The organism is Neorhizobium sp. JUb45, assembly GCF_004343585.1.
In the GTDB taxonomy this organism is placed as follows: domain Bacteria; phylum Pseudomonadota; class Alphaproteobacteria; order Rhizobiales; family Rhizobiaceae; genus Neorhizobium.
Genome location: NZ_SLYW01000002.1, coordinates 340,739 through 394,561, shown reverse-complemented (window position 1 = coordinate 394,561; position 53,823 = coordinate 340,739). Strand labels below are relative to the sequence as shown.

Below are 53,823 nucleotides of genomic sequence, written 5' to 3'. Positions count from 1 at the left end.
ACCTCCGACACATCAAAATCATCGAAACCGTGATCGGTCAGAATGGCCGCGATCGCATCGGCCAGTGTCGTAGCCCCCAGCCGGCCATTCAGCCAATGCCCGCTGCGCCAGTTGCCGCCATCGCTCCACACGGAAAGATCGTTCGGAAAGGCCGGAAACGGCCGCGCATCCCAGCTCCACACAAACACATGGCCGGGATCGACCATGCCCGAACCCGCCCGCTCCGGCGCCTGCCACCAGCCATGATGCGCCTCGAGAAACCGCCGCTGCATGCTGTCGGAGCGCGCCCCGCTGGAAAAATGCGGCGCCCTGCTTTCGGACGATTTTGGGTCGAGAAACAGATTGGGCTGGTTCGCCCCCTTGTCGATCGCCGCGCAGCCAAGCTCGGTGAACCAGATCGGTTTCAGCCCCGGCCGCCACGCACTCGGCTGCACAAGCTCGCGTCCGCCCATCCGGTCGAAATGCAGATTGCTCCACCATCCGGAAAAATCCTTGGCTCGAAAGGTCCAGGGCTTGCCCGCCAGCCCATCGCTGATCGGCGACCTTTGTCGCGCAGCCCGGTCGGCATCACTGGCATAATACCAGTCAAACCCCTCACCGCCGTTTATCCCGGCCTGCAGGGCGGAAACGTCATCGGCCAGACGCGCACCATCCGGATTGGCCGCGCCAAGATCATCATCCCGCCAGTCCGACAGCGGCATGTAATTGTCGATGCCGACCGCATCGATGGCATCGGATGCCCACAACGGATCGAGATGAAAGAACACATCGCCCGAGCCATCCTGCGGGTGATAACCAAAATATTCGCTCCAATCGGCGCCATAGGTGAGTTTTGTTCCCGGCCCGACGATCGCCCGCACATCCCCAGCCAGCCGCACCAGTTCGCGCACGAAGGGAAAGCCACCTGCCTCGTCACGCACTTGCGTCAACCCGCGCAGTTCCGAGCCGATGATCAGCCCGTCGACACTGCCCGCATCGGCACACAGATGCGCATAATGCAGCAGCATCCGGCGATACCCATCGGCACGATTGGCAAACACCTCCAACTGAGCGTGCGCCACCACGCTGCCGTCCGGCGAGCCCGCCTGTCCCGGTGCCGGATGGCACGAAATCCGCCCCCGCCAAGGATAGGCCGCCTGCTCCGCGCCGCCATGCGGATCGGCCAAACCATTGCCGACAGGCACATCCATCATCACGAACGGATAAAGATAGACCTGCAGTCCACGCGCCTTGAGATCGGCAATCGCCTGCCGCACATCGTCATCCCCCGGCGTGCCGCCATAGGCCGGCCCACCGCCGTTCTCGCTGATCAGATGCGCATCACCACGCGAAAAATCGGCCACGCTCCACGGCAGGCTTTCATCCGCCCGCGCCCGCACCTCCACTCCCGGCAGGATACGGCACTCCCCGGCCCGCAGATCGCTCCCGAACCAGGACACGACCAGCGCCACGCGCTCGAGGTTCGGGCATAACGATACCAGTTCGTCGATCGAAGCCTGCCAGTCGGTCGCCGCCGTCAGCGTGTTGCGGTTGAGAATCCGCGCACTGCCGTCGCCGGTCACTTCCTTGACCTGCACGGTGGCATACCCATGCTCTGTCGCACCGGGAATGATCGTCACCGCGCGGATCTGACCCTCCAGCACACCCACCGGCCGCACCACTTCGAACTGGATCAGCGGCAAACGGTTGCCAAACGTGTCGAGCGGCAAATGGTCGAACACCGCATAGGCCAGCCCGCGATAGGCCGGCGCTCTGCTCTCACCCTGCTTGGCCTCGATCAACGGATCCGGCAACTGATCTTCCGACCCGAGATGCACCCGCATCTCGATGCCGGTCAGATCAAGCTCCTTGCCATCTGCCCAGACCCGCCGCACCCCGGCAATCGGCCCTTCACAAATCCCCACCGCCAGATTGCCGAAGTAAGAAAACGTCTCCACGGTCGGCCCGCGCGTCGCCTTGCCGCCGGTACGCTCGCGCGTCACATCCTCCTGAAACCGCGTCGCCCAGATCAGCGTGCCGCCCACCCGCACCGTGCCATAAACCCGGTTGACCGCCGTGCCCTCATCCGCCCCCGGAATGCGCGCCGTCGCCAGCCGCGCACCGGAAATTTTGCCGCTGCCATTGATCAGCGCCCGGTCGACCATGCTGCCGGCCAGAGCGCCCGCCGCCCGCCCGATGATCGCCCCGACGGGTCCAAAAACACCACCAAGCGCGGCCCCCGCCGCCTGAAACAGGATCGTGGCCAAAGGAAAACCTCAAGGTTTTTGGAGGTCGGAAATGAAAGGGCTGCCACGATCCCCGCAGCGGCCTTCCGGCAGCCAAGCGGCATCGCCAAGGCACGGCAAAAACGGCCCGCAAGGCACCACACGCCATCGTCGCGAACGTCGCGGCGAACTCAATTTACACGCGCAAAGGTTGTGATAACGTGCAGACGTTCAGGAGCTGAAGCAGCACGCGCCGCGCCAGCCGGCGCGCCGGTGAGGATAGGCCCCACCGGCCTCGGCAAGGGCCTTGCTCTCGAACATGGAGGTAGTGCTATGAAGCCTTGGCCGATTAGCGTTACGCTTACTCTGCGGATTACCCGGACGAGCTGGTCAATCACCGTCCGGGTCATAATCCAAAGATAAGTCCGTGGCAGGCGGTGATAGCACACCGCCTGCCACTCCATTTCGTATATACGAAATGCCCATCAAACTCAACCATGCCGCTCATCACGAAACCGGTGCACCGCTGCGATCCGCCGCCGCCAGGACGGTACTAGAACCGAGCGCGTCACCGCTGCCTGCTCATAGGCATGAATGAACCGATCCCCCCCGCAAAAAATGCCGGCATGTTTGGCCGCACAATCGGCCCGCCAGCGAAACAGCAGCACATCCCCCGGCACCATGTCGGCCAAGGCCAACGGCTCCCCGAACAGCCGCAACCCTGCCGCCAGCAGCCGGTCATCGCCACTGCGTTCGGCCCAGTCGGTCGCGTAGGGAGGCACCGGTTCCGCCTCACGGCCATAAAGCCCTCGCCACACGCCCCGGATCAGGCCGATGCAATCGCAACCGACACCCAGCGTCGCGCCCTGATGCCGATAGGGCGTGCCGATCCAGCTTTCCGCCAGCTGCACCACCCGGTCGCCAAGCGTCGTCATTCGAAGATCGGGCCGCCGTCATGCAGCCGCTCCCCGTCGGCGAAGGAATAGGCGAAGTCCGATCCCGGCACATGCGGAAAGCCGCGAAAGTTCAATTGATTGCCAAATTTCTGGCGGCAGGTCGCAAACGCCTTGTTGCATCCCGCCGTCACCCAAAACACCTCACCGGCAGCGATATCCCGCTCGACCGGTAGCCATAGCGTCAGTTCCGCCGTGCCATCGGCATTGCGCACATGGCCGTCGATCTCCAGCTCCTCACCACTCTCCATGGTCAGAACACCCTGCCCGAAAAAGCCGCCGGCAAACCCTTGCAACCCCGCCACCGTCAACCGCGTCCGGTCGCGCGCCAAAACCACCGTCCCGGCAGCACGATAGGCGGCCAGATCGACCCGGCAGCGCCCATCGCCGAGGCTCGCATCACAACGCCGCCCGTAAACCCGGCCCTGCGGCTGGTCGAGCCGATGCGCGAGGCTGCGCAGCTCGGCGGTAAACTGTTCGCCAGCCCGGCTCACCTCGCCGATCTCGCGCAAGGCAAGGCGCATCCTCTGATCCGGCGCCTGCCAGTTCACCACCAGCAATTCCACCCGCGCGCCGTCATAAAGCCCCGCCGCCAGATCAGCTTCAGAAATCACCTCGCTGGAAAACCCGCCAGCCACCGTGCCGGCACTCACAGAGAGCCCGCCCTGCGCCTCTTCCTCGCTTGCCGAAAACCCGCTCGAGGCCAGAAATGACGTGCCGTCCACCAGCAGATCGCCGTCATGATCGGTAAATCCCAGCACCACGCCGTCGCGTCGAAAAACCCGCCAGCAATGGCAGATCGTCGTCACATCGCCCTGCAGATGCGCGGCCAGTCCCGCCGGTATCGTTCTCATGCCAAAATCTCCGTCAGCGGAATGGTCGGAATGCGCCCGGCATCGAAACAGGAAAGATTGACGTCGATCCGGTCGATATCGAAACGCACGGCGACATCGAACTCATACCCCGCCGTCACCACGCGACCTGCCGCCGGCGCCACGGCAAAGGTCAAAACACCCGTCGCCACATCCACCGCCCAGCCATCGACCAACGCGACCCCATCCACGGCCACGACAACGGAACCGGCCACCGGCCTGGCGATCACCCGCTCAAAACCACCACCGGCATCCGCATAGGTTTTCACCAGCTGAAAGGTCGTCCGCACCCCGTCACCTGCCCCGATCACCTGGTCGGTCGCCGCCACGGCCTGCAACGGCCCGCAGGATTTCCAGTCCACCGGATCGCGAAACCGAAACCCGTAAAGCTGTCCGCCACGCGCCTCGAAAAATGCCAGAACCTCATAAAGATCGGCAACGGATTTGATGCCGGACCCGGCGTCGTAACTGCGCCGCGAATTGCGCCAGCGGCTGTTGCGTTGCTCGCGCCCATTGGAAAGATTGACGATTTCGGTGCGCCGCACCGGCCCGCCGCTCACCCCCAGCGCCAGCCGCAGCGGAAAGCGCACATCATGAAACCCGCTCATCGTCCGGCGCTCCTGATTTTATGTCCGGCCTCAAACACCACGCTGCCCGCGCGCGACACTGCGCGCCAGCATGGCCGAAATCTGCCCCTCGCTTTTGCGAAAGCTCGCGGCATCGGTTGCCGTCACGTTGAAGACGATCTGCGCCGCCTGCCCGCCACCACCTGTTGCCACGCCCAGCGCCCCATCCGGCCCGCGCCTCAGCGGCAAAATCGCCTCCGCCCCGGCCTCGCCCATCAGGCCGAGATCACCCCCACCCATCGGGAAAAAGCTCGGTGCGCGCACCACACCGCCATCGGCAAACGGCGTCACCGAGCCGACAAGATTGCCGATCATGCCGGACAACAGCCCCTCCAGCGGCTTCAACCCGGCGGAAAGTGCAATATCCGTCAGCCGGTTGCCGAGCCCCTTCAGCACATCGTCGAGCCCGCGCCCGCCAACGGTCGCTGATCGCAGCGCCGAGGTCAGCGCCGCGCCAAACCGCGTTGAGCGCCTCTCCAGATCGGCCATCACATCGGCCAGCGCCTCAGCGCCGGTCAGCGTTTCGGTCATGGTGTCGTGGTTTTCCATCCTGTTCCGCTCCGGAAAATGCCCCTCACTTGCGATCTCTAACACTTAGCTGAAGCTAAGATATTGAAATCGCTTTCTCTCCCGCAAGGGGAGAGATAAAGCCGCAGCGCCCTTCCTCTCCCCTTGCGGGAGAGGATAGCAAGCCCGCACGAAGCAAAGCTGAGGGCCTGGACGCGCTTGGTGAGGGGTAAACTCCAAGAAACAATCCTCTACGGCTCCCCTCACCCATCCGGAAACGCCGCCATCAACCCCTCAAACCGCGCCCGCGAAAACGCATCACCGCGCCCCGCAAACCCACCCGCCACACAAAAAAACTCCCGCGGCGTCAGCGCCCAGAAAACCGCCGGCACAAGCCGCAGCCGGCAGAGCCCGGCATGCATCACCGTCTCCCATGGAAACGGCTGCACGCCTGTCGCCTCGCCCGCTGCGGCCCTCAAGGGTTTGCGGCCACCACCTTCGTTTCCGTGTCGGCTCCACCAAACGTCGCCTCCAGCAGATCGCCGACGATGCGCGCATAACCGGCAATTCCGCCATCGATGCTCATCGCCGCCACCTCGGCATCGGACAGAAGATTGCCGCCACCACGAAGCCCCGCCCCGATGACGGTAATCATGTCGCCCGCCTTCAACCGCCCGGAGGAAAACCGCTCCGCCAACCCGGATAGATCACCGACGGCAAAGGCCGTTTCCAGTTCCGCCAGCGCCCCCAGCGTCAGGCACAGGATGCGCCGCTCGCCGTCCAGCACCGCCTCCACCTCGCCGCGCCGCCGGTTGGCACGCCCACCAACGCGCGCCTCCATCACAGCGCTCCGAACACAAGGCTGCCGGCGGATTCCAGCGCCAGTTCGAACCGGATCTCGCCATCATGCTCGCCGGCATATTCCAGCGCGGTGATCTGGAACGGCCCGCTGACCGTGCCGAAATCCGGGATCAGCACCTGCCAGGGGAGAATGGCGCCGGCAAACAACGTCGCCCGCACCAGCGCGTCCGAGGCCTGATCCTTGAAAATCCCGGCCCCCGTCAGCGAGGCCCGCTGCACGCCCGCCCCGCCCAAAAGTTCGCGCCAGCGCCCGGCGCTTTCCGCATCGGTCACATCAACCGTCTGGGTGTTGAAGGCCAGCCGTTTCGACCGCAGCCCCGCCACCGTCTGAAACCCGCTGCCGTCATCCAGCTTCAACAGCAGGTCCTTGCCCTTCTGCGCCACCATGCCGCGCTCCCTTGCCTTTGAGTTTGATTTTGCTGTCATCGGCGGCTTCCCGCAGAAGGAGACGCCTGCTAACGCTTGCACCCAGCGGCATCGTGCCGGCGGAAAATCGATTCCGGTTTTCAGGCCGATGCTGAAATGCCCTCACCCTGTCCATCGCCTCATCCAGACACGTATCCCCGCCATGCCTTTTCCGCTCCGTTCGGCCCAGACAATCGGCGTCCTCGCCGTCACGCAGCTGATCGGCTGGGGAACGACCTTCGAATCCGTCGGCGTGCTCGGCCGCAGGCTGGCGCCCGATCTCGGCCTTGCCAATGAGGTGGTTTTTGCCGGGCTGTCGGTAATGATGATGGTCAGCGCACTGGCCAGTCCGCTTGTCGGCCGCATGCTCGATCGCCACGGCGCCGCGCGCGTGATGGCGGCGGGCTCGCTGTTCTTCGCTGTCGGCCTCTGCCTGCTGGCCGCCTCCACCGGCATCCTCACCTATGCGGTATCCTGGGTCATCCTTGGCCTCGGCGGCGCCTTCACGCTGTCCGCACCGGCCTTCACCGCCGTCGTCGAGCGCGAGGGCGCCGGCGGCAAACGCACCATCGCCATCCTCATGCTGTTCACCGGCCTGTCGGCCACGATCTTCTGGCCGCTGCTCAGCGTCATCTCGGATCTTGCCGGTTGGCGCAGCACGCTGGTGATGGCGGCGGCCCTGCACGCTTTCGTCTGCGTGCCGCTCTATCTGTTCGGCCTGCCCAAACCGATCGCTTACGAAAAATCCGGCGACAGCGCAGACTTCGCACCGGTGCCGCTGAACGAGGGCGACCGAAAACGCGCCTTCCTGCTGGTGGCGATCACCACCGCCATCGCCTCCTTTGTCACCTTCGGCCTCTCACCCTCGCTTCTGGAAGTGTTGCACCAGTTCGGCGCCACGCCCGAATTCGCCCTGCAGCTTGCCGCCGCCCGTGGCGTGCTCGGCATTTCCGCCCGCGGTGTCGATATGCTGCTCGGCAAGCGCGGCAACCCGTTCATCACCTCGGTTGCCGGCTGCAGCTTCATGCTTGTCGCCTTCGCCGGCCTGCTTGTCCTGCCCGCATCGGCGTTCAGTCTCTGGGTTTTCATCGCGCTTTACGGCTTTGGCTCTGGCATCCTCGTGGTCGCCCGCGCGCTACTGCCGCTGGCGCTGTTTTCGCCGCGCGAATACGGCCGCCAGGCAACCCGCCTCGCCATGCCGCAGAATATCGCCAATGCGCTCGCCCCCGTCATCTTCACCATGCTGATCGACCGCACCGGCGTGGCGACAGTGATCATCACCGCCATCGCGCTTGCCGGCGTCGCGCTGATCGCCATCATCCTGCTGATCGCGCTGGTCCGGCGCGTGCGGGCGCAAGCCGCATTCATTCCGTCACCGCCCTGAACCGCATTTCCGCCAGCTGAAATTTCGTTTTCGCCTCGCGCCGCGTCCGCGTGCCCCGATGCAAAAGGCTCACCAGAACCGCGCCCTCCAGCGCCATCGCCGCATCGTGCAGCAGCGCTCGCACGCGGGCCGCAATCACCTGCGTCTCCCGCCGCCCCTCCGACAGTGACCACACTTCCAGCGTGATCAGATGCACCTGCAGCGTCTCGCCATCCTCATCGCGGCTGTCGGTCTCGCCAAACACCACGCAAGGCAGCTCGGCCCGCGCCAGCATGCGGTCGCGCACGCCATCCGGCCCCACCAGCGCCCGCAATTCGGCATCACCGGAAAGCCGCGCAAAAATCGCCTTCATCAGCGCATTCACCGCCATCAGCGCCCCTCCTCCTCGCAATGGCAGACGAGATACCGCCGCGTCTCATCGGGATCGCGCACCGCCCTGATGGCGAATAGACGCTCCCCCTTGCGAAACCGTTGTCCGCCCAAAACGCCGTCACGAAACCGCACCCAGATCCGGTGCGTCACGGTGGCGCTCTCGGCCGCCGCCCCCTTTTCAGACACCACGAACGACACCGGCTCGATCCGCGCCCACATCGACGACGCAATGGTCCAGACCATCACCGCGCCGCCCTGCCCATCCGGCAGCGCCTCGGCCACTTCAAGCTCCAGCCGCGCCGTCATCTGTCCGGGATCGAAAAACGTGACCGGCATGTTTAGAGCCTCCGCAGCCGGTAAGAGGCGATCAGCCGCTCATAGCCATCGGGAATGCCGGCCGGCTGGCTCTCCAGCGCCACCACGCCGCGGAACGCAAACATATGCGCCACATGCAGCAGCATGGCCCGTTTCAACCCGTCCGGCACATCGGCACCGCCCTCCCCGAAACCGGCAACAAAGGTGATCTCGATACCGTTCATCACCTGTCCCGGCGCCGGCGGATCACGCAGCCACAGCCGCACCGGCCGGCTTTGGCCATCGAGCAGATGATCTTCAAGTGACACATCAACCGGCGCACCAGCCGCATCATAAACCGTCACGTTCTCAATGGCTTGCACTGGAAACCTGACAATCTTCAGGATGCCGTCGCGCGGCCAGAGATCGAGGCACAGCCGCCATGTCTGGGTGATCAGGCAAAGCCCGGTCTCGCGCTCCAGATGTTCGCGTGCGGTGGTGATGAGGGAAGAGATAAGCGTATCCTCATTGCCGTCATCAAGCCGCAGATGCGCTTTGACGTCGGCAAGCGTGATCGGCTCCGCGGTGGGCGGAGTGGTCAGGATATAGGTCATGGGAGGTCCCGCGAGGTTGCGTTGTGCGGTGTTGGCCCCTCACTTGCGATTTCTAGCACTTAGCTAAAGCTAAGATGCTGAAATCGCTTTCTCTCCCGCAGGGGGAGAGATAGGGCCGCAGCGTCTTTACCTCTCCCCTTGTGGGAGAGGACACAAAATCATGATCTTAGCCAATAGGCTAAGTCATAGATTTTGTTGGTGAGGGGCTAACCGCATCCGAAAAAATCACATTAGCTGGCCGAAAACTTCACCACCTTGATCGCCTCGAAATTCTGTACCCCACCCCCAACCCGCTTGGTGGTGTAGAACAGCACGTACGGCTTGGCCGAATAGGGATCGCGCAAAATCCGCACCCCGGCCCGATCCACCACCAGATAACCCGAGCGAAAATCCCCGAAGGCGATCGCCGTCGCATTGGCGGCGATGTCCGGCATCTCTTCCGCTTCCGCCACCGGAAAACCGATCAGCGATGCCGCTTGGCCCACCGATGCCGGCGGGCGCCACAGGTAATTGCCATCCGCATCCTTGAATTTTCGAACCTCGGCCTGGGTGCGCCGGTTCATCAGGAACGTGGCGTTCTGGCGATGTTTGGCCTTCAGCGCATAGATCACATCCACCAGCGTATCGGAGGGGTTTGCCGCCTTGAAACCACCCGCCACGCCGGTCGCCACATGGCCGAGGCTGCCCCAGGCCCAATCCTCCTCGGCCACCGTCGGATAAGACAGAAAACCCTTGGGCTTGTTGACGCCATCGCCGCGAATGAAGGCGTCGCCCTCCTGCTCGGCAAACACCACATCCACCTCACCGGCAATCCAGGCCTCGATATCGACGGCTGCATCATCCAGCAGCGCCTGTGTCGCCGCCGGCATGGCGTAAAGCTCCATGGTCGGAAAGGTCAGTTCGGACAGCTGCGGCGTATCGGTCTGCGGCCGCGCCGCCGTCTCGGAAACCCATCCGGTCGCCAGCCCCGCCGCCGCAAACGGCTTTTTCAGCACGGCACCGGAAACCGTCCGCACGGTTGAAAGCGCACGCATCGGCGAAACGACAGAGATGCGCCGGCCGATCTCGTTATCCGTCTCCGGCGGCACCAGATATCCGCCATCCGCCCCGGCAGAACCCGAAAACGCCTTGGCCTCCAGCTCGCGCAGACCCTGCTCGTCGCCACGGCGGATATAGGCATCGAAAGCCGCCTTGTGTTCCGCCGCTTCCGGCCCGATCTCCCGGCCAGATCCGAGGGCCGGTCGCGCCTTCTTGAGCAGCAGCTGGTCGAGCACCTTTTTGTTGTCGTCGACGGCCCGGTTGATGCGTTCCATCCTGTCGCGCGTCACCACATCGGCTGACATCTTTTCCTCGATCTCGCCGAGCCTCCTGTCATTGACCTCCTTGAAGGCTTCGAATGCCTCCATGAAATCCTCGAAAGCCGCCGTCACCGTGTCCGGCACGGCCTTGATTTCAGGCGCCACACGCATCTGTTCCGTCATCTCGATCATCCCCAATGGTTGGATTTTTCACGTTGATCTGAAGGTTGAGGCAAACATCAGCTTTGCCGCCCGCCGCATCTGGCGGACGAGTTCGGTTTCCCGGTCGCGAAAGAACCGCGCATGCTTCACGTCGGATACCCGCGCCGAAGGCAACATCGGAAAGGTCACGACGGAAATCTCCCAAAGCTCGGCTTCGAGAATGCGCCGCACCCCGGTCTTGGCGTCGGTGCGGGCCTTCACACTGCGAAAACCGATCGAAAGCCCGTCCAGCGCGCCCGTCTTCATCAGCGAAAACACTTCCCGCGCCCGCGCCACGCCGGGCGACAACATGCCCTCGACATAAAGCCCGCGCGCATCCTCGCGAATGGTCTTCCAGGCCCCGATCGGCTCGGCCGGATCATGCTGGTAGAGCATGCGCACCTGCCCCGCGCCACGCTCCACCAGCGACTGCCGGAATGCCCCGCGTTCAATGGTGTCGCGGCCGAGATCGACCTCGCCAAACACGCTGGCATAACCGGAAAATACCCCGTCGCCGCTCACCCCGGCCAGTTCCAGATTGGCGAATTTGCGCGCAGTGGAGCGAGGCCCGCGATAAGCGTGCATGAAATTTCTCCTTGGTGTCCTGATTTTTTCTTTGCGCCGCTGCGCGCCTTGCCCGGCACAGCCACAGCCCGATATGCACCGTTCTACGAACGGCAAAGGAACGACACATGGCCTGCAGCACCTGTGCGGACTTTTCATCACCGCGCCAGATCCGCCTGCCGGCCGATCTCACAGCGGTTATCCTGTCATTGCAGGCCGCCGTCGCGCAGAACCGCCTCACCGTCCTGCCGGCCTACAGCGCCACCATCACCGCCCCGGCCTTCTCCACCCTCGCGGCAGAAGGCCCATGGCACGAGATCATCCAGAACACCTTTCGATGCTCCGGCTGCGGCCAGAAATACATACTGAGCGCCGACACCTATCACGGCGGCGGCAGTCTCGATGCGACCGACGGCGTCTGAAACCTATCCCGATTTCTTCCCATAGCGCGCCGCGATCCGTGACAGCGCCCCCAGCACCCACCAGGCACACAGGCTCGCCGCCGCCGATCCGGCCAGCATCAGATCGGAGCCGGAAACGGCATCGGATATCCCCAGCCGCTCAGCCAGCCATATCCCCGCCGGCCCGCCAAAAATAAGCCCGCAGCTGACGCCTGTGGCAAACCGGCTCAAGGCCTCGCGCCGGCTTTTGGGCAGAAGATAGATCAGCGAGACGCTCGCGCCTGCCACCGCCCCCACTACCCGCGCGGCCCACACGCCGGCATCGTTGCCGATACCGGCTCCGAGATCGGTGCCCAGTTCAGTCATTGTTAACCATTCCCTGCGAGATTGAGGATCCGTCACAGGCATAGCCATGCGACGATGACGGTGTTGCGCGCGGACAAAAACCGCCCGGCCGAGGTTGCAGGAACCATCGCTCCCGCCTCGAAACCGCTTTAACTTTTGATGTTTTCGCGAGTCGCCAGAATCACTTGGCGCAGATTGCTGACAGAGTGAGTCCGGGTTTTGAGAGGTTGAGTGAACGACTTCACTGACCGGATGAACTCGCCCTAAAGATCCTCGTCCTTTTCCAGGTCCGGTGCGATCTGACGACCGTGGCGAATATACGAAACGGTCAAACCTTTCGGGCCGATCCGGTAGCTGATGACATAATCACCCGAGACAAAGTGCCGACGTCCCGGCAGGATGCTCTCCTCAACCCCAGCCATAGGATGGTCCGCGAGAAGGCGAAACGCCTTCTGCAATTGCAACACCACGGCCTCGGCCGCGTGCGGGTTAAAACGCTCCAGATAGGCGTGTTCCTGCCGAATAAAGCGGATCGCATTTTTCGAGAGCCTGAGCTTCATTCCGCGGCGTCCTTGCGCTCGTCGAGCAGCTCGGCGAAAAATTCCTCGGCGTCCATGCTTTCGCCATTGGCGATCTGCTCTTCGCCTTTCAGGATCTGCAGAACGTCATTGCCCTCCGCCATCATGTAATACTTCAACGCCCGCACGATCACCCAGCTGCGGCTGCGCTCGCTCGCCTCGGCGATCTTTTCGATGTCCTCGAGAATATCCAGCGGTACCCTGAGCGTGATCGGATCGGACAGAACAGGTTTATCGGCCATAAGAACCTCCATTTGTAATACGCGGTATTACAAATTGCGCCCGCCGCCGCCGACCGTCAATATCCCACCGTTTCACGTTTTTCGTCGTCGGTCAGAAACGCCGCCGCCCCCACCCGTGCCCACAAGGCCTCGCGCTCGGTAGAAAGCCCCGCCACCCGGTCGAGATCCGGTTCCAGCCGCAACCCTTCTCCCAGCACTCCGCACAGCCAGGCGGAAAAACTCGCCGCCGTGCGAAAAATCATCGGCAGCACGGTGAGGCGATAAAACGCCCGATGCGCCTCCTGATAATTGGCATAGGTATTGTCGCCGGGAATGCCCAGCAGCATCGGCGGCACACCGAGGCCGAGCGCGATGTCGCGCGCCGCCCCGTTTTTCGCCTCCATGAAATCCATGTCTTTCGGCGAAAGCGCCATCGCCTTCCAGTCCAGTCCGCCTTCCAGCAGCAGCGGACGCCCGGCATTCACCGCACCGGCATAACCCGCCTCCAGCTCCTCGCGCAGCCGGTCATACTGGTCGGGCGAAAGATTGCCGCCATCCTTGGGCTGATAGACCAGCGCCCCGGAAGGCCGCGCCGAATTGTCGAGCAGCGCCTTGTTCCAACCGGCAGCCGCATTGGAAAGATCAAGCGCCGCCCCGGCCGCCACCAGCGGCGAAAGACCGCAATGATCCTCCAGCGGATGAAACAATTTCAGGTGCAGCACCGCCAGGCCATCATTCTCCACCTCGGCCGGCAAACGCCGCACCACGCCGCCGGCCCGATAATCATAGGCCAGCGGCCAGCCATCCCGCCCCTCGACGATCGCCACCCGGTCGGGCCGAAGCAGATGCAGCTCCCTCAAACGCCCACCCACAAACAGCGGCTCCACATAGGCATTGCCCGAAAGCAGCAGATGCCCGTACAGCGCCTCGAAAAAATCCGCCCCGCCCTGGCGCCCGTTCGGCCGCAACAGCAGCGAAAGTGCGGCATGATCATCCACCTCGACCTTGCCCTCATAGGCCAGCCACGGCACGCAAGCCGCCGCTTCGGCGATCATCCGCACAGCCCGATGCGCCACCGGGTTTTTCATGAACCCGGCCCGCGCCAGTGCCGCATAGGACCGCCCCGACCAATGCGCCGCGCCCTCGCCGGCAATCACGGCAAAAGCCGCCCCGACGCCGGACACCGCCTTCGCCTCCGGTGATCCAGACACGGCTTTGCCATCCCCCGCGAAAAACCGCGGCAGGCGAAACGGAGATTTCATCTCGGGTTATCCTTGTGTTTGATAGCGGCGCAAACGGGTGGATTACAAAAGGCGCGGCGATCTCCCAATACCTTCTCCCCATGGGGGAGAAGGTGGCCCGAAGGGTCGGATGAGGGGGTAATCTGCATCGAAAGGTCTGGCGGCGCCGCCCCCTCATCGCCTCGCTGACGCTCCGGCACTTCTCCCCGATGGGGAGAAGATGTCTGGAGAACCGCCGAGAATCACCAACCGAAAAACCCTAACCCAGAGGCGCCGTCACTGCCTTGCCCACATCATAATCCGCGGCAATCCGCATTTCCCTTATCGGCTTCACCACATCGATCGACTGCTGATAAATCGGGTGCGCCTTGTAGGCGGCCAGAGCCGCCTCATCGACGAACTCGCCGTAGACCACGAGATCGATCTCGGTGCCCCACTGATCGGTCTTCACATTGGTGCCGATTTCCAGAAGCTGCGCATGGGGATTGGCGGTCAGCAACGAAAGCCCCGCCCGCACCGCATCGAGGTTTTCGGGTTTGACTGTGAAAAACACGATATGGCGTATCATCGAAACTCCGCGGGCATTCTTTTTGCAATTCGGGCTCGCTAACACGTGCCGCTGTCGCCTTCAACGCGCCCGCACTCAACCCAGCGCCGCCGCAAACGCCCGTCCATAGCCCGCCACCAGCTCCGCCCTGTCCGTCCCGTTGACGATCTTCCTTGCCCCCACCCAATCGGCCTTGCCACGGCAAAAATAGTAATCCAGCCGCCAGCCGGTAAATATGCCCACCCGCATGCCCTCGATCAGAATCCTGGCGGCGATATCGGTGCGCATTGCCAGCGCCGGCTCGGCCACCAGATCCACTCCCGTCAGGTCAGACATCGCCTCGTAATTGCGCCTGTGCGTCAGTTGCACGAAACCGCGTCCGAACCAGTTTTTGCCCTCCGCATCCGGTCGCCAGTACGGCACCTTCACCGATGGCAACCGCCCCGCTGCAAAGGCCCGTTCCAGCCGCGCCACCGCCTCGCCGTCGCTTTTCGCCAGCGTTTCGCGCACCGGCTGCATGGTGCCAGCCGTTTCGTGAAAGGCCGTCGCCATCACATAGGCAAGCGCCGGATCAGCCGCTCTGGAATGCAGGCTCCAGCCATCGACAATCGTTTCCATGCCGGTGACCTGCGTACGCAAAAGCCTGCCGCCAAAGGGGTTTTGACGCACACGATCGAAAAACCGGACCTTGTCCACAGCCATGGCCAACACCGCCCCAAATTAAATGACGATTTTCAATCGGTTTAGAAAAACTAAATCGTTTTAACGGCTTAAGGCCCGATTTACTTTCTGTTCACAATATGGAACCAACTGGGATGTCGGGCGTTACCCGTCGGTTTTTCAATGAAGGAGATCATGATGATGCGCCAGCAAGCTTCCGCCCTGCCCGTGAAACAGCCGATCCCCCAGCATGTCGCCGAACGTCTCGAGTCCGAGTGGCGCCAGGTCCGCGAAAGCGCGCCAGCCGTGACCACCAAACGCTGATACAGTTTTCGTCCCGCGTTTTTCGATGCGGGACGCCCCATGCCGGCGTCAGCAAGATTGCTCGTTCGCGGCGTCAGATCCCGCGCACCCGCGGCACCCCTTGGCCCTCCAGCACCAGCGCCGTCAGCGCCCAGACCAGCGCATCCAGCCGGTCCGGCGAACGGCCTGACGAAAGCCCGTCCGGTCCAAAGTCGCACATCTGATCTTCCAGCCCGACAAACCGCCCCGCATGCAGCACACGCCCCTGCTCATAGAGGGCTGCCACCGGCTCGGCGCGCAAAAACTTGCCACGGCTCGCCCGCACCATCGTCACCGGCAATCCGGCATCGACGCTTTTCAGCATGGCCGTCACCATCTCGCCGCCCTGGTTGACCTCGGCCACCACCCGGTCGGCGGCAAACCGTTTATAGGCCTTCACCACCGCCTGCGCCCATCCGGCCGGGCTCAATCCCTCGACCGAACAATCGGCCAGAACCACGGCCCGCCCGTAACCGCCGGCAGAGACATCCTTCTCCTCGATCCCGGCCACCACGATGCCGCAGCACGATCCCTCGCCGGAACCGGCAGGCGGGTCCACCGCCACCACGATGCGTTTCAGCACTCCATGCGCCCGCGTCACGCAGGCTTCCAGATCGGCACGTTTCCACAAAGCGTCGGCACGGTCCTCGATCAGCTCGCCGGCAATTTCCTGCCGCCCCAGCCGCGTGCCGCCATAGCGGCTTTCCAGCACAGCCATGAAGCCCGGCGCCAGATTGCCGGCATTGGCCGCCGTCGACATCCGCACCAGATGCGTCGTCGGATCGGCGATCAACCGTTTCAGCACCGGCACCGGCCGCGGCGTCGTCGTCACCAGCTGGCGCGGATCAGAACCCAGCCTCAGACCGAACTGCAGCATGTCAAACGTCTCCTGCGCATGTTTCCACTTGGCCAGCTCATCGCACCAGGCGAAATGAAATTGCGGCCCGCGCAGGCTCTCGGGATCTTCCGAGGAAAAGATCTGCGCCACCGCGCCGTTCGGCCACACCAGCCTGCGCCGCGATACCTCGAAATCCGGCAGGTTCTTGCGGGCGATGCGGCAGATGCCCGACGCCCCGTCCACCATCACCTCGCGCGCATCCCCCAGCGTTTCCGCCACCAGCGCGATGCGCAGATCGGATCGCTGCGCCGCACAGGCCAGCGCATGCACCCACTCCGCCCCCGCCCGCGTCTTGCCGGATCCACGCCCGCCCATCAGCAGCCACGTGCGCCAGTCGCCCTCGGGCGGCTTCTGGGCGGTGCGGCCGGTCATGAACCATTCGCGTTCGATGGCGTGGAGATGCGGTGTGAGCAATGCGTTATCGGCGATGTCGGAAGGAAGCGAAGCGTTTCGGCAATCTCCCGATTTCTTCTCCCCTGCGGGGGTCCGAAGGACGGGCGAGACCCGTGGCTCGCCCCGGCGGTGGCCCGAAGGGTCGGATGAGGGGGGAGCCGTCATCCGCGCCGTGCCATGTAGCCCCCTCATCGCCTCGCTATCGCTCCGGCACTTCTCCCCGATGGGGAGAAGATTGTTGTGGCAACCCTCCATCCCCATCGACAGTTTCTCTGGTGTAGAAGGGGGTATTTCCAGCCCTGAAACATCCGAAATCGGCTCACACCCTCCACCCGCATCAATGCTCTTTGCCAATCCCCCGCCCGCCCCCAAAGCCAACAGGGCCCGTCGCCGAACATCTTCAATCCCGCTCATCGCATCCCCATGCGGCCCCAGAACCTCGACAACCTCCTCCTCAGCCCGTGTCGGGCGCTGGCGCTCCATCCCCAGCCGCACCGCCGGGCTCTTCAGGGTCAAGACCTGCAGCGAGGCACCGTTGGCGATATCGTTCCTCGGCGCGTTCATCGATAAGCCGTTCGACTTCACGAAGCGCCTCCTGATACCCGCCCTGATCCGCCACCCGCTCGGCCTCGGCCTGGCGGTCGCGGGCAAACTGCCGCTGCAAACTGTCGATCTTCTCCAGCGTGCGCACGATCAGCGACATCGCATCGATCGCTGCCTTGATGTCGGCGCGCGCCAGTTTCTGCGCCGCCTCATCGCCGTCGGCCAGCATCACCTCGGCACCGCAGCGCAGGCCGCGAAACGTCTCGAACTGCTTGCGCAATTCCAGCGTCGCCTCGTTGAGGATCGGCCGCATGTCGCTGGCCGCCTGCTCCTCGGCCCGCAGCGCTTCAGCCGATTTCATCTCAAGCAGGACGCCCTGCGCCAAACCCATCAAAGGCGCATCATCCGCATCGCCCCAGGTGCCAAACAGGCCCACATCGAAATCGTCAAAATCATCGGACATGCCAAACGTCCTCCGCGCCGGCCAAAAGACCAGCGCCCACAAACCCAACAAAAACCGGAGTTCTGTCACCGGAGAAGCGCCAACCCGCAACTCTCCGACTATGCATAAAACCTATCAGACGACCGTCACGCCGTCAAGGATTATTTTCCTATTTCATGATTTCAATGTTAGCTGGCCGCCTCCATTGAAGAACGCATTGAGCGTGCACACTTCTGGAGAATGGCCAGAGCCCAAGAGATATTTGCAGTAATACTGAGCATCCTCGGCATTTTGGGCGGGGGCCTGCTGGGCTTTGGCCTTGCCGGTCCCCTTGCTGCCCTGCTGTTCGCGCCGGTCGGGGCATGGCTTGGCTTTATGATTGGAGCGGATCCCCTAGGTTTTCTGCGCCTGTTGGGATAGGTGCCGCCCCCGCTTGCACATCCCGCCCAATCCCGCATAGTGGCGCCCTTGCCGCGTCTCCCGTTTTGAAAGTGCCAGACATGCCAAAGCCGCTGCCGCTGTTTACCGGCCTCTCCGCCTTCCCGCTCACGCCGGCGGATGAAAGCGGCCGCGTCGATACCGATGCCCTGCAGGCTCTGCTCGCCCGCATCGTCGATGGCAAGGCAAACTCTATCGGCCTGCTCGGCAGCACCGGCACCTATGCCTATCTCACCCGCGAAGAACGCCGACGCGCGCTTGATGCCGCCGTCGAGGCGGTTGCCAAGAAACTGCCGGTCATCGCCGGCATCGGCGCGATGCGCACAGACGAGGTGCAGGCGCTTGCCCGCGATGCCGCCTCTGCCGGTGCCGATGCCCTGCTGCTCGCGCCTGTCTCCTACACGCCGCTGACGCAGGATGAAGCCTATCAGCATTACGCCACCGTCGCCGCCACCACCGACCTGCCGCTGACGATCTACAACAACCCGTCCACCACCCATTTCACCTTCAGCGAGACGCTGATCGCCCGCCTTGCCGAACTGCCCAATATCGCCGCGATCAAGATGCCACTCGCAAAGGACCTCGATTTTTCAGGCGAGATCACCCGCCTGCGCCAAAAGACGCCGGCCACCTTTTCCATCGGCTACAGCGGCGACTGGCACATGGGCGATGCGCTGCTGGCCGGCGCGGATGCGTTCTATTGTGTGGTCGCCGGCCTGTTTCCACATCCGGCCGCAGCCCTCGTCAAGGCGGCGAAGGAACACAACGCCGCCGAGGTCGCCCGTATCGATGCCATGTTCGAACCGCTCTGGGCGCTGTTCAAGGCGCATGGCAGCCTGCGAGTGATCTATGCCGCCGCAAACCTTCTCGGCCTCACCACCGCCCAGCCGCCGCGCCCGCTCCTACCCCTTGCCGACACGCTGCTGCCGGAGATCGAACAGGCGATTGCGGCTTTGCCCGAACGCTGAGCCGACAGCCCCAACCCATTGAATGAAAAGCACCCTGATGCGCGCAAAAATCTATCACAACCCTGCCTGCGGTACCTCGCGCAACACGCTGGCGCTGATCCACAATGCCGGCATCGAGCCCGAAATCATCGAATACCTGCAAACCCCGCCAAGCCGCGCCGAATTGCTGCAGATGATCTGGAATGCCGGCCTCAGCATCCGCGAGGCGATCCGCGAAAAAGGCACGCCCTATGCCGAACTCGGCCTCGACGACCCGGCGCTGTCCGACGACGCGCTTCTCGATGCAATGCTCAATACCCCGATCCTCATCAACCGCCCCTTCGTGGTGACGGATCTCGGCACACGCCTCGCCCGCCCTTCAGAACTGGTATTGGATATCTTGCCGGACACGCACAAGGGTCCGTTTTCAAAGGAAGACGGGGAAGAGGTGATCGACGCGGATGGGAAAAGGCTGCGGTAGGTCAGCTTCGCATAAAACCGAAATCAATACCGAGGCCATGAATGCCGATCTTCTCGATTTATTGCGATACGCCTGAAGATACGAACTACGAAGCGAAGCCACTGGACGGCGACTTCAACAAGGTCGCTCCCCTCGGATTTGATTTTCACCCGGTCGCAAAAGCTGCAATAAATGCTGACGGCGGCATCATCTTCCAGCGCTTTGACTATCAGGGCACTCCGGTTGATACGACGCATTTGCCATCCCGGGTGATGTTGGGCGGCCCCAGGCGCAATCTCACGGCCTTGTTTAAGGCACACGGCCTATTTCTGACAAGCAAAGCTCTTCGTGAGGTCATCGAAGAATTGGAGCCCGGTCGCCATCAGTTCGCACCCATGGAATTGGTTTGGAAAGACAAAACACATGCTGCCGACTATTTCTGGGTTTACCCCTGTGTGCGTATCGACGGGATGGATCAGGTGAGAACGACTGCTGTCATGAGCCCGGCCACAGGCTTGTGGCAGATAACGAATGCAAGCAAGCTCTTCGCGAACCGCGATCAGGTCGGTGCCCACCATCTCTGGGTCGACACGCGCCTGCCAACTTTTCCTCCCTTTGTCTCCGAAACATTTCGTGCTGCCGCCGAAAAAGGCGGCCTCAAAGGCATCGGCTATAGCGAGATCCCCTTCAGCGACTGATGCCAATCACGTCCCGCAAAACGTCCGCATCACCCGCTGATCCACCGTCGGCGGCGTCATCAGGTCGGCAAATTCCGGCTGGTCCTCATAGGGCTTCTCCAGCGCCGTCGTCAGCCGTTCGAAAAAGCTGAAATCACCGTAATTGGCAGCCGAAATCGCTTCCTCGATACGGTGGTTGCGGGCAATGATCGCCGGGTTTTTGGCCCGCATCGCCGCCCGCTGCACCTCGGGCCCCCGGCCATCCCACTCCAGCCTCAGCCGCCACCCGGCCAGCCAGTCCGCCGCTGCAGCCCTGGCCGTCACTCCGGCCTCCATCACACCATCTGAAAATTCTTGCAGAAACGCCGCGTCCCCTTCCGGCGTCACCGCATCGGCCAACCGTCGACAGGTCAACGTAAAATCCGCCTCGCCCTTGTGCATGGCGCCAAGCAGACCCTGCACCAGATCGCCATCACCCTCCTTGCCGGTCGACAGGCCGATTTTCTGCGAAAACTCGGCAAGCCACGCCACTTGGAACCGCTCGCCAAACTCCTTCAACAAGCCGTTTGCCGCCTCCACGGCCTTTTCCTCATCGGCATCGATCAACGGCAACAGGCATTCCGCCAGCCGCGCGATGTTCCACTGGGCGATGCCCGGCTGGTTGCGATAGGCATAACGCCCCTGCGCATCGATCGAGGAAAACACTTTCATCGGCTCGTATTCATCGAGAAAGGCGCACGGCCCGAAATCGATCGTTTCGCCCGAAATCGTCATGTTGTCGGTGTTCATCACCCCATGGATGAAACCGACACCCAGCCAGCGCGCCACAAGCTTCGCTTGCCGCTCCGCCACGCCCCGCAACAGTGCAAGATACGGATTCTGTTCCGCTTTCAGATCGGGATAATGCCGCTCGATCACATAATCCGCCAGCACCCGGATGCCGTCAGTGTCACTCCTGGCGGCCAGAAACTGGAACGTGCCGATCCGCACATGGCTGGCCGCCACGCGCACAAACACCGCGCCCTGCTGCGGGGTCTCGCGATACACCGCCTCGCCGGTCGCCACCGCCGCCAATGCCCGCGTTGCCGGAATGCCGAGTGCGGCGAAAGCTTCGGAGACGATATATTCCCGCAGCACCGGCCCCAGTGCGGCGCGTCCGTCACCCCGGCGTGAATAGGGCGTCGGCCCCGCCCCCTTCAGCTGGATATCGCGGCGTTTGCCGTTCACATCGATCACTTCGCCCAGCAGGATCGCCCGTCCATCGCCCAGCTGCGGCACAAAATTGCCGAACTGGTGGCCGGCATAGGCCATGGCGATCGGCTCGGCGCCGGCGGGCAGAACATTGCCGCCAAATATCGCCGCCAGCCGGTTTTCATCCGCATCCGGGCCGAGTGCCTGCGCATCCAGCTGCAGCTCGCGCGCCAGATCAGCATTAAATTTCAAAAGTTTCGGGCCCTCGACTGCCTCCGGATAGACGGATGCATAAAAACGCTCCGGCAGGCGGGTATAGCTGTTGTCGAAGTGGAACATGGCAGGTCTCCGGGCACTATTCGGCTCATTCGAATATGGTGACACGCGCCGGATTCGCAACCTCGCTCCAAGCAGCACGCAGCACCAAACTTTTCGTTTTGCCCCCGGCCCATCCTGCCTATATGAAGCGGATAAAAGCAGGAGTGCATATGGCCAGCCTCGAAACCATCATCGACGACTTTGCCTTTCTCGACGATTGGGAAGACCGTTATCGCTACGTCATCGAACTCGGCAAAGCGCTGCCGGAACTGCCGGAAGACAAGCGCGATGCTCGCTACAAGGTGAATGGCTGCGCCAGTCAGGTCTGGCTGGTCAGCCATGTGGCCGATGATGCCGCAGATCCGGTGATGACCTTCGAAGGCGATAGCGACGCCCATATCGTGCGCGGCCTCGTCGCCATCGTGCTCGCCGTCTATTCCGGCAAAAAGGCATCCGAAATCGCCACAACGGACGCGATCGAAATCTTTGACCGTATCGGTCTGGTGGAAAACCTTTCTTCCCAGCGCGCCAATGGTCTGCGCTCGATGGTCAAGCGTATCCGCGAGGAAGCTTTGGCATTGGCGCCGGCCTGAATGACCGCCAGCGGGGCAACAGTGTTTCCCCACTCGGACATCTGGCCCGGACAGGCTGTAATTACACCGAAAGCGGCCGCACGCCGTTGACCCAGGCCATATCTTCCTGCGTCAGCGGCACGTCGCGCAATTCGCGATTGACGAGAAAGTTTTCGGTCTCTTCCGTGGTGATCGCCAGTTCCACCTTGGCATCGAACCGTGCGCGAAATGCCTCGATGATCTCGTCGACGATGACTTCCGGCGCCGATGCACCAGCGGAAATGCCGAGCGTTCTGATATCGCCGATCTCGTCCCAGTTCAGTTCCGAGGCGCGCTGCACGAGGATCGAGTGTTTGGCGCCGGCACGCAGCGCCACTTCGACAAGGCGCTTGGAGTTCGACGAATTCGGCGCACCGACGGTGATGAACAGGTCGCAGCCTTCGGCCGCCTGCTTCACCGCTTCCTGACGGTTGGTGGTGGCATAACAGATACTGTCGGCCGACGGCGCAGTCAGGTTCGGGAAACGCTCCTGAAGGCGCGCGATGACGCCGGCCGTATCATCCACCGACAAGGTCGTCTGGGTGACGTAACCGAGATTGTCCGGGTCGATTGGCGTATAGACATCGGCATCCGCGATGGTTTCCACCAGCGACACCGTGCCTTCCGGCAGCTGCCCCATCGTGCCGATCACTTCCGGGTGGCCGGCATGGCCGATAAGGATGACATGGCGGCCGAGGCGCTGGTGACGCATGGCCTGCTTGTGCACTTTCGAGACCAGCGGGCATGTCGCATCGAGATAGAAGAGATTGCGCGACTGCGCATCTTCCGGCACCGACTTTGGCACGCCATGAGCGGAAAACACCACCGGCTGCTGGCGATGTTCGGCCGGGATCTCGTTCAGTTCCTCGACGAAAATGGCGCCCTTGGCTTCCAGACCTTCGACGACATAACGGTTATGGACGATCTCGTGACGGACATAGACCGGCGCACCATACTGCTTCAGCGCCAGAACGACGATCTGGATGGCACGATCGACACCGGCGCAGAAACCGCGCGGGCCGCACAGGCGGATCGTCAGTTCGGGTTTTGCGTCAGCTTGGCTGATCTCGGTTGGCTGTGCGCCAGCCTGTTCGGTCACCTGAATGTTCATTCCGTTCCACACGAAGGGGCGAGCCTGAAATGGGCGCGCCGCGATAGAGGGCCTCTTGGACGTTTCATATAGGCGAGCCGGGACAAATCCGCCAAACAAAATTTGCTCAATGACAAAACGCAAGCCGCTCAGGCCGGCGTTCGACGCCGCTTCAGCCACATGGCAAAAACCACGCCGGCAAGCGCCAGCGCCAGCCCATACCATGTCACCGCATATTGAAGGTGATTGTTGGGCAGATCGAACTGGGTGACGCCACCCACCGGAAAACCACCGGGATTTTTCACCGTCGCATCGACATCCACGAAAAAGGGCAGCACGCCGGCCGGATCGAGACCGGCGCTGGAGGTCATGGCGACGATATCCTTCCAGTAAAAGATGTTCTTTGGCAGATCATTGTCAGGCACCAGCGACGACGGTTTTTCCGTCAGTTTTGCCCGCGCATAACCGGTGAGCGCCACAACACCTGCCACCTGCCCCTGCTGCCGTTTGGCTGCATCCTTCATTTCGTAGGGCACGAAACCGCGATTGACGAGCAGCGTGCGGCCATCATCGAGCAACATCGGCGTATAGACATAAAAGCCCGTCTGGCCCTGATGGGTGGCAAAGAAATGCCGTTCTTTCGCATGGTCGAACGTGCCGGAGACGGCAACACGGCGGAATTCGAAATCCGCACCGCTTTTCTCCGCCGCCTCGATCTCGGCAAGCGGCACCGGTGCGGCATCACGACGCTCGGCGATCTTTGCGATCAGCCCTTCCTTCCAGTGCAGGCGTTCGACCTGCCATGTGCCCAGCGAGAGCAGGATGGCGAGCGCGGCGAGGACGAGGGCCGCGGTGAGGATGGTTCGGGAGCAACTAGCAGGTAAGTTCACGGCTTAAACCAGCTCAATCCGCAAAGAACGCCCGACGGCAGCAGCAGCGCGACGCAATGTCAGTAACGTAACGGACTGATAGTTGGGATCAAGCAGACGATCGAGTTGCTGCCGGCTGGATTGCATACGTTCCGCCATCGCCTTCTTGGTCAGACCTTCCTCAGCCATGGCGGCACGCAACTGGTCGGCGATCACCTGCTTGAGCGCGATCGCTTCGGTTTCCTCCAGCAGGCCATCCGCTTCGAGAAACTCGTCGAAACTTTCGCTCCGGTCGACATAACCTTTTGCTTCACTCATCCCTGCAATTCCCTTTTACGTGCCAGAGCCAGATCCACATCCTGCTGAGGCGTTTTCTGTGTTTTCTTTTCGAAGCCGTGCAACAAGACCATTTCACCCTCATGGATGCAGAAGATCACCCGAGCGATGCGGCCACCCGCCAGATTGCTGCGAACCTCCCACAGGCTGGAGCCGAGAGACCGGCAGTAGGGCATTCCCAATGGCCAGCCAAATTCTACACGCTGGATATCGATACCGATCTGGCGTCTGTCATTCCGCGGCAGATCGAGCAGCCAATCACGCACGGGTTTGCGACCGCTTAGTTGCGCATAAAACCTGCCGACAATCTTTTTCGGCGCCCCCACCATGGGCACAAATGTACCAAATTTGGTACATTTGTATAGCTAAATTTTACGCATTCTCCTCACAACAGCCGCCTCAAGCCCTCCCCCGCCTTCGCCATGTTCTCCTCCCAAGACGGCAACCCGGCTGCGAACCGCACGGCCTTTTCGTGCGCGCCGACATAAACATCCGCATCCCCCATCACCGCCGCGATCCGTGCTGCCATCTCGCCCGGATCATCCGCATCCACCAACATGGCTGCCTCTCCCGCCCAACCGGCGACGGCCCCCGATGGCGTCGAGATGACGGGCACGCCACGGCAGAGCGCTTCCGAGATCGCCATGCCATACCCTTCATAGAGGGACGAGGCGACGTAGAGATGGGTCTGGCTCCACAAGCCATCGAGTGCCGGTGCCGACAGTTCGCCGGCAAGCGTGATGTGGTTTTCGAGGCCGCGGGTTTTGATGCGGTTGTGCAGGGAGCTTACGTAGTCGGGGTAACGTTCGGTATTGCCGACGATGGTGAGGGACCAGTGCGACCTATCCAATGCCGAAAGCGCGTCGATCAGAAACTCGTAGCGTTTCCTCGGAATGACCGCGCCGACCGAGAGAAGCCGCCATGACCCGCCGGCATGGGCCGGACTTTGGGGGGCCGGGTCGTTGCCCGGTTTGGCGGTGATGATGTTTTTTGCCGCGATGCCGTAGCGGCTTGCGATATAGGCATGGCTTTCGTCGGAGGTGACGATGATGGTGTCGGCGAGTTCCAATGCCGATTGCTCTGTCGCAACAGCATCGGGTCTACTCACAGTCCCCTCCCCACCCTCCCCACAAGGGGGAGGGCTTAACCCAGCCTGACCGCCGAGGTTTACTTGGGGCAGGAGAGCGCCACGAATTTTCTCCCCCCTTGTGGGGGAGATGGCCGGCAGGCCAGAGGGGGACTTTGTCTCACCCCGCTCCTCCGCCATCGAATGATGATAAACCAGCACCAGCCGAAACGGCCGCCCGCGCAAGATCGGCAGCAGCATGCAGCCATAGATATGGTCCATCACCACAACCGCGCCCGGCTTGATACCATCGAACAGCACCGCGATCTCGTCCATCACCGCCGAATCCGGCGTCGGAAAACACACCGGCACCGTCATCTCGCGTACGCCGCTGCAATGGCGGTCGAGCCACGCGATCAGGTGGCGGTTGTAAATCCAGCCACCGGTCTTCTGTTCGTAATCTCGGCTGTAGAAATGATGGATCGGCATTTTGGACTGCTGCGAGCATTGCGGAAAACAAATCATCGCACCGGCAACCGCGCCACGTCCAGCCGTCAAAAAGAGAAAAGGCGGGCGCCTCCCAACACCCGCCTTCCCTGTTTCCTGTTCGGTCTGCGCTGCTAACTCAATGAGCCAGCGGCGCGCCCCAATCGCCCCAGATATAGATCGCGAAGAACAGGAACAGCCAGACGACGTCGACAAAATGCCAGTACCAGGCAGCCGCCTCGAAGCCGAAATGTTTTTCCGGCGTAAAGCCACCGGTGATCGCCCGGATCAGGCAGACGATCAGGAAAATCGTGCCGACCAGAACGTGGAAACCATGAAAGCCGGTCGACATGAAGAAGGTGGCGCCATAGATCGAATTCTTGAAGTCGAACGGCGCATGTGCGTATTCGTAAGCCTGCACGCAGGAAAACAGCACGCCGAGCGCCACCGTCAGCGCCAGACCGTTGACCAGGCCCTTGCGGTCGCCATGCAGCAGCGCGTGATGCGCCCAGGTCACGCAGGTGCCGGAAAGCAGCAGGATGACGGTGTTGTAGATCGGCAGATGCCAGGGATCGAGAACCTCGATGCCCTTGGGCGGCCATTGCCCGCCGGTGAATTCGAGACGCGAGGCCTGAATTGCCTCGTGCGGATAAAGGCTGGCATCGAAAAATGCCCAGAACCATGCCACGAAGAACATCACTTCCGAAGCGATGAACATGATCATGCCGTAACGCAGATGCAACGAGACGACGCGGGTATGGTGACCCTCGCGGCCTTCCTTGATCGTATCCGCCCACCAGCCGATCATCGTGTAGATGACGATGGCGAGACCGATGAAGAACAGCCATGGCGTGGCAAGGTTCAGCCCGAAGATCTTGAACTCGCTGCCATGCAGGTAACGCATGTAACCGACGCCACCAAAGGTGAGGACGAAGGCGCCGATCGAGGCCAGAAACGGCCACGGGCTCGGGTCTATGATATGGTAATCGTGGTTCTTCTGATGCGTATCGGCCATGTCGTCACTCCCCTGACCTGAACCTTTTCTGCCCGAAGGCAAACCCTCTTACAGTTTCTTGCCGTCCGTCGCGTTTTTATCCGGCAGTGCCGCGACGGGCTTGGCCGCCCGCGTGCTCGGATAGAATGTATAGGACAGCGTGATCGTGCGGATATGTTTTGTCTCTTCGGCCGTCGCGAGATCCGGATCGACGAAGAACACCACCGGCATGTCCAGCGTTTCACCGGCCTTCAGCGTGGTTTCCGTAAAACAGAAACACTGGACCTTGTTGAAATACGCGCCCGCTTCCATCGGCGTGACGTTGAAGACGGCGGTGCCCGTCACGTCATGCGGGGAGCGGTTGGTCGCCTTGTAGGAAATCTGCACCGTCTCGCCGAGTTTTGGCTCGATGGAGCGCTCCACCGGGCGGAAATCCCAGTTGAGACCGCTCGATGTATTGGCGTCGAAGGTGACGCGGATCTTTTGATCGAGAATGCGGGTGGAATATTGTTCGACGCGCTGGGTGGTGCCGTTGTAACCGGTCACCTGACAGAACAGCCGATAAAGCGGCACGGATGCGTAAGCCGCGCCCACCATGCCACCGGCAAAGATGAAGCAGAACGCGAAAATGGAACCGTTGCTCATCCGCTTGGCGGTTTTTGCCGCGGACGGCTGCACGCCGGCCGAAGCTCCGCCGTCAGATGGCGAACCCGGCTCTCTCCTCCCTGTCTCCTCCGTCAATCCTGCCTCCCGTCAGTTTGCGAAGCCGCCGATCTTGATCAGCGTCACGATATAGAACAGCACGACCAGCGCCGCGAGCACCAGACCGAGCGCCACATTGCGCCCTCGCCTGGATTTTTTCTGCGCCTCGTTGAGCTTGACCGTTTCGATCATCCACTCACTCCAAACAGGTTGCCGCCAATGGCGGTCCAGACGCCGGCCAGCCAATGATCGGCCAGCAATGCGCTGAAAATGGCGAACAGATAGAAGATGGAATAGAAGAACATCTTTTTCGCCGGCACCATCTTTTCATCGCCATCCGGCATGCGCAGCACGAGGATGGAATAGAAAGTGAAGATGGCGCTCAGCACAAAGGCAAAGATGCCGTAACCGATGCTGGCAAGACCGGTGATGGCCGGCGCGACGGCAACCGCCATGGTCAGCAGCGTGTAGACGAACATCTGCCGTTTGGTGGAACGTTCACCGACCACATTCGGCATCATCGGAATGCCGACCGAGCCGTAATCGCGCATCTTGAAGAGAGCGAGAGCCCAGAAATGCGGCGGCGTCCACAGGAAGGTGATCATGAACAGGATGGTGCTGTCGAGCGACACGCCGCCGGTGACACAGGCCCAGCCCAGCATGGGCGGAAACGCGCCTGCCGCACCGCCGATGACGATGTTTTGGGGCGTCGAACGTTTCAGCCACATCGTGTAGACGACGGCGTAGAAAAAGATGGTGAAGGCGAGCAGGCCGGCGGCGAACCAGTTGACGGCCAAACCCAGGATCGCGACCGAAAACACCGACAGCGTCAGGCCAAAAGCCAGCGCCTCGCGAGGCTGCACACGGCCATCCGGGATAGGGCGCTTGGCGGTGCGGGTCATCACCGCGTCGATATCGGCGTCATACCACATGTTGAGAGCGCCGGACGCTCCCGCGCCGACGGCGATACAGAGAATGGCGATGGCGCCGAGGATCGGGTTGATATGGCCCGGTGCCAGAACCATGCCGACAAAACCGGTGAACACGACCAGCGACATGACGCGCGGCTTCAGGAGTTCGAAAAAATCGCGCGCATTGGCTTCCGACAGGCCGGAGCCCTGCTCGGTGCCGAATGTGTCGTGATCCTGAATGACTGTCATGCGGTGGTCCTGTTCTCGTATCGAATGGCGAAGGCGGCGCAATCGCTGCGCTGCCTCCCCCCAGAGTGTATCAAGTGCTTATCTGATGCGCGGCAGCTGTTCCCACTGGTGGACCGGCGGCGGTGAAGACAGCTGCCATTCCAGCGTGGTTGCGCCCTCTCCCCACGGGTTGTCACCCGCGACGCGCTTCCTTGCGAAGGCTTCCCATACGCAAAACAGGAAGATCAGTACACCCACAAAAGAAATGTAGGAGCCGATCGAGGAGACATAGTTCCAGCCTGCAAACGCATCCGGATAGTCGATATAACGGCGCGGCATGCCCGCAAGTCCAAGGAAATGCTGCGGGAAGAACACCAGGTTCACACCGATGAACATCACCCAGAAATGCAGCTTGCCGAGGAACTCGTTATACATGTAGCCGGTCATCTTCGGGAACCAGTAATACCAGCCCGCGAAGATGGCGAAGACGGCGCCGAGCGACAGCACGTAGTGGAAGTGCGCGACGACGTAATAGGTATCGTGCAGCGAGCGGTCGAGGCCGGCATTGGCCAGCTGAACGCCGGTCACACCACCCACCGTGAACAGGAAGATGAAGCCGATCGCCCAGACCATCGGCGTCGCAAACGTGATCGAACCGCCCCACATGGTGGCAATCCACGAGAAGATCTTGACCCCTGTCGGAACGGCGATGACCATGGTGGCGAAGACGAAGTAGCGTTGTGCGTCCAGCGACAGGCCGACCGTATACATGTGGTGGGCCCAGACGATGAAACCGACCGCACCGATCGCCACCATGGCATAGGCCATGCCGAGATAACCAAACACCGGCTTCTTGGAGAAGGTGGAGATGATGTGGCTGATGATGCCGAAACCGGGCAAGATCAGGATGTAAACTTCCGGGTGACCAAAAAACCAGAACAGGTGCTGGTAAAGGATCGGATCACCGCCGCCTTCCGGCGAAAAGAAGCTGGTGCCAAAATTGCGGTCGGTCAGAAGCATGGTGATGCCACCCGCCAGAACCGGCAGCGACAGAAGCAGCAGAAACGCCGTGACCAGAACAGCCCATGCGAACAGCGGCATCTTGTGGATGGTCATGCCCGGTGCGCGCATGTTCAAGATCGTGGTGATGAAGTTGATGGCGCCGAGAATGGACGAGGCACCGGCAACGTGCAGCGCAAAGATCGCCAGATCGACCGCCGGTCCCGGCTGGCCGGAGCTGGCGAGCGGCGGATACATGGTCCAGCCGCCACCCGCGCCGTAAGCGCCTGCCGGGCCTTCGACGAACATCGACAGGACAAGCAGAAGGAAGGCCGGCACGATCAGCCAGAAGGAAATGTTGTTCAGACGCGGAAACGCCATGTCCGGCGCCCCGATCATGATCGGGATCATCCAGTTGGCGAAACCGCCGATCATCGCCGGCATGACCATGAAAAAGATCATGATCAGCGCGTGCGCCGTGGTGAACACGTTGAACATGTGCTTGCCGCCATCGATGGCGGCATCGCCCTCGAAACCGTAAACCATCGCCGCCAGACCGTGAAAGATCTGGATGCCGGGCTCCTGCAGTTCCATGCGCATGGCAACCGACATCAGGCCGCCGACAATGCCCGCCATGATCGCGAAGATCAGGTAGAGCGTGCCGATATCCTTGTGGTTGGTCGACAGAAACCAGCGCGTGAAGAAGGACGGCTTGTGGTGTGAATGGTCATGCCCGTGGTCATGGGAGTGGTCGTGCCCATGATCGGCATGTGCGTGATCGCTATGATCGTTATGTCCGGCCATAATGTGTCCCTCCCCTTACTTCGAAGCCACGGCAACGGATGCAGGTGCTGCATCGGTCGCGGCCATCAATGCCTTGTTGGCGCCGGGAAGATCTCCCGCGGCAGCCGCCTTCCAGGTGTCGAATTTCTCCTGCGAGACGACACGGATGGCGATCGGCATGAAGGCGTGGTCCTTGCCGCAAAGCTCGGAACACTGGCCGTAGTAGAGGCCTTCCTTTTCGGGTTTGAACCATGTTTCGTTCAGGCGGCCGGGTACGGCGTCGATCTTGACGCCGAAGGCGGGCATGGCAAAGGCATGGATGACATCGGTCGGCGCGGCCGTCACCAGCACGCGCACGGTCTTGTTGACGGGCAGAACCACTTCGTTATCGACGGCGAGAAGGCGCGGATAGACCTTTACATCTTCCTTGCCGGCGGCCGCACGATCGGGTTCCTTCAGCATGTAGCTGTCGAAGGCGAGCGGATTGTCGCCGCCTTCATATTCATAATTCCACTGCCACTGGGTGGCTGTCGCCTTGAGCGTGATGTCCGGATTTTCCGGCATGGTCAGCTGCGCGTTCAGAAGATTGAACGAGGGAATGGCGAGAAACAGCAGGATCAGCACCGGAGCGACGGTCCAGACGATTTCGATCGCGGTATTGTGACTGGTGCGCGAGGCGACCGGATTTTTCGCAGCACGAAATTTGACGGCCACGACAATGAGCAGCGCCAGCACGAACAGCGTGATCGGCACGATAAACCAGAGCGAGTAGTGATTGAACCACTTGATCTGATGCATGATCGGCGTCACCGGCTCCTGGAGATCCAGTTGCCAGGGTTTTGGTTGGTCGGCGACTGCAACAGTCGCCAAGAGCAGACAGATCAGCGTACCGACCCCCGCGAAAGCCCGAATAATCATCATGCACCTCCCTTACATTTTGATCCGGCTCAAATCAGAATGTAGTTTCCCTGCTACATACCTCGGTTCAATCATAATTTGCGTTTTGTCGCAATATGCGCTCCGCCGCCCTCCTGCGGCATTTTAGCCTGCCTTCACACAATCTTAGCGCGCAACACCAGGCCCTTGCGACAATGGCGCATCCCCGATAGACAGCCCCCATGCGTTAAGAGCTTGCAGTCCCACTTTCGCCGCACTCGGCTGGAAAGAGGCTTTGAGGCTTTTCATTCCTGGGGTCGGCGACAACAATGGCGCCGTGATTCGATATCTTGAGGTTTTCATGGCGCTTCGCCTTATCCGCCACCGTTTTCTGTCCGTCTGCGTTGCCGCTTTAGCCACCGGCTTTGCCTTTTCGGCATCCGCGCAGCTGGCGCCGCCGACGTCCAACGAAAAGCAACCGCGGGCAGAAGCCACCACGCCGCAGCAGCCCGGCAATGTGCGCGGCAGCCATGGTGCATGGTCGGTCCTGTGCGACAAGCCGGCGGGTGCGGCCACGGAACAATGCGCGCTGATGCAGAACGTGATCGCCGACGACCGCCCGGAAGTGGGCCTGTCCGTCGTCGTGCTGAAGACCGCCGACAACAAATCGAAGATTCTCCGTATCCTCGCACCGCTCGGCGTGCTCCTGAAGGATGGCATGGAGCTTTACGTCGACAACAACAATATCGGCCGCGCCTATTTCACCCGTTGCTTCAACGAGGGCTGTTATGTCGAGGTCGAGATCGACGACGAACTGATGCGCATCCTGCGCGCCGGCAAGAGCGCCGTCTTCGCACTGCGTGAATCGGTCGATCAGGACCGCGTCGGTATTCCGATCGAGCTGACCGGCTTTGGCCCCGGCTACGACGCCCTGCCGTGAGCGTTTCCTCAGAAAACCAGCGTTTTACCCTCGTTTACGACGACGGCGTCCTCAAGGACGCCGTTCGTGCGTTCATCCAGCGGCGGGCCTTTGCCGAACAGCGGATGATGTGGGTGATGGCGGCGATGATGGCGGCGTTTTCCGTCTATCTGTTCGGCACCGGCGGCAACGACATCTTTGCCGGCGTGCTGCTGCTTCTCGCCGTAGCGCCCTTCGTCTGCGTCCTCATCTTCCGGCGCATGCTCATCACCCGCACGCTGAAACGCAACCGCCGCACGGCGGACGTCACCGTCGATGCCGATGGCGTCGGCGTGATTTCGGATATCGGCGAAGGCCGCATGTTGTGGCGCGACGTGACCGAAATCTGGGAACTGCCGAGCGCTTTTCTGCTGTTTACCGACACGACCGTGTTCGACACCTTTCCCAAGGATGGCATGCCGGAAGAGGTGCAGGCGCATCTGAAGGCGCGCATGGCGCAGATGGTGGTGGCGCAGGGGTAGGCTTGCGCCAATTCGATGGCGGACCGTTGCTTTCGTCATCCTCAATTCATTATTTTCGTCATCCTCGGGCTTGACCCGAGGATCCACAACCAAGCGCGCCGTCGGTTGTGGCATGGATCCTCGGGTCAAGCCCGAGGATGACGACGGTGGGCAAGGATGACGGCAGAGGAGTTGGCGACGTCATCGACAGAACTGAGGCCAAGGTCAGGCTTGCGTCAGTCCGATGACGGTCCTACATCGGATTCCTGATATATTTTGGTTTAGGTGCAGCGATTTGCTCCTTATCCGAACCGGAAGAAGCCGACAGGCCGCCAAGGAGCATTCATGAACACCGACCTTCTCAACCTGTTCGACGTCGATGAAACCAGACTGCGCGAGATCCTCTCACAGTCTCTTTCCGGCGCCGATGATGGCGAGCTTTACCTCGAACATGCGCAGGCGGAATCGCTGGCCTTCGACAATGGCCGGCTGAAGGGCGGATCTTTCAACACCGACCAGGGTTTTGGCCTGCGCGCCGTGGCCGATGAAGCCGTCGGTTATGCCCATTCCGGCGACATGTCCGAAGCTGCCCTGAAGCGCGCCGCCGATGCCGTGCGCGCCGTCACCTCGGGTTATTCCGGCTCCTATGCGGCGGCCCCGCAGCGCACAAATAAGAAATATTACGGCGACGAAAACCCGATCGGCGAGCCCAGTTTTGAGGCCAAGGCAAAGCTGCTGGCCGAAATCGACGCCTATCTGCGCGACAAGGATCCGAAGGTTCGGCAAGTGTCCGCCTCGATCGCCGCCTCATGGCAGGTGGTCGACATTCTGCGTGCCGACGGCCACCGCGTGCAGGATGTGCGTCCGATGACGCGCGTCAACATTTCCGTCGTCGTCGGTGACGGTGACCGTCAGGAATCGGGTTCCTTCGGCACCGGCGGCCGCGTCGGCTTCGGCGAGTTCGTGCAAAACGGCAACTGGAAAAGCGGCGCCGACGATGCGTTGCGTCAGGCACTCGTCAATCTCGAGGCGATCGATGCGCCGGCCGGCACGATGGATATCGTGCTTGGCAATGGTTGGCCGGGCGTGATGCTGCACGAAGCTGTCGGCCATGGTCTGGAAGGCGATTTCAACCGCAAGAAAACCTCGGCATTCGCCGGCCTGCTCGGCGAGATGGTTGCTGCCCCCGGCGTCACCGTCGTCGATGACGGCACGATCGACAACCGTCGCGGCTCGATCACCGTGGATGACGAAGGCACACCGTCGGCCTATAACGTGCTGATCGAGAACGGCCGTCTGGTCGGCTACATGCAGGACCGCCAGAACGCCCGCCTGATGGGCATGAAACCGACCGGCAACGGCCGCCGTCAGGGTTATGCGCATGTGCCTATGCCGCGCATGACCAACACCTACATGCTGTCCGGCGACAAAAGCCCGGAAGAGATCATCGCTTCGGTGAAGCGCGGCATCTATGCCGTCTCCTTCGGCGGCGGACAGGTGGATATCACCTCGGGCAAATTCGTGTTCGGCTGCACCGAGGCCTACATGATCGAAAACGGCAAGCTCGGCGCACCGGTGAAGGGCGCCATGCTGATCGGCAACGGCCCGGATGCGATGAAGCGGATTTCCATGGTCGGCAACGACATGGCGCTCGATACGGGTGTTGGCAATTGCGGCAAGGCCGGCCAGTGGGTGCCGGTCGGCGTCGGCCAGCCGCATTTGCGCATGGATCAGGTAACGGTGGGCGGCACCAAGGCCTGAGAGGTTCGGTCATGAGCGAGATCATCGTCCGGCCGTTCGAACCGCAGGACAGGGATGGCGTCGTGTCCGTCATCCTGCCGATCCAGCGGGAAGAATTCGGCGTTGATATCACCGCTGAAGACCAGCCCGACCTCCTCATCATTCCCGAATTCTACCAGACGGATAAGGGCGGGTTCTGGGTGGCGGAACAGGATGGCGTCATTGTCGGCACGATCGGATGCAAGGATATCGGCAACGATCAGGCGGCGCTTCGCAAAATGTTCGTGGCAGCGACAGCGCGCGGCCGCGAACATGGCACGGCGGCAAAATTGCTGGAGCGACTGTTTGCGCATGCCACCGACGCCGGTGTGAACGAGATCTTTCTCGGCACCACCGAAAAATTCCTGGCGGCACACCGGTTTTATGAAAAGCATGGCTTTGTGCAGGTGGAGAAGGCCGACTTGCCGGAAGCGTTTCTGTTCATGAAGGTGGATACGCGGTTTTACCGGCGCGGGGTGAACATCAACTCCCGATAGTCATCGGGCAGGGAGTGGGCAAGGTGACGGAAAGATTCATCCTGAAATTCCTTTCACCGGAGACCGGTTGTTCGGCGCATGAGTTATGTTTCGAAGCAGCACCTTCCGTCATCGCAAACATCATGGGCATGACCGTCGATGAAGTGATGGGCTATGCTCATTATCCGGATGACCGAGAACTCACCGCAATATCCGCAGCCATAGGTGTGTCGCTACCCAGATGGCCGCACGACGTCGAACTGACGCGCCCACATTTAATCGATACAGCCCCATACCTCGTTCACACCAATTTCGAGCTGCCGCTGATGCTGGACGGCCGCAAACCGTTTGCGGTTGTGAGCGGCGAGGATGACTTTCATCCACTGATAAACCTGCGCGCGTGTTTCAGTCCATATGTTGAGCGTGGAGAGATTATCGCGCGTATTGCCGAGATGCAGGCCGGCGGCAGGACTTTTATCCGTATCTATTACGCCCTGCCCGGCGAGGACTGGCGGTTCGATGCTTATGACGTTCTGATGAACGGCCCACGTCCATGGACGGCCGACATGGAATGGCAACTGGGCAGTATACTCGGCTACAGCGACGAACAGAACGAATGGTGGATCGCCAACGGCTTCAAACCCGCCCCACCAAAACCCTCCGCTTGACACCTCCCCAAAAATCCCGCCACCTGCGGCGCTTCGCATCCATTCCAGCGACCCACCCGCCATGCCCCTCGAAAACCTTCTCGCCACCCTCGATGCCTGGCTGCCCGGCCAGAGCTGGAGCCAAGTTGCCTTCGTCTTCGCCGCCGCCGCCATTGCAGGCCTTGCCCGAGGTTTTTCCGGTTTTGGCGGCGCGCTGATCTTTGTGCCGCTGGCGGGCGCGGCGATGAGCCCAAAAATCGCCTCTGCCCTGCTTCTCCTGATCGATGGCACGATGACGCTCGGCATGGTGCCGGCGGGATGGAAAAAGGCCAATCGCCGCGAGGTCGGCACGATGCTGATTGGCGCGCTGTTCGGCGTGCCGCTGGGCACCGCGCTTCTGGCGCTCGCCTCACCGATCACGCTGCGCTGGATCATTTCCATCGTGGTTCTGCTGCTGCTCGCCTTCCTGATGTCGGGCTGGCGGTATCTTGGCCGCCCAAAAGTGCCGCTGACGATCGGCGTCGGCTGGATCGCCGGGCTTTTTGGCGGCGCGGCACAGATGTCCGGCCCACCGGTTGTCGCCTACTGGCTGGGCGGCGCCATTCCGGCGCAGACAGTGCGCGCCAATCTGGTGGTCTATTTCGCGCTGGCGACGGTGATTTCCGCCACCTCCTATATCGTCAGCGGCATTCTCACCCTGCAGGTTCTGGTGCTCGCCGCCATCATCGCCCCCGGTTACGGCGCCGGGCTTTATCTCGGCTCACACCTGTTCGGCATCGCCAGCGAAAAGACCTTTCGCTGGATTTGTTATTCGCTGATTGCCGCGGCAGGGGTGATCAGCCTGCCTCTGTGGGATGCGTGGCGGTGAGGAGGGGAAGTGCCGAAAATATCCATAGGAAACACTGCCCCGTGTGCGAACAAGGTTGGGTCGTGCCTTACCGGATCATCGCGACCGGAGAGAACATCCAGTTGTGCCTGGAATGCGAGGCCGTCTGGAGCCACGATGTGCAAACGCTGGGCTGCGAGCGCTACAGCCCGGACGGTGAACAAGGAACGTTCTGGAGCCTTGTTCCATTTCTTGAAGAACGGGGGCTGTCCTATACACCCGGCACCATCGAGGCTCTTCCTCTCCATGAAGGCTGATCCCATCTGATATTGCCCCTCCCCCCCAAACCCAGCCCCCCATTCTTTAACAACGCTTAAGACAACAGCGCTATTTTCCCTCAAACGAACACGTTTGGGGTGGCACGAACACGATGACGGGCAGGTTTGACGCAATCTGGCGCCGCGGCGTCAAGCGCGCGCTGATCTTCGGTGGCCTTGAAGCCGCCGCCATCGCGACGCGTGCCAACGTCATGCCGTCCGCGCGCGGGCGCGGCGCTATCTTCACGCTGCATCATGTGCGCCCGCCCGAAGGCCACCCGGCAGAACCGAATGCGCATCTCGACATCACCCCCGAATTTCTCGATCAGGCGATCCGTCAGCTGAAGGCCGATGGTTATGAATTCCTGTCGCTTTGCGATGTCGCAGCGCGGATGAAACAGCCTGTATCCGGCACAAAACCGTTTGCCGCCTTCACGCTGGATGACGGTTATCGCGACAATGTCGAATACGCATTGCCGGTGTTTCAGCGCCATGGCGTGCCTTTCACCATCTTTGTCGCCAAGGGTTTTGCCGAGCGCACCCACGGCATGTGGTGGGAAACGCTGGCCGCACTTTTGAACGTGCTGCCGGAAATCCGTTTCGATTTCGGCGCCGCTTCCGGCTCTAATTCCGGCTCTGGCGAGATCACCCTGCCGCTCGAAACCGCAACCGACAAGCTCGATGCCTTCGACCATTTTTCGCGGTTCATCGCCTCGGGTCCCGAAACTGAACAGGTGGCGATCATCGATGCGCTGGCCGCCCGACACGGCATCGATGCGCTGAAAATCACCGCGCAACTGACGATGGATGTGGACGAATTGCGGGCGCTTGCGCAAAACCCGCTCGCTTCGCTCGGCGCCCATACGGTCAGCCATCGCTCCATCGCCCTGCTGGACAGGGCAGAAGCGCGGCAGGAAATGCTGGCCTGTATCGAGTGGATGGAAACGGCTTTTGGCCGCCGTCCGAAAAGTTTCGCCTACCCTTACGGCACGGCCAACGCCGTTTCGGCCCGCGACAAGGATCTGGCCCGCGAACTGGGTTTCGATCTTGCCGTCACCACAAGGCCGGGCACGCTCAGTGAAAACATGCGTGACCGCATGACCGGCCTGCCGCGCATTTCACTCAACGGTTATTATCAGGTGCCGCGTTATGTTTCGGCGCTGGCATCCGGCCTGCCGTTCGTGCTGTCTGCCAAGCCGCGCATGGCGGCGGATGGGCAGCTTTCTCCGGCGGGGGAAGTGGTGGGGTGATCTTGCTGTTACCATTTTGGTGACTGCGACGATGCCACGATCATCTTCTCCCCGGTGGGGAGAAGTGCCGGAGCGCCAGCGAGGCGATGAGGGGGCCGGGCACGGCATACATGCAAATGGCTCCCCCCTCATCCGGCCCTTCGGGCCACCTTCTCCCCCTCGGGGAGAAGATCAAGAGGCACCCCTCACGGATACATCCGCACCTTCATCCAATCACCCTCGGGCGTTTCACGACGAAACTCCACGCGGTCGTGAAGCCGGAACGGGCGGTCGTGCCAGAATTCGATCGACACCGGCTTGATGCGGAAACCCGACCAGTGCGGCGGGCGCGGAATGTCGCCGAGCGCGTAACGGGCGGTGTATTCGGCCACCGATTTTTCCAGCGCGAACCGGCCTTCCAGCGGCCGCGACTGCTTTGATGCCCAGGCGCCGATGCGGCTGCCGCGCGGACGCGTTGCGTAATATTCGTCGGCTTCCTGATCGGTCACCACCTCGACTTCACCGCGCAGACGCACCTGCCGGCGCAGCGATTTCCAGTGGAAAACCATGGCCGCTTTCTGCTGGCCCAAAAGCTCGCGCCCCTTCTGGCTTTCGAAATTCGTGTAGAACACGAAACCGCGTTCGTCATAGTCCTTCAACAGAACCATGCGCACATTCGGCAGGCCATTTTCGTCCACGGTTGCAACCGCAACGGCGTTCGGATCGTTGATCTCGGAAGCCGTAGCGTCCTTCAACCAGGCGCCGAACAACGAAAATGGTTCATTTTCCTCGGTGAAGTCACCGGATGTTAACTCAACTTCTGTCATATTGACGAAAATGCTCCTGATCTATGAAGTGCATCCGAAACAGTTTCGAAGTGGACGCAAGTTGGCAGTGATAGCAAAGACAGTGGGCCGCACAAGCCAGACGCGCGCGTTTGCGGCCAAAGGTCTCGCCATTATCGCCGTTGTTGCGACGCTTTCGGGATGCACAAGCTCGCTCGATCTGTTCGGCGGCGACAAGGTCGACCGCATGTCGACCGGCACGATCCCGGTAAAAAGCAACCCCACCTCGACCTCCGACGAAGTGACCGTGCAGAATGCCGTGTCCTCCGCCGATCTTTCCAAGGTAACGACTTCGCCGCTGCCCTGGGCAAACACCACCACCGGCAGCGCCGGCGTGGTTTCTCATATCCGGGAAGCCCGCAACCAGGGCCATATCTGCCGCGACTTTACCACGACGCGCCATTCCTTTGAAGGCATTGCGCAATTTACCGGTCAGACCTGCCTGACAAATTCTGGCGACTGGATGCTGACATCCTTCGATCGCCAGTAAAAGCAATCCGTAAAATTACCTTCCCAAAACACAATAAACCCTGCCGGTAACCTTTTATAGCGGTTGCCGTTTACCTTGATTTTCAACCTCTCCTTAGAGGTTGTTCTGGTAGCGTCTTGTCATTACGCAGACGCTGGACCGGACATGAGGAACCGACGGCGCCCTGCAAGAGTTGTTTGATCTCGGGGGTCCAGAATGATCGCGGACCCGCCGCCCTAGAGTAACCGGTGGTGCACGATGCGCGATCCCTATTCTGTCCTCGGCGTGAAACGCACCGCGGACGCCGACGAAATCAAGGCTGCATGGCGGACGAAGGCGAAATCCGTCCATCCCGACCACAATCTCGATGATCCGAGCGCGACGGGCCGTTTTGCCGAAGTCGGCCAGGCCTATGACGTGCTGAAAGACCCGGACAAGCGCCGCCGTTACGACAGGGCTGCCGATATGCACCAGACAATCATGCAGCAGCGCGAATCCGCGCGGCAGGCGGAAGAACGCGCCAAGGCCGCACGTGCCAACGCCGAAAAGGTGATGGAAGAACTGGCGCGCGCCAATGCGCAGCGCGCTCAATCCCAGGCTCAAGCACAAGCGCAATCCCAGGCACAGGCACAAGCCAAGGCAAAAGCTCAGGCCCAGGCTCAGGCAAATGCCCAGAGGCAGGCGAACAGCGCGGCCGAACCTGCGGTGGAAGACGCCGAGGACATGGTCGAGCGCATTTTTGGCTCCGGCGACGAAGCCGCCGATGCCGCCCGCGACAAGGCGGCGGCTCAGGCCCGCGCTCAAGCCCAACAGCAGGCACAGCAACAGGCCCAACAACAGGCACAGGCGAAAGCCCAGGCAAAATCCGAGGCCAGGCCGGAGACGGCAGCAACAGATACAGGCGCACAGGCTGGCGACGACAGCGCTGCCAAGGCCGAGCCCGCACCAAAACCGCCCCTCCCCCTGCAGGCCGTCGAACTGGTGGCCTCGCTCATGCGCCGCTGGCGTGGCGTGCCCCCGGAAAAGGCACCGGACCTGACGGCGGAAGTCATCGTCACACTCGATGACCTGATGGCCGAGACCACGGTGCCGATGCATCTGGCCGACGAACGCGACGTCTGGCTGCCGCTGGAAGCCGGCATGACCGATGGCCATGTGGTGCGCATGAAGGGCCAGGGACTGAAAATGCCCTCCCCCATCGCCCGCGGCGATCTGGTCGTGACCGTGCGCGTTGCCCGCCACGAGCGTTTTCGCCTCGAAGGTTTTGATCTGCACACCGTTTTGCCGATTTCGCTGGAAGATGCGGTGCTCGGCACAGAGACGCAGGTCGAGACCCCCGGCGGAAAAGTGCCGGTCGCCATTCCCGCATGGTCGGGGTCTGATCGCAGCATCACGCTCGAGGGCCTTGGCATTGCCAATGGCGAAGGCGGGCGCGGCAATCTCGTTGTGGAACTGCGCGTCGTGCTGTGGGAAAAGCCCGACGAGAAGGTCACCGACCTGATGAAACACATGCGCCATGGGCTTTATGTGTGAAAGTTCTGCAACGGTATTCACCATTGCGCACCCTTTGTTACGGTCCCTAACATGAGATGATCTTTCACAAGCTTGAACGGCGGGGCGGCCTATGCCATAGGCAACCTTCTATTCAGGCGGGTGTCCGCCACTGCATTTCAGGGGACTATTCATGGCTCAGGCTACCGGCCTCATGGCAGGCAAACGCGGCGTCATCTTCGGCGTTGCCAACAACCGCTCGATCGCATGGGGCATTGCCAAGGCCATTCACGCACAGGGCGGCGAGATCGCTCTCACCTGGCAGGGCGATGCGCTGAAGAAGCGCGTCGAGCCGCTGGCCACCGAAATCGGCGCCTTCATGGCCGGCCACTGTGACGTGACCGACGAGGCCACGATCGACGAAGTTTTCGCCAATGTCGAAAAAGAATGGGGCAAGATCGACTTCATCGTTCACGCCATCGGCTTTTCCGACAAGGACGAACTGACCGGCCGTTACGTCGACACGTCTGCCGACAATTTTGCCAAGACGATGCAGATCTCGGTCTATTCCTTCACCTCGATCGCACGCCGCGCCGAAAAGCTGATGACCGATGGCGGCTCCATGCTGACCCTCACCTACTATGGTGCGGAAAAGGTGATGCCGAACTACAACGTCATGGGCGTTGCAAAGGCGGCTCTCGAAGCCAGCGTCAAATATCTGGCTGTCGACCTCGGCCCGAAGAACATCCGCGTCAACGCCATTTCGGCCGGCCCGATCAAGACGCTGGCCGCATCCGGCATCGGCGATTTCCGCTATATCCTCAAGTGGAACGAGTATAACGCGCCGCTGCGCCGCACCGTCACCATCGAGGAAGTGGGTGATGTCGGCCTTTACATGCTGTCCGACCTGTCGCGTTCGGTCACCGGCGAAGTGCATCACGCCGATAGCGGTTACCACACGATCGGAATGAAGGCGGTAGACGCACCGGATATTTCCGTTATCAAGGACTGACACTTTATAAAATAAAGGCATGCCGCATTGCTGATTTATGTCATTCGCCACGGCCAGACAGACTGGAACGCCGAGGGCCGGCTGCAAGGCCAGAAGGATATCGATCTCAATGATTTCGGTCGCAGCCAGGCGACCGCCAACGGCGAGGAACTCTGCGGCCTGATCGACGATCAGGTCGCCGAGTTCGACTTCGTGTCGAGCCCGATGGCGCGCACGCGCGAGACCATGGAACGCCTGCGCAAGGCGATGGGTCTCGACCCAAAACACTACCGCACCGACGAGCGCCTTCGCGAACTTTCCTTCGGAGACTGGGAAGGGTTTACGCTGAAGGAAGTGCGCCAGAGCGAGCCGGAAAAGCTCGCCGCCCGCAAGGCCGAAAAATGGGGTTTCATCCCGCCCGGCGTTGACGCGGAAAGTTATGAAATTCTCTCATGGCGGGTTGGCGCATGGCTGCAATCGGTGACGCAGCCGACCGTATGCGTATGCCACGGCGGCGTCATCCGCACACTCTTCCGCCTCGTCGGCAACATGCCGGAAGATGAGGCCGCGAGCATTCCGATCCCGCAGGACCGGATTCTTGTGATCAATCGGGATGAGAAGAAGATCGGCTGGATCTGAGGCCGGCTTGGGGTGAGCTGGGCGCTGTGTGACAGGTTTCGGCCCAAACCGATCATTGGCAAATTGAAGAACGTGGTAATAAGCTTTCAATCCGCTCCGTTGATCTCGATGATATTCGAGTCAGGATCACGAAGATAAAGCTGCGGGAAGCCAGCCAGACTTTTGCGGGAGACCATCAGGCATTTCGGATCATCTTCAGGTAAATCTTCTCGAAAGCCTAGCTCGTCAAGATGTTCGAGAATTGCACTGAAGTCATTGGTCCGAAATGCAAAATGCCCGTCGTTACGGTCGATGACGGAGCGTCGCCGGAAAGTACCTTCCCGATACTCCACGAGGTGGACTTGCAAGCCGCCACAGGCGAGCCACGCCCCAGCTACCGGAAAGTCGGGCCGAGGAATTTCTGAAAGACAAAACACATTGCAGTAGAACGGCAGCGATTTTTTTAGATCAGCCGTAATGATCGATACATGGTGCAGCGCAAGCAAAGGCATGTCAGTTCCCCCCAAACCTCCAGACAGTGACTTTTATAGATGAAACTGCGGGTTCACTCCATCGGATAAGAGCCATCTTCCTTGCCAAGCGTCGGTATGAGAACTCGGCGTATCGCTTTGCGCGGTCGTGGGGTCTTCGGGCTTTCGACGACAGCCTCTCGCCCAAAGCACAAATTCCACATTTACCTGCCAATAAGGTAAGCTGCAGTGACAAATGCCATGGCTCAAGGGATTACCAACTTGGAAAGGCAGTTCGAAATCCGGTTTGCATTGCCGTCGGATGCGAGCTCACTCGCTAAGTTCGCTGCCGAGCAATTCCGAACGACCTACAGCACCGACACGCCAGAATCCGACCTTGAGGCTTATATTTCTGAAAACTTCACTCCGGTAAAACAGTGCGAGGAAATCGAAAGTCATCGTAGTCGTGTGGTGCTCGCAATTTCTCGCGAGGACATTATAGGCTACTCACATGTCGAACTCGATGAAGGCGATACGCGTTCAGCGTTTCTAAACCGAATCTACGTCGATCCAGCATGGAAAGGTAAATCGGTGGGGTCGGCCCTTCTCGCCGAGGTCATTGCCAATGTCCGACAGCAGGGTAAGGACCGGATAAGTTTGACTGTTTACGAGAAAAACACCAGGGCAGTCGCGTTTTACAAGAAATCTGGATTTGACGTGATCGGAACGGATATTTTCCAAGTTGGTGATGATAAGCAGACCGATTTTGTAATGGAGAAACGTCTCGTCTGAAGCCTGGACTGACCCATTGTCAAGGCTCAGAGATGAAGCGAGGCAACGTCCGCTTCTGCCGCAGAGCGGACGACAGATTGAAATACATCATCGAATGCCCCTTCTCACCCCATAACGCCATCGTTGACCTCGAGGCCTGCAAACCCCATCTTCCCAAAATGCCCAAAGCCGCACAGACCGATATCGAACTGCTGAGAACATGGACGCTGTCGGCTGCCGCCACCTTGGGGTCGGCCGTTCGGGCAAAGGGCATCCTGCAGGAAATTCAGGCGAGGCTTCCAGCCACCTCGAAGAAGGCGCTGATTCTTGAAGGCAGCGACCTCACTCTTGTCATGCCCGCCAGCAACAAGGCCGCCTTTTCCGCAGCGGTCGCCACAGTTTCCAAGGTGTTGGAGGATGTGGAGAACCTGCCTGTCATCCCCCGCGAGATCGAGGATATCCTCACCATCAAGACGAGCGAGCGTCATCGATGGCTCGCGGACGGGCGTCTGCCCAGTGCCGGCACGCGAACCGTGCGGTTGAACGGCCGCGCACGCCAGATCACCTTTCATGTCTTCGACCCCAGAATAGTCGAGGATCTTCTCGACAGGGGTCTCATCGATCAATGGCGGGAAGAGGATGCCGAGGCGAAGGCGGAAAACAGACGGCGGGCGGCGTATCAGGCAAAACTGACGCGATCACTGAAAAAGACCAAAAAGGTTGCCAAACAGCCGAAACGAGATCCTGACGATCCCGCTGTGAAATTGCGCGGTTGGGAGGATTTCGATATCGACGGGCTTCTGCGGTAGAATAAACTCACCGGCCTCGACAATCGGTTGAGCAGCTCGTCCGGCTCAAAGGCCTTACTGCACGATTTCCAGATCATCCACCACGCGGTTGCCATCGACCACCGTGTAGAACACCACGACCTTCACGCCGGCCTTGAGGCCATCGAAGTTGAATTCCTCCGGCACGCGGTAGGATTTTCCGTCGTCCAGCGTCAGCATCAGCTTGTTCACATCCACCGTCTTGATGGTCGCTTCGACATCGACACTCTGCGCCCAACCGTTGATGGGAGAGAGGATGCTGGCCGTTGCCAGAAGTGCGGCGATGAGGATGCGCATTGTGTAAGCCCTAAGGGAGCGGTTCGGTGACTTCGACTGGTGCACAGATAGCCTCCTGATTGTGGCAGAATTTGCTCGGGATCGTGTCAATTCCGGTCTTATTCATGACCGGAAAATTAACTGTGATTCAAGGGTTTCGGGTAAATTTCCGACAAGCCCCCGCAGACATCGATCCACAACAAATTGCGACCGGCAATCAGGCTATATTCCTCAATCCTAGATTAACCTTGCGCGAATATGGTCAGGGCACGATCCGGGTAATGCGTAAGGGTAACTGGCTTGGTATTTGGAACTCCGTTTGGTCGCCGTTTCAGCGACAAACTGATGAGCAGGCGTGCGGCGCTGGCCGCCGCGCTGGCCATTACCGGTGCCGTCATCATTGTCGGCATTGCCGTCGACTACCGCAACACATCCTCCTTCCGGCAGGAATTGCGCAAGACCACCGAACGCGCCTCCACCCTGCTCGGCGTGCGCATGGCCTCACGCCTGAAGACCGATCTCGATACCGCCGACGATCTGGTGCATGCGTTCAGCCCCGATAGCGCCACAACAGACACCGCCTTCCAGTCGTTCGTGCAGCGCACGCTGGAAAAGAACCCGCATTTCGCCACCGTGGCGCTCGCGCCGGATTTCGAACTCGGCCATATTTTCACGCCCGGCGGAGAACCGCTCGCCGAAAACCCGATCCTGCGAGGCGCCGGCACCGCCGCACTGGCCGAAACCGTTCGCAGCAAACGTGGCATCCGTGAGCCGGTGGTGATCACCAGCGACAAAAGCCGGGCCATCGTGCTGGTGCTGCCGATCGAAAATGGCCCGCAGAAACAGGGCAACTGGGGCGCGCTGGTCGTGGCCATCGACAAGCTCTACCTGTTCCAGAGCGTCGGTATCTCGCTTCTGCCGCGCAAGCCCGATGCCGCGCCGATGATCGATCTCAGCTGGCTGAAGATCGCCATCAGCGATGCCGCGCATACGCCCGGCGCCAATTTCTTCGGCACCAGACTGGACGGCCCGGCCGCACACACCATTCCGGTCGCCGGTGGGCAGTGGCAATTGCAGGCCATGCCGAAGGCGGGCTGGGATGCCACACCTGACAACCAGACCAGTTTCCGCCTGCAGCTGCTGCTGGCCGGCCTTGCGATGATCATCCCGGTATTCATCGCCAGCCTGCTGATCGGCGAACGCAACCGCAATATCGCGGCACTGCGCCTGCGCGAGGAAACGCTGACCGAGCTGTCGCAGCGTTTCGCGCTCGCCATGGAAGCGTCCAATATGGGCGTGTGGGAACTGACCGAAAGCGATCTCTTCTGGGACAGCCGCGCCGCAGCATTACATGGCGGCCCCGCGACGGAGGGCGACAATCGCATGAGCGAATGGCTGGCCTCCATCCACCCGGAAGACAGGCCGGCCGCGGAAGCTTATTTCTTCGCCTGTGCCTGCGCCAACACACCCTCCTCCGTCATCTACCGCGTCACCGCCAGCGATGGCAGCCTGCGGTACCTGCGCTCCGCCGGTGCCAGCTATCGCAACCCGGATGGCAGCCAGCGGGTGGCCGGCATCGTCTGGGACGTGTCCGCCGACATGACGCTGAACCAGTCTCTGCGCAGCGCCAAGGAAGTCAGCGACATCAAGAATGCCGAGCTGGAACTGGCGCTGGACGAGCTTTACAGCCGCGAGCAGCAGCTGGAGGAACTGACCACCAAGCTGGGCATCGCGCTGGAAAGCTATCGCTGCGGCATCTGGGAATCGCTGCCCGACAGCAAGGTCGAGCACTGGGATGCCCGCCTGTCGCAGCTGCACGGCATTCCGCACACCGATGGCCATATCACCGCCGATCAGTGGATGGCGCTGATCCACCCGGAAGACCGCGAGGAAGCGCGCCGCATTTCCGCGCATTTCGGCCCCGGCAGCGAGGAACCGCTTGTCGTGCGCGTGCCGCAGCCGGATGGCAGCATCCGGTATGTGCGCTCCGTCGGAAAGATCCATGTCGGCCGCGATGGCCGCCGCAAGGTGGTGGGTCTGGCCTTCGACGTGACCGACGATGCCATCCTGACCGAACAGCTGCGCGCCGCCAAACAGGAGGCCGAGGCCCGCAATATCGAGTTGCAGATGGCCAAGAACCGCATCGAGCACAATTCGCTGCACGATCCGCTGACCATGCTTGCCAATCGCCGCAGCCTCGACATCGCCCTCGATGAGCTTTCCCGCGCCAGCGAAAGCGAACGCCAGAAACTGTCGATCCTGCATCTTGACCTCGACCGCTTCAAGCAGATCAACGACACGCTCGGCCATGCAGCCGGTGACGCCATGCTGGTGCACACCGCCCGCATCCTGCTGCGCAACGTCAATCCCGGCGATCTCGTTGCCCGTATCGGCGGCGATGAATTCGTCATTCTGGTCAAGGACGATTGCAGCACCACCCACACGGCCGCTCTTTCCAACCGCATCATCGCGGAAATTCGCCAGCCGGTGGATTTTGAAGGTTTCGCCTGCCGTTTCGGCGTCTCGATCGGCATTGCGCAAGCGACCGGCCGCAATATCGATGCGCGCCGCATGCTGGTGAATGCCGATATCGCGCTTTACCGCGCCAAGGCGCAGGGGCGAAACCGCTACGAGTTCTTCACGCAGAACCTGCAGGCCGAAATCATCAGCCACAAGCGCACCGCCGACGAAGTTCTGTCCGGTATCGAAAAGGACGAATTCGTCGCCTGGTACCAGCCGCAATTCGATGCCCGCACGATGAAGCTGACCGGTGCCGAAGCGCTGGTGCGCTGGAAACACCCGCAGCACGGCATTCTCGCGCCCGATCGGTTCCTCAAAATCGCCGACGAACTGAACGTGACGGCGACGCTCGACCAGATCGTGTTGCAGACCGTGCTCAAGGACAAGATGCGCTGGGCAGCACTCGGGCTCGACGTGCCGAAGGTTTCCGTCAACGTCTCGTCCAAACGTCTGCATGACGATGCGCTGATCGACACATTGAAGACGCTTGCCATCACCCCCGGTCAGATTTCCTTCGAACTGGTGGAATCCATCTTCCTCGATGAGAGCGAGGATGCGGCGACCTCCAATCTCGAACGCATCAAGGCTCTCGGCATCGATATCGAGATCGACGACTTTGGCACCGGCCATACGTCCATCGTCAGCCTTCTGAAGCTGAAACCGAAACGCCTGAAGATCGACCGCCAGCTTGTCATGCCGATCCTCAACTCGCCGCAGGAACGCACGCTGGTGCGCTCGATCATCGACATCGCCCGTTCGCTCGGCGTGGAAACGGTGGCGGAAGGCGTGGAAAGCATGGCCCATGCCGCCATGCTGCGCGAACTGGGCTGCGACCTGTTGCAGGGTTATGCCTTTGCCCGGCCCCTGCCCTTCGACGCGTTCAACGAAGCGGCGGCGCGCGGCTGGAACCTTGTCGAAGCACGGCCAGCCAACGCGACGGCACAAAAGGCTTTCCCCTGAGAGCGTATTTTAATATGACAAACCCGCTTTAGGGCGGGAACGGATCCCGCTTATCGGCGGGGTCCCATGTCGCATAATTCCTTCGGTCATCTTTTCCGTGTCACCACCTGGGGCGAAAGCCATGGCCCGGCGCTCGGCTGCGTCGTTGACGGCTGCCCTCCCGGCCTGCGCTTCACGCTTGCCGACCTCCAGCAGTGGCTGGACAAGCGCAAGCCCGGCCAGTCGCGTTTCGTGACGCAGCGCCGCGAGGCCGACGAAGTGAAGGTGCTTTCGGGTGTGATGCTGGATGCGGATGGCGTCACGATGATCTCCACCGGCACGCCGATTTCCATGCTGATCGAAAACACCGACCAGCGCTCCAAGGATTACGGCGAGATCGCCCGCCAGTATCGCCCCGGCCATGCCGACTATACCTATGACACCAAATACGGCATTCGCGACTATCGCGGCGGCGGCCGTTCGTCTGCGCGCGAAACCGCTGCCCGCGTTGCCGCCGGCGGCATTGCCCGCCTCGTCGTGCCGGGTGTGACCGTGCGCGGCGCGCTGGTGCAGATCGGCAAACACAAGATCAATCGCGAAAACTGGGACTGGGCACAGGTGGACCAGAACCCGTTCTTCTGCCCGGACGAAGAAATGGTGCCGGTATGGGAAGAATACCTCGACGGTATCCGCAAGGCCGGTTCCTCGATCGGCGCTGTGGTCGAGGTGATCGCCGAAGGCGTGCCGGCCGGCCTTGGCGCGCCGATCTATGCCAAGCTCGATCAGGATATCGCGTCCCTGCTGATGTCGATCAACGCCGTCAAGGGCGTGGAAATCGGTGACGGTTTTGCCTCCGCCGAACTGACAGGCGAGGAAAATGCCGATCAGATGCGCATGGGCAATGACGGCGAGCCGATCTTCCTCTCCAACCATGCCGGCGGCATTTTGGGCGGCATTTCGACCGGCCAGCCGCTGGTGGCGCGTTTCGCCATCAAGCCGACCTCCTCGATCCTGACCGAACGCCAGTCGATCGATGCCGACGGCAAGAACGTGGACGTGCGCACCAAGGGTCGCCACGATCCTTGCGTGGGCATCCGCGCCGTGCCGATCGGCGAGGCCATGGTCGCCTGCGCCATCGCCGACCACTATTTGCGCGATCGCGGGCAGACGGGGCGGCTGGACTGAGCCTCCCCTCGGTTTTGAGGATTGCTGCATCGCTGGACATGATGGATCGTCGCTCATTGTTGGGCGGCGATTTTTCGTGTACGGATATTCAAGATGATCTTCGTTTGCGACGAAGTGAAAAGGCTGGCCAATCTGGACAAATACGGCCTCGATTTTGCGGACGTGATGTTTTTCGGTTGGGAAACGGCCGTTCTGGAGCCAAGCCATAGCGGCCGGGTCAAGGCCATCGGCTATTACCGCGATGGCACGGCTGTGGTAATCTACGCCGGACTGGGCAGTGAGGCCATTTCCATCATCAGTTTTCGTCCTGCAAGTCCGAAGGAAAGGAGACGCCTTCCATGACAGACAAACATCCGACATTGAAGGAATTCCAGCCGGGGCGCGGCTACACGAAAGAAGACTGGGATTCCGTCGACAGCCCGGAGCTGACCGACGAGGAACTGGCGCGCATGCGCCCCGCCCGCGAAGTCCTGCCGCCGGAGTTTTTTCGGTCGCTGGATGAGATGCGCAAGGGTCAGGCCAGGAAGAGCCGGGCGAAATAGCGCTCCCCCCTTAATCCGCAGGATTGCGGAGCATGCCGGCATGAGGAATCCTCGGGCGTTGCTGGGGGGCGATTTTTCGTGTACGAATAATGCGGATTGTTTGGGACGAGCGAAAGCGGATTGCGAATATCGAGAAACACGATCTCGATTTCGGTGATCTGTCCGAGGAATTCTTTCTGTCCGCCGTGACTGTTCCGGCTAAACTTGGTCGCCGGAAAGCGATCGGGCGCCTGGCGAACGGCGTGATCGCTGCAATTTTCGTGACCTTGGGGTCGGAGGGGCTGTCGGTGATTTCCATGCGCCCCGCCCGCCAAGACGAGAGGAGGCTTATCGAATGACCAACAAGCCCCAGAAGCAGAGTGAATTCCAGCCCGGACGCGGCTACACCAAGGAAGATTGGGATGAGGTCTCCGACAATCCGCCATGGACGGAAGAGGAGCTGAAAAACGCCCGTCCCTTCCGCGAAGTCTATCCTGAACTCGCCGCCAAGATGGAAAAGGACATCGCCGCTCGTGGCCGTCCACGCGTCGAGGCGCCCAAAGTGGCCGTCACGCTGCGGCTCGATCCCGATGTACTGGAAAAGTACAAGGCCAGTGGCAAGGATTGGCGCACGGTGATGGCCAAGGAATTGCGTAAGGCGGCCGGGCTGTAGGGGCACCGGCAAGTGTATCGGGATTGAAGCGGTGCGGCTTGCTTCTTCTCCCCGCGCGCGGGGAGATGTGCCGGAGCATCAGCGAGGCGATGAGGGGCAGCGGCAAACTCTGAGGATGAGATTTGCCCCTCATCCGCCTGCCGGCACCTTCTCCCCGTCAAGACAGGGAGAAGGATCTATGCCGCACCCTCGGCATTCCCCTATTCCCCCCGCCAGCCCTCCAGAAAACGCACACTCTCCACCCCGGCAAACCGCGCCATGCGCAGCAGCTCCGCCTCCAGCTTTTCCAGCCGTCCGGCTGACGCACGCACACCGGGTTCCAGCCACAGGCGTTTGACATCCAGCGTACCGGCCTTGCGATCCGCCTTCATGTCGATGCGGCCGATCATGCGGTCGCCTTCCATCAGCGGGAAGACGTAATAGCCGTAAATCCGCTTCGGCTCGGGCACAAAAATCTCGATGCGGTAGTTGAAGTTGAACAACCGCTCGGCACGATCACGATCCCGCAGCAGCGGATCGAAGGGGCTGAGCACGCGGATGCGGTTGGGCGGTTCGGGGATGTCTCCGAGATTTTCGGGAAAACCGGCAAAGGCATAGGACGGACGCGGGCGGCCGCCGTTTGCGGGGGTGACCAGAATTTCCACCAGCTCGTCGCGATGGGTTTCCACCCAGAGCCTGGCTTCCAGCGGCGTCACCAGTGCCCAGAAGGCAGCGATTTCACCGGATGTGGCAAAGCCCAGCCGGGTCAACGCGCTGCGACACGCCCAGTCCAAAAAAACCTCTTCCGTCACTTCCGGTTCGTGATGGTGCAGCGGCAGCACGCGCTCGGTGAGGTCGTAGATCTTTTGAAAATTGCGGCGGCCGGCGATCGAGAGCTTGCCGATATGCCAGTAATATTCGAGCGCCGTCTTGTTGGGGTGCCAGTTCCACCAGCCGCCCGATTTATGATCCTCGGCCTTCATGTCGCGGGACATGATCGCGCCGTTTTCGGCGATATGGCGAAAGGTGTCCTCGAAGGCGGAATCGTAGTTTTCGCCCTGCCATTTTTTCCAGCGTTCGGCCAGATGCGGCTCGCGGCGGCGAAAACGGTGTTTCCAGTAGCGGAAAAATTCCGATGGCAGGATGGAGGCGTCATGCGTCCAGTGCTCGAACAGCTCGCCATCCTTTTCCAGAAGCGCTGTTAGGTGGTCGCGCCGATAGGTCTGGTTGCGCGAAAACAGGATCATGTGGTGGGCGCGCTCGACGGTGGCGATACTGTCCACCTGCACGAAACCGATCGCCTGGATCAGCGCCAGCAGCCCCGCCTTGTCAAGTGCTCGGTTCGGCGCGGCGGACAGGCCCTGCCGCTCGAGGAAAATGCGCCGTGCCTGTTCGTTCGAGATCAGTATAGCCATGAGACAGAGACTAGGGCGGGAATTCGCCGGTTGCAATGTTCTTTTTTCGTTCCGCATTCCCCTCAATCTCTATCGGGTTTATAGAGCCAAGCGAAACTGAGGGACCGGCTTGGACATCCATTTCGAAGAGGCCAGCGTGCGCTATGACGGTCGCACCGCGCTTGAACCGCTGACTGTGCACTTAAGCGAACGGCGCATCGGCGTGATCGGGCTGAACGGTTCCGGCAAAACGACGTTTGCGCGGCTGATCAACGGGCTGGTGAAACCCTCTTCCGGCCGCGTTTCGGTCAACGGTTTCGATACGGTGAAGGATGCGGAAGCGGTGCGCAGCGAAGCCGGCTTCATCTTTCAGAACCCGCAGAACCAGATCATCCTGCCGATATTGAAGGAAGATATTGCTCTGGGCTTGAAGCGCCGCAAGCTTTCGGCAGCGCAGATCGATGCAGCGGTGAATGGCGTGCTGGCCCGTTTCGGCATTCCGCATTTGGCCGAGCGCCGCACCCACGAACTGTCCGGCGGCGAATTGCAGCTCTCCGCCTTTGCCTCTGTTCTGGTGACTGAGCCAAAGATCCTGATCCTCGACGAGCCGACCAACCAGCTGGATCTGAAAAACCGCAATCTGGTGGAACGCACCATGGCGGGCATGGACGAGAACCTGATCGTCATTTCCCATGATCTGGCGCTGGTCGAAGGTTTTGATCGCGTCCTGCTGTTTTCCGGCGGCCGCCTGATCGGCGATGGAGAACCTTCGCAGGTGATCGCGCAATACAGAACGCTGGCCGGCGCATGAACACGCTTTACCTCGACGGCCAAAGCCTGCTGCATCGGCTGCCGACCAGGGCCAAGCTTGGCGGACTGGCACTGTTCAGCTTGCTTCTGTTTGCCGTCAGCCATCCGGTGGTGCTCGGCTTTGCAGCCTTGGCAGCAGCCATTGCCTATAGCTCCACCGGCATAGGCTGGCGCGAAGGCGTTGCACGGCTGCGGCCCGCCTTCATCACCATTTTTGCCGTCACGCTGTTTGCGCTTCTGTTCCAGCCGCCCGTCGAAGCGCTGACCATCCTGTTCCGGCTGACCGCGCTGATGCTGGCGGCTGCCGCCATCACCGCCACCACCTCGATCGGCGCCTTCATCGACACGATCACCTGGGCGGCAAAACCGTTCGAGCGGATCGGGCTGGTGCGCGCCGCCGATATCGGGCTTTCGGTCGGCCTCGTCATCCGCTTCGTGCCGGAAGTGACATTGCGCTACCGCAGCATCCGTGATGCCCATCAGGCGCGTGGACTGAAGGTGCGACCGGTCACGCTGATCGTGCCGCTGCTGATCCAGACACTGAAGAACGCCGATGAAATTGCCGCCGCCATTGACGCGCGCGGCATTCGCTAGCAATTTGCC

65 protein-coding genes and 1 pseudogene (1 of these 66 running past the window's edge) are annotated in these 53,823 nt (G+C 61.2%); 29 read left to right on the top strand and 37 right to left on the bottom strand.

Going from position 1 to position 53,823, the window contains the following annotated elements; genetic code table 11:
* From EDF70_RS08620 to EDF70_RS08585, 8 genes are all read right to left on the bottom strand, one after another.
* Positions 1 to 2,246, bottom strand: partial view of a glycoside hydrolase/phage tail family protein gene (locus tag EDF70_RS08620; RefSeq protein ID WP_132272943.1) — the 5' portion only. 1,561 nt of this gene lie to the left of the window's left edge; the window shows 2,246 of its 3,807 coding nt (coding positions 1-2,246); it begins with the start codon at positions 2,244 to 2,246; the stop codon falls past the left edge of the window.
* Positions 2,247 to 2,695: 449 nt separating this feature from the next.
* Complete coding sequence (locus EDF70_RS08615; RefSeq protein WP_132272942.1) at positions 2,696 to 3,139, bottom strand: NlpC/P60 family protein; 444 nt, start codon at positions 3,137 to 3,139, stop codon at positions 2,696 to 2,698.
* Positions 3,136 to 4,011 (bottom strand): DUF2163 domain-containing protein, encoded by an 876-nt coding sequence (locus tag EDF70_RS08610; RefSeq protein ID WP_132272941.1) that lies wholly within the window; start codon positions 4,009 to 4,011, stop codon positions 3,136 to 3,138. The genes EDF70_RS08615 and EDF70_RS08610 overlap by 4 nt, the downstream gene beginning before the upstream one ends.
* A complete protein-coding gene (locus tag EDF70_RS08605; RefSeq protein WP_132272940.1) occupies positions 4,008 to 4,637 on the bottom strand; it encodes a DUF2460 domain-containing protein in 630 nt (209 codons plus the stop codon). Before EDF70_RS08605 ends, EDF70_RS08610 begins: the two co-directional genes overlap by 4 nt.
* A gap of 30 nt (positions 4,638 to 4,667) precedes the next feature.
* The gene (locus EDF70_RS08600; RefSeq protein ID WP_132272939.1) at positions 4,668 to 5,204 is read right to left on the bottom strand and encodes a phage tail tape measure protein; all 537 of its coding nucleotides are present in this window, start codon (positions 5,202 to 5,204) and stop codon (positions 4,668 to 4,670) included.
* Between the two features lie 221 nt (positions 5,205 to 5,425).
* On the bottom strand, positions 5,426 to 5,611 hold the full coding sequence (locus EDF70_RS08595; RefSeq protein ID WP_281033558.1) for a rcc01693 family protein: 186 nt from the start codon (positions 5,609 to 5,611) through the stop codon (positions 5,426 to 5,428).
* Between the two features lie 26 nt (positions 5,612 to 5,637).
* Entirely contained in the window at positions 5,638 to 6,003 is a 366-nt protein-coding gene (locus tag EDF70_RS08590) for a gene transfer agent family protein (RefSeq protein ID WP_132272937.1), read from the bottom strand.
* Positions 6,003 to 6,410: a phage major tail protein, TP901-1 family gene (locus EDF70_RS08585; protein ID WP_132273689.1), complete on the bottom strand. Its 408-nt coding sequence runs from the start codon at positions 6,408 to 6,410 to the stop codon at positions 6,003 to 6,005. The genes EDF70_RS08590 and EDF70_RS08585 overlap by 1 nt, the downstream gene beginning before the upstream one ends.
* Positions 6,411 to 6,591: 181 nt before the next feature.
* Here EDF70_RS08585 and EDF70_RS08580 point away from each other — a divergent pair, with 181 nt between their 5' ends.
* Positions 6,592 to 7,812, top strand: coding sequence for an MFS transporter (locus tag EDF70_RS08580; protein ID WP_245519099.1), 1,221 nt, complete (start codon positions 6,592 to 6,594; stop codon positions 7,810 to 7,812).
* On the opposite strand, the gene EDF70_RS08575 is transcribed toward EDF70_RS08580, so the two are convergent.
* From EDF70_RS08575 to EDF70_RS08555, 5 genes are all read right to left on the bottom strand, one after another.
* Positions 7,793 to 8,182, bottom strand: coding sequence for a DUF3168 domain-containing protein (locus tag EDF70_RS08575; protein ID WP_348639713.1), 390 nt, complete (start codon positions 8,180 to 8,182; stop codon positions 7,793 to 7,795). The genes EDF70_RS08580 and EDF70_RS08575 overlap by 20 nt on opposite strands.
* The gene (locus tag EDF70_RS08570; RefSeq protein WP_132272935.1) at positions 8,182 to 8,520 is read right to left on the bottom strand and encodes a phage head closure protein; all 339 of its coding nucleotides are present in this window, start codon (positions 8,518 to 8,520) and stop codon (positions 8,182 to 8,184) included. Before EDF70_RS08570 ends, EDF70_RS08575 begins: the two co-directional genes overlap by 1 nt.
* A gap of 2 nt (positions 8,521 to 8,522) precedes the next feature.
* The gene (locus tag EDF70_RS08565) at positions 8,523 to 9,092 is read right to left on the bottom strand and encodes a head-tail connector protein (protein ID WP_132272934.1); all 570 of its coding nucleotides are present in this window, start codon (positions 9,090 to 9,092) and stop codon (positions 8,523 to 8,525) included.
* 230 nt (positions 9,093 to 9,322) lie between these two features.
* Positions 9,323 to 10,573: a phage major capsid protein gene (locus tag EDF70_RS08560; protein ID WP_132272933.1), complete on the bottom strand. Its 1,251-nt coding sequence runs from the start codon at positions 10,571 to 10,573 to the stop codon at positions 9,323 to 9,325.
* Between the two features lie 27 nt (positions 10,574 to 10,600).
* Entirely contained in the window at positions 10,601 to 11,176 is a 576-nt protein-coding gene (locus tag EDF70_RS08555; protein WP_132272932.1) for an HK97 family phage prohead protease, read from the bottom strand.
* Positions 11,177 to 11,283: 107 nt separating this feature from the next.
* Between EDF70_RS08555 and EDF70_RS08550 the strand changes: the two genes are divergently transcribed.
* Positions 11,284 to 11,577 (top strand): hypothetical protein, encoded by a 294-nt coding sequence (locus tag EDF70_RS08550; protein ID WP_132272931.1) that lies wholly within the window; start codon positions 11,284 to 11,286, stop codon positions 11,575 to 11,577.
* 3 nt (positions 11,578 to 11,580) lie between these two features.
* On the opposite strand, the gene EDF70_RS08545 is transcribed toward EDF70_RS08550, so the two are convergent.
* The 6 genes from EDF70_RS08545 to EDF70_RS08520 all read right to left on the bottom strand — a co-directional run bounded on the left by EDF70_RS08545 (position 11,581) and on the right by EDF70_RS08520 (position 15,190).
* Positions 11,581 to 11,922: a DUF6107 family protein gene (locus EDF70_RS08545; protein WP_132272930.1), complete on the bottom strand. Its 342-nt coding sequence runs from the start codon at positions 11,920 to 11,922 to the stop codon at positions 11,581 to 11,583.
* A 242-nt stretch (positions 11,923 to 12,164) separates the two neighbouring features.
* Positions 12,165 to 12,461 carry a type II toxin-antitoxin system RelE/ParE family toxin gene (locus EDF70_RS08540; RefSeq protein WP_132272929.1) on the bottom strand — a complete coding sequence of 99 codons (297 nt, stop codon included), beginning with the start codon at positions 12,459 to 12,461 and terminating at the stop codon, positions 12,165 to 12,167.
* Complete coding sequence (locus EDF70_RS08535; RefSeq protein WP_132272928.1) at positions 12,458 to 12,721, bottom strand: ribbon-helix-helix protein, CopG family; 264 nt, start codon at positions 12,719 to 12,721, stop codon at positions 12,458 to 12,460. The genes EDF70_RS08540 and EDF70_RS08535 overlap by 4 nt, the downstream gene beginning before the upstream one ends.
* A 56-nt stretch (positions 12,722 to 12,777) precedes the next feature.
* Positions 12,778 to 13,962 (bottom strand): phage portal protein, encoded by a 1,185-nt coding sequence (locus tag EDF70_RS08530; protein WP_132272927.1) that lies wholly within the window; start codon positions 13,960 to 13,962, stop codon positions 12,778 to 12,780.
* A gap of 238 nt (positions 13,963 to 14,200) precedes the next feature.
* Positions 14,201 to 14,509, bottom strand: a complete 309-nt coding sequence (locus EDF70_RS08525) for a Dabb family protein (protein WP_132272926.1) — start codon at positions 14,507 to 14,509, stop codon at positions 14,201 to 14,203.
* A gap of 75 nt (positions 14,510 to 14,584) precedes the next feature.
* On the bottom strand, positions 14,585 to 15,190 hold the full coding sequence (locus EDF70_RS08520) for a glycoside hydrolase family 19 protein (RefSeq protein WP_132272925.1): 606 nt from the start codon (positions 15,188 to 15,190) through the stop codon (positions 14,585 to 14,587).
* A 141-nt stretch (positions 15,191 to 15,331) separates the two neighbouring features.
* Here EDF70_RS08520 and EDF70_RS29940 point away from each other — a divergent pair, with 141 nt between their 5' ends.
* Complete coding sequence (locus tag EDF70_RS29940; RefSeq protein ID WP_165931956.1) at positions 15,332 to 15,472, top strand: hypothetical protein; 141 nt, start codon at positions 15,332 to 15,334, stop codon at positions 15,470 to 15,472.
* Positions 15,473 to 15,545: 73 nt separating this feature from the next.
* Here the strand turns inward: EDF70_RS29940 and EDF70_RS08515 are convergent, their stop codons facing one another.
* Complete coding sequence (locus EDF70_RS08515; RefSeq protein ID WP_132273687.1) at positions 15,546 to 16,760, bottom strand: terminase family protein; 1,215 nt, start codon at positions 16,758 to 16,760, stop codon at positions 15,546 to 15,548.
* 475 nt (positions 16,761 to 17,235) lie between these two features.
* Complete coding sequence (locus tag EDF70_RS08510) at positions 17,236 to 17,787, bottom strand: hypothetical protein (RefSeq protein WP_132272924.1); 552 nt, start codon at positions 17,785 to 17,787, stop codon at positions 17,236 to 17,238.
* A 479-nt stretch (positions 17,788 to 18,266) separates the two neighbouring features.
* On the opposite strand from EDF70_RS08510, the gene EDF70_RS08505 reads away from it, so the two are divergent.
* Genes EDF70_RS08505 through EDF70_RS08495 form a run of 3 tightly spaced genes read left to right on the top strand, consistent with a single transcriptional unit; the run spans position 18,267 to position 20,309 of the window.
* Positions 18,267 to 19,172, top strand: coding sequence for a dihydrodipicolinate synthase family protein (locus tag EDF70_RS08505; protein ID WP_132272923.1), 906 nt, complete (start codon positions 18,267 to 18,269; stop codon positions 19,170 to 19,172).
* A gap of 37 nt (positions 19,173 to 19,209) precedes the next feature.
* Complete coding sequence (gene arsC, locus EDF70_RS08500) at positions 19,210 to 19,632, top strand: arsenate reductase (glutaredoxin) (protein WP_132272922.1); 423 nt, start codon at positions 19,210 to 19,212, stop codon at positions 19,630 to 19,632.
* 41 nt (positions 19,633 to 19,673) lie between these two features.
* On the top strand, positions 19,674 to 20,309 hold the full coding sequence (locus tag EDF70_RS08495; RefSeq protein ID WP_132272921.1) for a DUF1629 domain-containing protein: 636 nt from the start codon (positions 19,674 to 19,676) through the stop codon (positions 20,307 to 20,309).
* 6 nt (positions 20,310 to 20,315) lie between these two features.
* On the opposite strand, the gene EDF70_RS08490 is transcribed toward EDF70_RS08495, so the two are convergent.
* Positions 20,316 to 21,818 (bottom strand): protein adenylyltransferase SelO, encoded by a 1,503-nt coding sequence (locus tag EDF70_RS08490; protein WP_132272920.1) that lies wholly within the window; start codon positions 21,816 to 21,818, stop codon positions 20,316 to 20,318.
* Between the two features lie 149 nt (positions 21,819 to 21,967).
* Here EDF70_RS08490 and EDF70_RS08485 point away from each other — a divergent pair, with 149 nt between their 5' ends.
* Positions 21,968 to 22,390, top strand: coding sequence for a SufE family protein (locus tag EDF70_RS08485; RefSeq protein WP_132272919.1), 423 nt, complete (start codon positions 21,968 to 21,970; stop codon positions 22,388 to 22,390).
* Positions 22,391 to 22,451: 61 nt separating this feature from the next.
* Here the strand turns inward: EDF70_RS08485 and ispH are convergent, their stop codons facing one another.
* The 11 genes from ispH to coxB all read right to left on the bottom strand — a co-directional run bounded on the left by ispH (position 22,452) and on the right by coxB (position 31,790).
* A complete protein-coding gene (gene ispH, locus EDF70_RS08480) occupies positions 22,452 to 23,519 on the bottom strand; it encodes a 4-hydroxy-3-methylbut-2-enyl diphosphate reductase (protein WP_165931968.1) in 1,068 nt (355 codons plus the stop codon).
* Positions 23,520 to 23,647: 128 nt separating this feature from the next.
* A complete protein-coding gene (locus tag EDF70_RS08475; RefSeq protein ID WP_132272918.1) occupies positions 23,648 to 24,388 on the bottom strand; it encodes an SURF1 family protein in 741 nt (246 codons plus the stop codon).
* A gap of 3 nt (positions 24,389 to 24,391) precedes the next feature.
* The gene (locus tag EDF70_RS08470) at positions 24,392 to 24,685 is read right to left on the bottom strand and encodes an XRE family transcriptional regulator (RefSeq protein ID WP_132272917.1); all 294 of its coding nucleotides are present in this window, start codon (positions 24,683 to 24,685) and stop codon (positions 24,392 to 24,394) included.
* Positions 24,682 to 25,032, bottom strand: coding sequence for a type II toxin-antitoxin system RelE/ParE family toxin (locus EDF70_RS08465; RefSeq protein WP_132272916.1), 351 nt, complete (start codon positions 25,030 to 25,032; stop codon positions 24,682 to 24,684). Before EDF70_RS08465 ends, EDF70_RS08470 begins: the two co-directional genes overlap by 4 nt.
* A gap of 56 nt (positions 25,033 to 25,088) precedes the next feature.
* Positions 25,089 to 26,258 (bottom strand): glycosyltransferase family 4 protein, encoded by a 1,170-nt coding sequence (locus EDF70_RS08460; RefSeq protein ID WP_165931967.1) that lies wholly within the window; start codon positions 26,256 to 26,258, stop codon positions 25,089 to 25,091.
* Between the two features lie 136 nt (positions 26,259 to 26,394).
* Positions 26,395 to 27,270 carry a cytochrome c oxidase subunit 3 gene (locus EDF70_RS08455; RefSeq protein ID WP_132272914.1) on the bottom strand — a complete coding sequence of 292 codons (876 nt, stop codon included), beginning with the start codon at positions 27,268 to 27,270 and terminating at the stop codon, positions 26,395 to 26,397.
* Positions 27,271 to 27,318: 48 nt separating this feature from the next.
* Positions 27,319 to 27,894 carry a cytochrome c oxidase assembly protein gene (locus EDF70_RS08450; protein WP_132273685.1) on the bottom strand — a complete coding sequence of 192 codons (576 nt, stop codon included), beginning with the start codon at positions 27,892 to 27,894 and terminating at the stop codon, positions 27,319 to 27,321.
* A gap of 108 nt (positions 27,895 to 28,002) precedes the next feature.
* Complete coding sequence (locus tag EDF70_RS08445; protein ID WP_165931966.1) at positions 28,003 to 28,143, bottom strand: hypothetical protein; 141 nt, start codon at positions 28,141 to 28,143, stop codon at positions 28,003 to 28,005.
* Complete coding sequence (locus tag EDF70_RS08440; protein WP_132272913.1) at positions 28,140 to 29,111, bottom strand: heme o synthase; 972 nt, start codon at positions 29,109 to 29,111, stop codon at positions 28,140 to 28,142. Before EDF70_RS08440 ends, EDF70_RS08445 begins: the two co-directional genes overlap by 4 nt.
* Before the next feature lie 78 nt (positions 29,112 to 29,189).
* Positions 29,190 to 30,893 (bottom strand): cytochrome c oxidase subunit I, encoded by a 1,704-nt coding sequence (gene ctaD, locus EDF70_RS08435; RefSeq protein ID WP_132272912.1) that lies wholly within the window; start codon positions 30,891 to 30,893, stop codon positions 29,190 to 29,192.
* A gap of 15 nt (positions 30,894 to 30,908) precedes the next feature.
* Complete coding sequence (gene coxB, locus EDF70_RS08430; protein WP_132273683.1) at positions 30,909 to 31,790, bottom strand: cytochrome c oxidase subunit II; 882 nt, start codon at positions 31,788 to 31,790, stop codon at positions 30,909 to 30,911.
* Between the two features lie 319 nt (positions 31,791 to 32,109).
* Between coxB and EDF70_RS08425 the strand changes: the two genes are divergently transcribed.
* The 8 genes from EDF70_RS08425 to EDF70_RS08390 all read left to right on the top strand — a co-directional run bounded on the left by EDF70_RS08425 (position 32,110) and on the right by EDF70_RS08390 (position 38,462).
* Positions 32,110 to 32,688 (top strand): invasion associated locus B family protein, encoded by a 579-nt coding sequence (locus EDF70_RS08425; RefSeq protein ID WP_132272911.1) that lies wholly within the window; start codon positions 32,110 to 32,112, stop codon positions 32,686 to 32,688.
* Positions 32,685 to 33,188 carry a YcxB family protein gene (locus EDF70_RS08420; protein WP_132272910.1) on the top strand — a complete coding sequence of 168 codons (504 nt, stop codon included), beginning with the start codon at positions 32,685 to 32,687 and terminating at the stop codon, positions 33,186 to 33,188. Before EDF70_RS08425 ends, EDF70_RS08420 begins: the two co-directional genes overlap by 4 nt.
* A 324-nt stretch (positions 33,189 to 33,512) precedes the next feature.
* A complete protein-coding gene (gene tldD, locus EDF70_RS08415; RefSeq protein WP_132272909.1) occupies positions 33,513 to 34,928 on the top strand; it encodes a metalloprotease TldD in 1,416 nt (471 codons plus the stop codon).
* 11 nt (positions 34,929 to 34,939) lie between these two features.
* Positions 34,940 to 35,443: a GNAT family N-acetyltransferase gene (locus EDF70_RS08410; protein WP_132272908.1), complete on the top strand. Its 504-nt coding sequence runs from the start codon at positions 34,940 to 34,942 to the stop codon at positions 35,441 to 35,443.
* A gap of 23 nt (positions 35,444 to 35,466) precedes the next feature.
* The gene (locus EDF70_RS08405) at positions 35,467 to 36,090 is read left to right on the top strand and encodes a hypothetical protein (protein WP_132272907.1); all 624 of its coding nucleotides are present in this window, start codon (positions 35,467 to 35,469) and stop codon (positions 36,088 to 36,090) included.
* A gap of 61 nt (positions 36,091 to 36,151) precedes the next feature.
* Entirely contained in the window at positions 36,152 to 36,937 is a 786-nt protein-coding gene (locus tag EDF70_RS08400) for a sulfite exporter TauE/SafE family protein (RefSeq protein ID WP_132272906.1), read from the top strand.
* Positions 36,938 to 36,978: 41 nt separating this feature from the next.
* Positions 36,979 to 37,212 carry a hypothetical protein gene (locus EDF70_RS08395; protein WP_132272905.1) on the top strand — a complete coding sequence of 78 codons (234 nt, stop codon included), beginning with the start codon at positions 36,979 to 36,981 and terminating at the stop codon, positions 37,210 to 37,212.
* Positions 37,213 to 37,325: 113 nt separating this feature from the next.
* Entirely contained in the window at positions 37,326 to 38,462 is a 1,137-nt protein-coding gene (locus tag EDF70_RS08390) for a polysaccharide deacetylase family protein (protein WP_132272904.1), read from the top strand.
* Between the two features lie 185 nt (positions 38,463 to 38,647).
* Here the strand turns inward: EDF70_RS08390 and pdxH are convergent, their stop codons facing one another.
* Complete coding sequence (pdxH, locus tag EDF70_RS08385; protein WP_132272903.1) at positions 38,648 to 39,268, bottom strand: pyridoxamine 5'-phosphate oxidase; 621 nt, start codon at positions 39,266 to 39,268, stop codon at positions 38,648 to 38,650.
* Between the two features lie 67 nt (positions 39,269 to 39,335).
* Here pdxH and EDF70_RS08380 point away from each other — a divergent pair, with 67 nt between their 5' ends.
* The 4 genes from EDF70_RS08380 (at position 39,336) to EDF70_RS08365 (ending at position 42,876) form a co-directional block, all read left to right on the top strand.
* Positions 39,336 to 39,776, top strand: a complete 441-nt coding sequence (locus EDF70_RS08380) for an RT0821/Lpp0805 family surface protein (RefSeq protein ID WP_348639720.1) — start codon at positions 39,336 to 39,338, stop codon at positions 39,774 to 39,776.
* A gap of 237 nt (positions 39,777 to 40,013) precedes the next feature.
* The gene (locus EDF70_RS08375) at positions 40,014 to 41,288 is read left to right on the top strand and encodes a DnaJ C-terminal domain-containing protein (RefSeq protein ID WP_132272901.1); all 1,275 of its coding nucleotides are present in this window, start codon (positions 40,014 to 40,016) and stop codon (positions 41,286 to 41,288) included.
* 151 nt (positions 41,289 to 41,439) lie between these two features.
* Complete coding sequence (gene fabI, locus EDF70_RS08370; protein ID WP_132272900.1) at positions 41,440 to 42,258, top strand: enoyl-ACP reductase FabI; 819 nt, start codon at positions 41,440 to 41,442, stop codon at positions 42,256 to 42,258.
* Between the two features lie 27 nt (positions 42,259 to 42,285).
* Positions 42,286 to 42,876, top strand: coding sequence for a histidine phosphatase family protein (locus EDF70_RS08365; protein ID WP_132272899.1), 591 nt, complete (start codon positions 42,286 to 42,288; stop codon positions 42,874 to 42,876).
* Positions 42,877 to 42,962: 86 nt separating this feature from the next.
* On the opposite strand, the gene EDF70_RS08360 is transcribed toward EDF70_RS08365, so the two are convergent.
* The gene (locus EDF70_RS08360) at positions 42,963 to 43,367 is read right to left on the bottom strand and encodes a VOC family protein (RefSeq protein WP_132272898.1); all 405 of its coding nucleotides are present in this window, start codon (positions 43,365 to 43,367) and stop codon (positions 42,963 to 42,965) included.
* Between the two features lie 207 nt (positions 43,368 to 43,574).
* On the opposite strand from EDF70_RS08360, the gene EDF70_RS08355 reads away from it, so the two are divergent.
* Together EDF70_RS08355 and EDF70_RS08350 are read left to right on the top strand one after the other, a co-directional pair.
* The gene (locus EDF70_RS08355) at positions 43,575 to 44,117 is read left to right on the top strand and encodes a GNAT family N-acetyltransferase (RefSeq protein WP_132272897.1); all 543 of its coding nucleotides are present in this window, start codon (positions 43,575 to 43,577) and stop codon (positions 44,115 to 44,117) included.
* A 158-nt stretch (positions 44,118 to 44,275) separates the two neighbouring features.
* On the top strand, positions 44,276 to 44,905 hold the full coding sequence (locus tag EDF70_RS08350; RefSeq protein WP_132273682.1) for a hypothetical protein: 630 nt from the start codon (positions 44,276 to 44,278) through the stop codon (positions 44,903 to 44,905).
* A 54-nt stretch (positions 44,906 to 44,959) separates the two neighbouring features.
* On the opposite strand, the gene EDF70_RS08345 is transcribed toward EDF70_RS08350, so the two are convergent.
* Positions 44,960 to 45,220 (bottom strand): DUF1344 domain-containing protein, encoded by a 261-nt coding sequence (locus EDF70_RS08345; RefSeq protein ID WP_132272896.1) that lies wholly within the window; start codon positions 45,218 to 45,220, stop codon positions 44,960 to 44,962.
* A gap of 324 nt (positions 45,221 to 45,544) precedes the next feature.
* Between EDF70_RS08345 and EDF70_RS08340 the strand changes: the two genes are divergently transcribed.
* From EDF70_RS08340 to EDF70_RS08315, 6 genes and pseudogenes are all read left to right on the top strand, one after another.
* Positions 45,545 to 48,679 carry an EAL domain-containing protein gene (locus tag EDF70_RS08340; RefSeq protein ID WP_132272895.1) on the top strand — a complete coding sequence of 1,045 codons (3,135 nt, stop codon included), beginning with the start codon at positions 45,545 to 45,547 and terminating at the stop codon, positions 48,677 to 48,679.
* Between the two features lie 66 nt (positions 48,680 to 48,745).
* A complete protein-coding gene (gene aroC / locus EDF70_RS08335; RefSeq protein ID WP_132272894.1) occupies positions 48,746 to 49,843 on the top strand; it encodes a chorismate synthase in 1,098 nt (365 codons plus the stop codon).
* 93 nt (positions 49,844 to 49,936) lie between these two features.
* Positions 49,937 to 50,185, top strand: coding sequence for a BrnT family toxin (locus EDF70_RS08330; RefSeq protein WP_132272893.1), 249 nt, complete (start codon positions 49,937 to 49,939; stop codon positions 50,183 to 50,185).
* Positions 50,182 to 50,373, top strand: a pseudogene (locus EDF70_RS08325) (hypothetical protein); the annotation flags it as partial. The gene EDF70_RS08330 and the pseudogene EDF70_RS08325, both read left to right, overlap by 4 nt.
* A gap of 101 nt (positions 50,374 to 50,474) precedes the next feature.
* Positions 50,475 to 50,723: a BrnT family toxin gene (locus EDF70_RS08320; protein WP_132272891.1), complete on the top strand. Its 249-nt coding sequence runs from the start codon at positions 50,475 to 50,477 to the stop codon at positions 50,721 to 50,723.
* On the top strand, positions 50,720 to 51,037 hold the full coding sequence (locus EDF70_RS08315; RefSeq protein ID WP_132272890.1) for a BrnA antitoxin family protein: 318 nt from the start codon (positions 50,720 to 50,722) through the stop codon (positions 51,035 to 51,037). Before EDF70_RS08320 ends, EDF70_RS08315 begins: the two co-directional genes overlap by 4 nt.
* A gap of 200 nt (positions 51,038 to 51,237) precedes the next feature.
* On the opposite strand, the gene EDF70_RS08310 is transcribed toward EDF70_RS08315, so the two are convergent.
* A complete protein-coding gene (locus EDF70_RS08310) occupies positions 51,238 to 52,431 on the bottom strand; it encodes a winged helix-turn-helix domain-containing protein (protein WP_132272889.1) in 1,194 nt (397 codons plus the stop codon).
* A gap of 109 nt (positions 52,432 to 52,540) precedes the next feature.
* Between EDF70_RS08310 and EDF70_RS08305 the strand changes: the two genes are divergently transcribed.
* Positions 52,541 to 53,221, top strand: coding sequence for an energy-coupling factor ABC transporter ATP-binding protein (locus tag EDF70_RS08305; RefSeq protein ID WP_132272888.1), 681 nt, complete (start codon positions 52,541 to 52,543; stop codon positions 53,219 to 53,221).
* On the top strand, positions 53,218 to 53,814 hold the full coding sequence (locus EDF70_RS08300) for a CbiQ family ECF transporter T component (RefSeq protein WP_132272887.1): 597 nt from the start codon (positions 53,218 to 53,220) through the stop codon (positions 53,812 to 53,814). Before EDF70_RS08305 ends, EDF70_RS08300 begins: the two co-directional genes overlap by 4 nt.
* Positions 53,815 to 53,823 lie beyond the last annotated feature (9 nt).

Bases quoted from the DNA above. Each gene is read 5' to 3' on its own strand.
- EDF70_RS08615 (WP_132272942.1), bottom strand. From the start codon at position 3,139: ATGACGACGCTTGGCGACCGGGTGGTGCAGCTGGCGGAAAGCTGGATC.
- EDF70_RS08610 (WP_132272941.1), bottom strand. From the start codon at position 4,011: ATGAGAACGATACCGGCGGGACTGGCCGCGCATCTGCAGGGCGATGTG.
- EDF70_RS08605 (WP_132272940.1), bottom strand. From the start codon at position 4,637: ATGAGCGGGTTTCATGATGTGCGCTTTCCGCTGCGGCTGGCGCTGGGG.
- EDF70_RS08600 (WP_132272939.1), bottom strand. From the start codon at position 5,204: ATGGAAAACCACGACACCATGACCGAAACGCTGACCGGCGCTGAGGCG.
- EDF70_RS08590 (WP_132272937.1), bottom strand. From the start codon at position 6,003: ATGGAGGCGCGCGTTGGTGGGCGTGCCAACCGGCGGCGCGGCGAGGTG.
- EDF70_RS08585 (WP_132273689.1), bottom strand. From the start codon at position 6,410: ATGGTGGCGCAGAAGGGCAAGGACCTGCTGTTGAAGCTGGATGACGGC.
- EDF70_RS08580 (WP_245519099.1), top strand. From the start codon at position 6,592: ATGCCTTTTCCGCTCCGTTCGGCCCAGACAATCGGCGTCCTCGCCGTC.
- EDF70_RS08575 (WP_348639713.1), bottom strand. From the start codon at position 8,182: ATGGCGGTGAATGCGCTGATGAAGGCGATTTTTGCGCGGCTTTCCGGT.
- EDF70_RS08570 (WP_132272935.1), bottom strand. From the start codon at position 8,520: ATGCCGGTCACGTTTTTCGATCCCGGACAGATGACGGCGCGGCTGGAG.
- EDF70_RS08565 (WP_132272934.1), bottom strand. From the start codon at position 9,092: ATGACCTATATCCTGACCACTCCGCCCACCGCGGAGCCGATCACGCTT.
- EDF70_RS08560 (WP_132272933.1), bottom strand. From the start codon at position 10,573: ATGACGGAACAGATGCGTGTGGCGCCTGAAATCAAGGCCGTGCCGGAC.
- EDF70_RS08555 (WP_132272932.1), bottom strand. From the start codon at position 11,176: ATGCACGCTTATCGCGGGCCTCGCTCCACTGCGCGCAAATTCGCCAAT.
- EDF70_RS08550 (WP_132272931.1), top strand. From the start codon at position 11,284: ATGGCCTGCAGCACCTGTGCGGACTTTTCATCACCGCGCCAGATCCGC.
- EDF70_RS08545 (WP_132272930.1), bottom strand. From the start codon at position 11,922: ATGACTGAACTGGGCACCGATCTCGGAGCCGGTATCGGCAACGATGCC.
- EDF70_RS08540 (WP_132272929.1), bottom strand. From the start codon at position 12,461: ATGAAGCTCAGGCTCTCGAAAAATGCGATCCGCTTTATTCGGCAGGAA.
- EDF70_RS08535 (WP_132272928.1), bottom strand. From the start codon at position 12,721: ATGGCCGATAAACCTGTTCTGTCCGATCCGATCACGCTCAGGGTACCG.
- EDF70_RS08530 (WP_132272927.1), bottom strand. From the start codon at position 13,962: ATGAAATCTCCGTTTCGCCTGCCGCGGTTTTTCGCGGGGGATGGCAAA.
- EDF70_RS08525 (WP_132272926.1), bottom strand. From the start codon at position 14,509: ATGATACGCCATATCGTGTTTTTCACAGTCAAACCCGAAAACCTCGAT.
- EDF70_RS08520 (WP_132272925.1), bottom strand. From the start codon at position 15,190: ATGGCTGTGGACAAGGTCCGGTTTTTCGATCGTGTGCGTCAAAACCCC.
- EDF70_RS29940 (WP_165931956.1), top strand. From the start codon at position 15,332: ATGAAGGAGATCATGATGATGCGCCAGCAAGCTTCCGCCCTGCCCGTG.
- EDF70_RS08515 (WP_132273687.1), bottom strand. From the start codon at position 16,760: ATGACCGGCCGCACCGCCCAGAAGCCGCCCGAGGGCGACTGGCGCACG.
- EDF70_RS08510 (WP_132272924.1), bottom strand. From the start codon at position 17,787: ATGTCCGATGATTTTGACGATTTCGATGTGGGCCTGTTTGGCACCTGG.
- EDF70_RS08505 (WP_132272923.1), top strand. From the start codon at position 18,267: ATGCCAAAGCCGCTGCCGCTGTTTACCGGCCTCTCCGCCTTCCCGCTC.
- arsC (WP_132272922.1), top strand. From the start codon at position 19,210: ATGCGCGCAAAAATCTATCACAACCCTGCCTGCGGTACCTCGCGCAAC.
- EDF70_RS08495 (WP_132272921.1), top strand. From the start codon at position 19,674: ATGCCGATCTTCTCGATTTATTGCGATACGCCTGAAGATACGAACTAC.
- EDF70_RS08490 (WP_132272920.1), bottom strand. From the start codon at position 21,818: ATGTTCCACTTCGACAACAGCTATACCCGCCTGCCGGAGCGTTTTTAT.
- EDF70_RS08485 (WP_132272919.1), top strand. From the start codon at position 21,968: ATGGCCAGCCTCGAAACCATCATCGACGACTTTGCCTTTCTCGACGAT.
- ispH (WP_165931968.1), bottom strand. From the start codon at position 23,519: ATGAACATTCAGGTGACCGAACAGGCTGGCGCACAGCCAACCGAGATC.
- EDF70_RS08470 (WP_132272917.1), bottom strand. From the start codon at position 24,685: ATGAGTGAAGCAAAAGGTTATGTCGACCGGAGCGAAAGTTTCGACGAG.
- EDF70_RS08465 (WP_132272916.1), bottom strand. From the start codon at position 25,032: ATGGTGGGGGCGCCGAAAAAGATTGTCGGCAGGTTTTATGCGCAACTA.
- EDF70_RS08460 (WP_165931967.1), bottom strand. From the start codon at position 26,258: ATGCCGATCCATCATTTCTACAGCCGAGATTACGAACAGAAGACCGGT.
- EDF70_RS08455 (WP_132272914.1), bottom strand. From the start codon at position 27,270: ATGGCCGATACGCATCAGAAGAACCACGATTACCATATCATAGACCCG.
- EDF70_RS08450 (WP_132273685.1), bottom strand. From the start codon at position 27,894: ATGAGCAACGGTTCCATTTTCGCGTTCTGCTTCATCTTTGCCGGTGGC.
- EDF70_RS08445 (WP_165931966.1), bottom strand. From the start codon at position 28,143: ATGATCGAAACGGTCAAGCTCAACGAGGCGCAGAAAAAATCCAGGCGA.
- EDF70_RS08440 (WP_132272913.1), bottom strand. From the start codon at position 29,111: ATGACAGTCATTCAGGATCACGACACATTCGGCACCGAGCAGGGCTCC.
- ctaD (WP_132272912.1), bottom strand. From the start codon at position 30,893: ATGGCCGGACATAACGATCATAGCGATCACGCACATGCCGATCATGGG.
- coxB (WP_132273683.1), bottom strand. From the start codon at position 31,790: ATGATTATTCGGGCTTTCGCGGGGGTCGGTACGCTGATCTGTCTGCTC.
- EDF70_RS08425 (WP_132272911.1), top strand. From the start codon at position 32,110: ATGGCGCTTCGCCTTATCCGCCACCGTTTTCTGTCCGTCTGCGTTGCC.
- tldD (WP_132272909.1), top strand. From the start codon at position 33,513: ATGAACACCGACCTTCTCAACCTGTTCGACGTCGATGAAACCAGACTG.
- EDF70_RS08410 (WP_132272908.1), top strand. From the start codon at position 34,940: ATGAGCGAGATCATCGTCCGGCCGTTCGAACCGCAGGACAGGGATGGC.
- EDF70_RS08400 (WP_132272906.1), top strand. From the start codon at position 36,152: ATGCCCCTCGAAAACCTTCTCGCCACCCTCGATGCCTGGCTGCCCGGC.
- EDF70_RS08390 (WP_132272904.1), top strand. From the start codon at position 37,326: ATGACGGGCAGGTTTGACGCAATCTGGCGCCGCGGCGTCAAGCGCGCG.
- pdxH (WP_132272903.1), bottom strand. From the start codon at position 39,268: ATGACAGAAGTTGAGTTAACATCCGGTGACTTCACCGAGGAAAATGAA.
- EDF70_RS08375 (WP_132272901.1), top strand. From the start codon at position 40,014: ATGCGCGATCCCTATTCTGTCCTCGGCGTGAAACGCACCGCGGACGCC.
- fabI (WP_132272900.1), top strand. From the start codon at position 41,440: ATGGCTCAGGCTACCGGCCTCATGGCAGGCAAACGCGGCGTCATCTTC.
- EDF70_RS08360 (WP_132272898.1), bottom strand. From the start codon at position 43,367: ATGCCTTTGCTTGCGCTGCACCATGTATCGATCATTACGGCTGATCTA.
- EDF70_RS08350 (WP_132273682.1), top strand. From the start codon at position 44,276: ATGCCCAAAGCCGCACAGACCGATATCGAACTGCTGAGAACATGGACG.
- EDF70_RS08345 (WP_132272896.1), bottom strand. From the start codon at position 45,220: ATGCGCATCCTCATCGCCGCACTTCTGGCAACGGCCAGCATCCTCTCT.
- EDF70_RS08340 (WP_132272895.1), top strand. From the start codon at position 45,545: ATGAGCAGGCGTGCGGCGCTGGCCGCCGCGCTGGCCATTACCGGTGCC.
- aroC (WP_132272894.1), top strand. From the start codon at position 48,746: ATGTCGCATAATTCCTTCGGTCATCTTTTCCGTGTCACCACCTGGGGC.
- EDF70_RS08330 (WP_132272893.1), top strand. From the start codon at position 49,937: ATGATCTTCGTTTGCGACGAAGTGAAAAGGCTGGCCAATCTGGACAAA.
- EDF70_RS08320 (WP_132272891.1), top strand. From the start codon at position 50,475: ATGCGGATTGTTTGGGACGAGCGAAAGCGGATTGCGAATATCGAGAAA.
- EDF70_RS08315 (WP_132272890.1), top strand. From the start codon at position 50,720: ATGACCAACAAGCCCCAGAAGCAGAGTGAATTCCAGCCCGGACGCGGC.
- EDF70_RS08310 (WP_132272889.1), bottom strand. From the start codon at position 52,431: ATGGCTATACTGATCTCGAACGAACAGGCACGGCGCATTTTCCTCGAG.
- EDF70_RS08300 (WP_132272887.1), top strand. From the start codon at position 53,218: ATGAACACGCTTTACCTCGACGGCCAAAGCCTGCTGCATCGGCTGCCG.